Here is a 57,671-nt window from a genome sequence, read left to right as displayed (position 1 = left end):
GATGTAAATCCAGCAGCTTTGGTTACTGTTTTGTTCCATCTTGGAGAGATGGCAACAGCTACGCAGTCTTTGGATGAAACAACATTCCAGATTCTTGGCGAAGAAATCGGCTGGAATATTAGCCTTGTTTCTGCAGAAGAGGAAGATAAAGAGCTTCTTCAGCAGTTCGATATTGACTTAGACGAAGAAGAGCTTCAAGAAGACGATAATCTTGTAACTCGCCCTCCAGTTGTTACTGTTATGGGCCACGTTGATCACGGTAAAACTCGCTTGCTCGATACAATCCGTAAGTCGAATGTTGTAGCGCGCGAAGCTGGCGGCATTACGCAGCGCATCGGCGCTTACCAAGTTACAGTCACCTTAGACGGCGACAAGCGCAAGATTACGTTCTTGGATACACCAGGCCACGAAGCGTTTACAGCTATGCGTGCTCGTGGTGCGGAGCTTACAGACGTTGCAATTCTTGTTGTTGCAGCAGACGACGGCGTTATGCCTCAGACTGTTGAAGCAATCAACCACGCACAGGCTGCTCACGTGCCTATTGTTGTTGCAGTAAACAAGATTGATGTTGCTGGAGCAAACCCAGATAAGGTGCGCGGTCAGCTTACAGAGTACGGTCTTGTGCCAGAAGAATACGGCGGCGACACCATGTTTGTGAATATTTCCGCAAAGCAGGGGACCAACGTAGATAAGCTTCTTGAGGCTGTTCTTTTGACTACAGATGCGGAGCTTGATCCTAAGGCGAATCCAAACATGGACGCTCGTGGCGCAACTGTTGAAGCTCGCTTGGATAAGGGTCGCGGTGCTGTTGCAACCGTTCTTGTTCAGCAAGGTACGCTTAAAGTCGGAGATTCCATTGTTGCAGGCACGTCTTATGGTCGCGTTCGCGCAATGCTCGACGAAAATGGCAACCACTTGCAAGAGGCAGGTCCTTCCACTCCAGTTCAGGTGCTTGGTTTGACTTCTGTTCCAACTGCAGGCGACTTGTTCTTGGTTACTTCCGACGATCGTTCTGCTCGCCAAATTGCCGAAAAGCGCCAGGCTACAGAGCGCGCGGCTCAGCTTGCAAAGCGTCGTAAGGTTGTGTCTCTTGAAAGCCTTAAGGAACAGTTTGCTAAGTCCGAAGTGGATATGCTTAACATTGTTATTAAGGGTGATTCTTCTGGCTCCGTTGAAGCTTTGGAAGACTCCTTAATGAAGATTGAGGTTTCCGACGAAGTTGGAATTCAGGTTATTCACCGCGGCGTTGGTGCGATTACTCAAAACGATGTGAACCTTGCAACTGTTGATAAGGCCGTTATTATTGGCTTTAACGTGCGTCCAAATCGCCAGGTTGCAGACTTGGCAGATCGCGAAGGCGTGGAAGTTAAGTACTACTCTGTTATTTACAAAGCAATCGAAGATATTGAAGCTGCTTTGAAGGGTATGCTTAAGCCAGAGTTTGAAGAGGTTGTTACATCTCATTCCGAGATTCGCGAAATCTTCCGCTCGTCCAAGTTTGGCAATATTGCTGGCGTTATGGTTCAAGATGGTGAAGTTAAGCGCGGAACCAAGTGCCGTATCTTGCGAAACGGCGTTGCTACTGTTAACGATCTTGAAATCTCCACTTTGCGTAGGTTTAAGGATGATGTGCAATCCGTTAGCGAAGGCTACGAGGCAGGCATTAACCTTGGCAGCTTTAACGACATTGAGCTTGGCGACGTAATCGAAACCTTTGAAATGAAGCAGATTGAGCGCAAGTAATATGGCTGGAACAAACCCTAGAGCCGCGCGAATTGCGGCTTTGATTCACAGAGTGATTGCGTCCAATATGGAATCGCATTTGCACGATAAGCGACTTGCTAACGTAACGATTACAGAAGTGAGAGTTACTAACGATTTGCAAATAGCTAAAGTGTATTGGACACAGCTTGGCACTGCTGGAAAAGAGCAGGGTGAGCGAATGCGAGCAAACCAGGCTTTGCAGCAGGCTAAGGGGCGTTTGCGCACTTTAGTTGGAGCTAAAGCAGGCTTGCGATTAACGCCTCAAATCCAATTTGTTTACGATGAAGTTCCTAGCGAAGCTCACGAGATTGAAGACATTTTGGTTGCTGCGCGTAAGCGTGACGAGGAGCTAGCTAAAGCTCGAGAAACAGCTCAATACGCTGGAGAAGCCGATCCGTACAAAAAGCCGCGTGAAGATGAGGAATTTGAAGACGACTTTGATAATGACCTTGATGACGACGGCTTTGACGACGACTTTATAGAGGGCAATGAGTAATTTTCAAATGCAATCTTCTAGCAAGATGCCATCTTCTGGCATTTTGCTAGTAGATAAGCCAAAAGGCGTTACCAGTCACGATGTTGTATCTTTTGCGCGCGGCCTGTTGCACACTAAACGAGTGGGTCATGCTGGCACTTTAGACCCAATGGCAACAGGTTTGCTGATTCTTGGCTTTGGTAACGCCACGCGCTTGCTTAACTATTTGCTTGGTCACAATAAAACGTACGAAGCTGTGATTCGTCTTGGCGAGTCAACTAATACGGACGACGCAGATGGTGATGTTGTTTCAAGCGCGGATGATGAAAATGGCATTATAAACTTTGCAAATATTGATGAAATTCTTAAAGAATTGCGCGTTGTAATAGCAAAGAATTTTACTGGCTCGATTATGCAAACGCCAACATCTTTTTCTGCTATAAAAGTAAACGGCGTTCGCGCTTACGACTTAGCGCGTGAAGGTAAAGATGTTCATTTAGAGCCTAGAGAAGTTTTTATTTACGATTTTTCTTTGCTAGATGCGCATTTTAGTGTGGGCGTAAGCGGCGCGAAAGTTATTGATGTGCGCGCAAGCGTTTCTTGCTCTAGTGGCACGTATATTCGCGCTCTAGCACGCGATTTGGGGCGTGTTCTTGGAGTTGGAGGACACTTAGTGAGCCTTAGAAGAACGCGAATTGGCGATTTTTCTATAGAAGATAGTCGCGTACTTAAGCTTAAAAGTGTTATTCGCACATTTACAAACAAAAATGGAGTGACTCAAACTCACGCGAAGGCTGTTTTAGACGATTCATACTATTCACAAGGTTCATGCGAATCGCAAGCTGCTGGCGATTCGCGAGCTGCTTTGCCAGCCTCGTCGCCTCTAGAAAACACTCTTAATCAACGCTTGCTAAGCATGTTTGAATCTGCAAAATTAACGATGCAAACAGTAGAAGTAAGTGAAAATCAAGCTAAAGACTTGCGATTTGGCAGAAAAATCACGATTTCTGCTATTAGTGCAAAAGACGCTACAAAGAACGCTATTGCATACGTAAAAGCCGCAAAAGATGAGCAAAACGACGTTGTTGCTGTTTTGCAGACCGCACAAAAGCGTCAAGCAACCGCAGATTTAAGCAGAACGGTTTCTATATCTCAAGCCAAAATTACAACAACAAACGAAAAAATCGAAAAAAATACAAATCAAATAGAAGCTAAACCAATTGTAGTATTTGTACAAAGCTAGTTTGCTGGTAAAATAGATGTTAGTGTGAAAATGGGGTTGCGGCAAAGTGGCGTCTAAAATAAAGCGATACCAATATTTGCGGCTCTTGCGAACAGTAAGGATATGATGAAGGTCATAGACATTCGACCAGATGCCAACGGTATGATTAGTTGGCCAACGTTGAGCGCTCAACGTAAGTCAGTTGTTACAATAGGTGTATTCGACGGAATGCATCTTGGGCATCGTAAAGTTATTGAGCGAACAGTGGAGATTGCGCGCAAAAACAACGCGTTCTCGGTTGTTATAATGTTTGACCCTCGTCCAAGCGTTGTGCACGAGAATCCAGATTTATTCGACGATTTTGGCGATGACGCGCAAATTCCAGTAGATTCGCAAGCGCTAACAAGCGTTCGCCAGCGGCTTAGAGTTTTACAGCAGTTAGACGTTGATCACGTTATTATAGTTCGATATAGCCTTGCTTTTGCGGCAAAATCGTACAGATTCTTCCTTGGGCAGCTGGTTGGTAAGCTAGGTATGCGCGCGCTTGTTTTGGGGTCGGATGCAGCTTTGGGCGCTAAAAGAGCTGGAAACGTTCATGCTATTAAAGAGCTTGCGCAAGCTACAGGCGTTTTTAATCTTGTTGTTGTAGATGATTTTGGGCCAGGAGACGTTCGCGTTCCAGACCCGATTGTTCCAGAGGTTCCTTTAGAAGGCGGAGAGCCAAAAGATCCTGCAAGTGGCATGAATAAGGCGGAATATCGTGCTTGGAGCAAGGGCATGCCGAATAAAAAGGTTCGTGCTTGGAGCTCTACAAATGTGCGATGGATGCTTGCAAATGGCAGGGTTCGAGATGCTGGAGATATTCTTGGACAGCCGCATAGAGTAGAAGGCACTGTTATTCACGGAGCTGGTCGCGGTCATCAAATTGGCTTCCCAACTGTGAATCTTGGTGAGCGAATTGACGGATATATTCCTGTTGATGGTGTGTATGCTGGTTGGATTATTGATTTAGATGCAGACGAGCAAAATGGCGCTTCTTCTGGCAGAAACATTCCTAGCGTAGGTGTTTTGCGTAAAGATGAGCTTCATCTTGGATCGCATTCGCCTTGGCGTTGGGCTGCTGCAATTTCAGTTGGCACTAATCCTACTTTTGAAGATGACGCAGCAAATCGCGCGGATGCTTACGACGATACTCTAGAAGAGCAATCGTCTAATGCATATAATCCGTCTGATTCTTCTAATGCATCTAATACGTCTAATCGAACTGTTGAAGCATATGCATTAACAGATAAGATTCAAGACTTGTACGGGCATAGGGTTTGCATTGAGTTTGCGCGCTTCTTGCGCCCTCAGCAAGCATTTGACTCGCAAGAGCAGCTTAAAGACGCTATTAGCAAAGACGTTGAGCAAACGCGCGCGCTAGTGTCGGAATGATTTAAAGAAGTTTTGCGTTTCTGGGTCGCTGCAAGCGTCCATAACTTCGTACGGCGTGCCGTTTTCTGCAACAACGCCGTTTCTAAGCAAAACTACTCTGTCGGCAGCTTCGTGAGCAAAATGCATCTCGTGAGTGGCCATTAAAATGGTTGTTCCTTGCTGCTTTAGCTCTGCAACCATGTCTAGAACTTCGCCAACAAGCATTGGGTCTAGCGCGGAAGTAATCTCGTCTAGAAGCAGAAGTTGTGGGCTTGTCATAAGCGCGCGAGCAATCGCCACTCGCTGCTGCTGTCCGCCCGAAAGCTGATCTGGGTAGGATTTTGCTTTATTTTCTAGCTTAATCCTAGATAGAAGCTCCATTGCGCGGCTTTCTGCGCGATCTTTGCTCCAATGATGAACTTTTCGCGCAGCAAGAGTTACGTTATCTAAAACACTCATATGCGTAAAAAGATTGAATTGCTGGAACACAACTCCGATTTGAGATCTAATTTGATCTTGATTTATGCGTGGGTCTGTAATATCTGTGTTTCCAAGCCAAACTTGACCGTCGTCTACTCGCTCAAGCAAATTAATGCACTTCATAAGAGTAGATTTGCCACTTCCAGAAGGCCCTAAAAGAGCCACCACTTCGTGAGGCGCAATATCAAAAGAAATACCTTTAAGAACAGGCGTTGAGTTATACGATTTTCGAATATTGCTTAAGCGCAAAACTGGGGTTGAATCCGTGTTATCGCTTGCATTTGTTTGATTGCTTGTGTTTGTGTAATCACTCATTTGTTGATTTACCTTTTGATTTGTTACGTTACTCATCACACAGTTCCTCCGTTTAGCTCGCGCTTGCGAAGTCTTGCTGTATACCAATCGTTTAGAACAATAAACGGAATGCTTAGCGCTATAAACACAACGCTTGCTACAACGTATGGAGTGAAGTTATAAGAAGTTGCAACAGATATTTGAGCGGCTCGAACAGCGTCTACAGCGCCCAAAACCGATATAAGTCCTGCATCTTTTTGCATAGATATAAAGTCGTTCATTAATGCAGGAGCCACTTTTCTTAAGCCAAGAGGAATTACCACTAATCGCACAGTTTGACCAGATGTTAAGCCAAGAGACCTTGCAGATGCTCGCATAGAAGGGTGTACGTCTTCAAATCCTGCGCGCAATACCTCTCCAACGTATGCTGAGTAGCTCATAACAATGGCGATTGTGCCGAGTATTGCTGGTGGAATGCGCCCAAAAAGCTGTAATCCTGGTATGCCAAAGCCGATTAAGTAAAGCACAACAAGCATTGGTATGCCGCGCATAATAGTTGTGTAGAATTGCGCTATAGCGCGCAATGGAAAAAGCATTGGGCTTACGCTTGTGCGAATAACTGCGATTAAAGTTCCAAGTATTGCAACTCCTATTACAGCAAACACAAGCACTTGCAAATTAAGCATTAAGCCTTGCAAAACAGATGGCAAAGATAGCATAAAGTATTTGCCAGAAAAGAACGTTTCGCGCACTCTTGGCCAACCAGGGCTCATTGCAAGCGCCGCAATGCACACGCCAAGCAATACTAAAGTGCTTATTATGCTTGTTAAAACAGATTTAAGATTCTGTTTTTTGCGTATTGCTCTGCGCTCAAGCTCGATATTGCTTAAAGCGCACGTTCCTTCATCTAATGCCGTATTAGCGCTAGATAGTGACGACGCATTAGTGAGTAACTTATTTGATTCGTTGCTTGCAGAATCTGTTGTACTGCCGTTAAGTACTGTCATTGGCGGTAGCCTGAGCCTTTCGACATAATGAATGATACGCACTATTGTAAGCACTTTTATGTGACGATTGGGTTACAAATTGCTTACAATAATGCGTATTGGTAATGACGTTGGTACGATTTTTATTTATTTTGATCTATTTTTAATCTATTTTGTTTGATTTAATTTAGATCAATTTACTTAAGAACTGGCACATCAGTTGTGTACTCTGCAAGCCACTTTTCTTGAAGCTTCTTCAAAGTGCCATCTTTTTCTAGAGCATTCACAGCCTTAGTAACGTCTGCAGTAAGCTTAGATCCTTTTGGAAGAACAAGGCCAGTTCCTTCCTTATCTTCCGATCCTGCAATCTGTCCAAGAACAACACCATCCTTAACTTGCTTACTGCGAACAATGTTCACAGAAGATGGAGTATCTATAACAAGTGCGTCGATTTGCTTAGAGTCAAGAGCCTGAACCAAAGCGTCGTTATCGTTAAAGGTTTGAATATCGCTCTTAATCTTGTCTTTAGCAAAGCTGTAGCTTGTTGTTCCAACCATTGCGCCAATCTGCGCGGTTTTAAGATCTGCTAAAGTCTTTGCGTTAGCAAACTTGCTGTCTTTTTTAACAACAACGCCTTGAGTTGCGTTGTAGTAGCTTGGCGAAAAGTCTACTGCCTTCTTGCGTTCCTCGGTAATAGAGAACTGCTGAAGGTTAAAATCAAAGTCCTTTGGGCCTGGAGTTACTGCGGAGTCGAAGGTTGTGCGAACCCACTTAACCTTGTCTTTGCCGTAGCCAAGTTTCTTTGCAACAGCGTATGCTACTGCGGATTCGTATCCCTTGCCGTTTTCTGGCTTGTTATCGTACATCCAAGGTGTGTAAGTTGGCTGAGCTGTGCCGATTGTCAAAACGCCTGGAGTGATCGTCTTTTGATTTGGATCTTGTGCGTTTTGGCTTCCGCATGCCGCTGTGCTAACCATTGATGCAACGGCTAATGCTGCTGCAGCGATTTTAGTAGCTGCGATTGCTACGCGGTTAGTGTGCAAGTTGTTATGTACGAAAATAGCCATTTTTTCTCCTTGTTTTTGCTAAAACCTTAAATTTTTTCGCTTATTCGTTTTTTAAGCGATTTAAGTAGGTTTTGCGGCCGTACATTTGATAGTTTATAAGACGATAGATGCATTTAAGGCTTAATTGTTACAGAATTGTTATCGTGATTGTTTATAACGTGCTATATTTTGTTGATTTAATGGCGTAAATTTGCTCTACTTATGTTCAATTTTGTAAATGTTAAGTAACGGTTACAATCGGTGTGTTGCGGCGTGTTGTGTTGTTGCAGCGTGTCTTTACGATTTTAGAATCATAAGTATTTGACTGTATTTGGTTGTATTTGATTATGTTTGACTATATTTGATTTTGTTAGATTTTATTAGATTAGACTTATCGAACTTATTTTAGGGGAGACTATGCAAAAGGAATTTTCAATCGGTAATTCTGGCGATTTTAGTAATCTTTCAAAACTTGCGATTATAGTGGCACTTCAAAAAGAGGCTCAGCCTATTTTGCAAGCGTTTAGTGGCGAATATAAGTCTTGGCAAGATTACGGTGTTACTTTTATTCAAGGTAAAATCGCGTCTAATAACAAATGCAATAAAGCAGTTCTTACAATATGCATTGCTGGAATGGGAAAGTGTGCTGCAGCTGCAGCAGCTCAGGCTCTTATAATCGAAGCTAAGCCACAAGTGTTGATTTTTAGCGGAATCGCAGGCGCATTAAATCCGCGTCTTAATGTTGGAGACATTGTTATAGGCAAGAATCTTCACTATCTAGAAACAAATACACAAATTATTGCAGATTGTGCTCCATACAAAGAAGTTTTTGAATCGGACTCAAAGTTATGCGATTTAGCGGCAAATCAAGCGAAGTTATTAGGCTTTAGGCTTGAAAAGTCTTTGCAAGAATCATCTTCGGCTGCTTGCGATTTTTCCGCGGAATCTAAGCAAAGCGCGTCTAATAAGAGCGAAAATGGCGTTGCATACGTTTGCGGAAACATAGCAACAAGCGACCAATTTAACACAGATCCAAAGGTTCTAGATGCAGTTCGCGAAGAGGTTTTTGGCGATTGCGAAGAGATGGAAGGCGCTGCAGTAGCGCATATTGCAGCTAAAAATAGCGTGCCGTTCCTTGCGATTCGCGCAATGAGTAATCGTTGCGGAGAATCTTACGAATCGCTTGATGCGCATAAAGACGATTTAGTTCTTGCTGCAAATCGCGCTGGAAGCTTGACTTTGAGCGTTTTGAACGCGCTTGTTAAATAGCTTACGCCTTCAAAGTAGCATACTAGTTTTTAGACGCTAAATTAAATCCGCTAAAAGTAAAGCCAGGGCTTACAACGCAAGACACCAATACATCTGCGTTGCTAGGTACAGTTCGCTGCCATGTTCCAGCAGGAATCACAAGATGACCGCGCGTAAGTAAATCGTTACCATCTTTAGTGTTTCCCAGAGTAAAACGTTGCAAATCAGCCTCTGCGCAAGGATTTTGGCTGCATCCGCCAAGTTCAATCGTAAGATTTGCTGGGCCATGCCAAAACCAAATCTCGTCTGCATCAACTTTATGCCACGCGCTTGAATCGCCAGCTGGTAAAAGAAAATAAATAAGCGATGCTAGTGGTCTTGGAGCGCTGGCTGCGGAGTTTTCGTCAACTTGTGTATTAGTCGCGTTTGCGCTCGCGTCTGCGCTCGCGTCTGTGCTGTTATTTGCGCTATATAACTGTGCTGCTTGCCAATCGCGAGCGTACCATCCGCCTTCTGGGTGTGCTTCTAAGTGCAATTCTTTAACAAGATTTTTTGCGTAATCGCTCATATCTTCTAATTTAATGCTCATAATATCTCCTGATATTTTCTGATTTATTTTGCGAGACTTATTAGTCAAGACTTATTGCGCAAAAGCGCCATTATTGTACACAAGATTTCCAGATATTACAGTTGCTTTTGCGCTTCCTGCGCCGTGACGAACAAAATTGTGCAAAGTCTCTTCAACTCCTTGCGGCGAGCTTGTGTCTGTTGGAATGTTAAAGAACGCCAGGTCTGCTGTTGCACCAGCATTAATTTGGCCAATTCTGTGCGGCCCTACGTGCAAGCCCATAACGCTTGCGCCGCCTAAAGTAAGCATGCGGATAATTCGATGTGTTAAATCATCTTTTCTATATCCTTGTGCTGTTGCTAGGTCGTAGATTTTTGCAGCATCGTCTAAAACGTCTAAAGATGGGGAAGAAGATAGGGAATCTGTACCAATTGCAAGTAAGTTTCCTTCTTCCATGTAATCGCGAATCGGCGCGTCTCGCTCTGTAACAGTAATGCGATTGGACCTTGGGCAAAGTGCCACTCCAACTCCGCGCTGGCGTAAAATCCTGCGGTCTTCGCCGTCCGCCCAAACGCCGTGCGCAATATGCACGTCTGGCCCTAAAGATCCAAGCTGATCCAAAAACTGAATTGCAGATGCAGTCATTCCGTGCGATTTAAGTTCGCTATAGCTTTCCCAAACATTGCTATTCCAATCTGGTGCAGAATACGTAGTTAGCGTATCTGCGTGATTTCCAGCTTCCATTGGTGTTTCCGCTAAGTGTATGTGCAAGCGCATGTTTAGCTGGCGCGCAATGTCTGGCAAATCCACAAACGGCTCTGTTTCTAGACTATAAGGCGCATGTGGGCTAATACCTATGCTCGGTATGCTGCCGTTGTGCATCATTTGCCCAAGCATTTCTAGCAGCTTAGCGTAGCCTTCTTCCTTCCAATCAACGTTTTTCCAGCCCATTACCTCCCAATAGGCAATTCCGTGCATTCCCTGGCTTGCAAGCGCTCCAACCGCTTCAATATCGGTTACAATATCGGCAGCTGCGCTAGTGCCAGCTTCCACCATCATTCTTGCGCCTTGGTATGCAGAAGTCTTCCAAGTTGTTAGCGATGGATTTTTTTGTTTATCTTCTTGCAACTTGTCGTAAACAACGTTAAATCCTTGCTCCCAATCGTGGAAATTTCTATATTCTCCGCGTCCTACGCTTGCCATATTTGTGTATTGCAAATGCGTATGTGCGTTTATAAGACCTGGTGTCATAAGGCCGTGCCAATGTTTCTCATTTCTAAACATTTGCATATAAGAATCGCTTGGCATCTCGTCTTTTAGAATATTAAGAACCCATTGACGTGTTCCAACGTGAACAACGTGTCCGTTAGATACAGCAACGGCACCTTCGGGGATTATTGGCCCCGTTACTGGAATAACCATTGATGCACTGTATAGTGTGACTTCGCTAAGTGGTGTTGGGTGTGCAAGTTTGCGTATTGGGTCTGTAAGCATTGTGTTCCTTAAGGAATTACGTTGTACTACTTTTTGCTTTATTTATTCTATTATTGCTTAGATTTATTATGATTTGGTTAATTGATTTATGCTAACTATTTGCTTCTTCCGCAAATCGCGTTAAATCCCACTTGTAGCCGTTGTTTTTATTGGATTCGCTTGCGCTATATCCGCGTTTTGCTAGTGCGATTCTTGCTATTTGATTATCGGAGCTTTCTGGCAATTGGTAGATTCCAGAATCAAGGCGATTATCGTTATTTTTATTGCCATTTTTATTGCCGTCTTTATTGCCATTGTGCTCTAGCAAATACGCAACCGCGCTTACTTGAACAGCAAAACTAAAGTCCATAATCTCAATAGGATTTCCGCCGCCTGTAGTGTAATTTGTGCCGTCTCCTTCGCTTATTAGCGTAATTTGAGGACCGCGCGGAACTTGGATTTTTCTTTGTGCTGTTCCAACAACTGGCTTAAAATCAGGGATTTCGTCTAGTGCAATCTCGTTTGCAATTCCACCAATAACAGCCAAAATTGCGTTTTCTTGCATGTTTTGCATATTTTGCAATGTAATAGTGTGACGAACTCCAGTCGCAGAAACAATTATATTGCTTTCTTTAACAGCGCATTCAAGATTTTTAGCTTCAAATCCGTCGAAAACTGCGCGTAAGGATTGAACAGGATTTGTATCGCAAATCGTAACTTTTGCACCCAATGCGCGTATTCTTAATGCAAATCCGCGGCCAACTGGTCCATATCCAACAACAGTTACTTTAGCGTTTTCAAAGCATTCGCTTCCAAGAATTTGTTGCATTGTTGTAACGCATGTTTCGCCAGTTCCATGACGATTGTCAAAATCGGTTTTTAGAGCGCTATTATTTACTGCGATTACGGGGTAGTGCAAGTGCCCAGCTTTTTGCATTGCTTCAAAAGCGCGCACTCCACTTGTTGTTTCTTCGGCAACGCCTATTAGATTTGCTGCGATTTGTGGGCGTTCTAGGCTTGCTAGTCGCGCAAAACTTGCACCATCGTCGATTATTATGTCTGGCTGTATTTCGTCTAGAAGTTTTAGAGCGCCTTCGTGCGTTTGCTCGGGAGACCAATCGCGGTTTGCTTGCACTAAAATGCCCTCTTTTTTAAGTTGATCTGCCACTCTCTGGTCGGTTTCGTCTGGGCCGCAAAATACGCCAACAATCGCTCCGTGAGCGTGTAGCTCCCTTAGCAGCACGGCTGTTTTTGGCTCTAAAACAAGGCAAACAGCTATTCTAACGCCTTCTAAATTAAGACCGTTTTCTTGTAAATTGTTAAGTAGCGTGCGCATTACTGGCATGTGGCTTTGCGCGTAGTCAATGGCATCTTTTCCGCTTAAATTAGGTGCGTCTACGGTGGTCTCTAGGTTTTTTGCGCATATTTTTACGCAAAAATCAGCATCTTCCTTAGAATTTACGGGAATTATTCCCCAGGATTGCGCGTTTTGCAGGAATTTTTGCACATTGCTATTGTTGCCGTTGTTGCCGCTGTTGATGTTATTGCTGTTGTTGTTTTCTTTATTTTCATCTTCGATAAACACTCGTGAACCTGCAAGCGAGCGATTAGTTTTTTGCGAAGTAAACGAAGCCCATTTACTAAAGTCAACCATATTAATCTCCATTAATCTCCTACAATCCCAGCGCTTTCAACGCTTCTTTAAGATTATTTACTTCAACTACATCAATTCCTGCAACGTGAATCTTTTTTTGCAAATGGCAAACAATCGCACGTTTATAGCCAATTCTTGCAGCTTCTTTAAGTCTAGTTTCCATTCTAGAAGCCGATCGAACTTGGCCAGTCAAGCTAATCTCGCCAATTGCGCATGTAAAAGGCAAAACTGGCTTATTTTTTGCAGCGCTTGCAAGAGATGCAACTATTGCTAAATCGCAAGAAGGCTCTTTTGCCTTAGCGCCAGCAATCGTAGAGACGTAAATGTCTTTAGCAAGAAGATTCAATCCGCCATGCCTATACAAAACAGCTGTAAGCATAGCGATTCTGTTTGCATCTACTCCCGAAACCGCACGTCTAGGAGCAGGTAGAACAGAGTCTGTAACAAGCGCTTGAACCTCAATAGCAAGGCTTCGATTGCCCTCTAAAGTAAGCGTTACGCATGTGCCTTCGTTTTTGCAATCCTCGTTAGAAGACAAAAACAGTCCAGAAGGGTCGGGGACTTCTTCAATTCCACATCCACTCATATCGAAGCATCCAACTTCGTCTGTAGGTCCAAAACGATTTTTAACAGCGCGAAGCATGCGCAATGCAGTTTGACTATCTCCTTCAAATTGGCAAACTGTGTCTACAAGATGCTCAAGCGTGCGCGGGCCTGCAATCGAGCCGTCTTTTGTAACGTGACCAACTAAAAGCACTGGAATATTACAAGTTTTAGCAACGTCAATAAGCGCGCTAGCTACTTCTCTAACTTGAGTGGAGCCTCCTGTAATGCCATCAACATCGCTAGAAACAATAGTTTGTGCTGAATCAACAATTGCAAGTGTTGGCTTATACTTTTCGATTAATGCTAAAGCTGTGTTTAAGTCTGTTGTAGAAGCAAGAAGAAGATTTTGACTTATAGCGTTTATGCGTGACGCGCGCAATTTTACTTGCGACTTTGATTCTTCGCCAGAAATATATAAGACTAAATTTGTTGCAGACTCGTTGCTTTGAGTGGATTCGCCGCCATTTTTAGCTACTTTTCCAGCGGTTTCTAAAAGCAGAGTAGACTTTCCGATTCCTGGCTCGCCTGCTATAAGCGTTACGGACCCTGGAACAAGCCCTCCTCCTAAAACGCGGTCAAATTCGCTAAATCCCGTGTGTATTCTAATTCCATTATCTGCTTGAATGCTGCTAATCGGCTGTGCGTCTACGCTGGAATCGATGTTTAACGCAGCAATCGCGTTAGCTTTTGCGCTTCTTGAATTTCTAGACGATCTTAAAGCTTTAGAAACGCCACTTTGCAACTTTGGCTCGCTAAACTCGCTTAGTGTACCCCATTCGCCGCATTCTGGGCAGCGGCCGTACAATTTTGACCCACTCCAACCACATTCGGAGCACAAGTAATAAGTAGAAGATTTTGCAGCCATGATTTGACGCTAGCTGCATTTATAGACATTTTGCCGTCATACTTTTGTGAGATAATCCAAGTATGTTTAACAGTGTTATGTGGGGTAAAAAATGAATTCTTATACAAATAATTCTTCTACTTCTTCGCAAGGATTTTCTGCGTCTCATAACAATTTACGAAAAGTGCTTATTGTTGCATTAATAGTTGTTGTTTTGGCAATTGTTTCCGCGTTTGTTTGGCCAGGTTGGGCGTTAAATCACCAGCAAAATGCGCAATCTGCTAAAACGCATGTGCCTTCTGCAAAAACGCCATCTATTAAGGCTAAAGATTTGCCTAGCACTTCTACTGCTCTGTTAAAAGCTATGCCAGATACTGTTCTTGATTTTGCTCGTGTTGATGCTTCTGCTAGTGCAAAATGGTCTTCGGCTTCTCCTTTAGAAGAATACACAGTTAAGTATTCAACAGGAGAATCTGGAAGCGATGTTTCGCTTGTTGTTGCTCAATGGAGCAGTCGCGACCTAGCGAATAAGCAATATGAGCTTTTGCTAGATGGATTAAGTGGGGTAGATGTTGCTTCTGGAAAAATTCAAGTTTCTGGGAAAACCACTGGCAGCTATGTGTTAAAGACTGAGTCGGGCAATAAAGCTAAAGCTAGTGCCATTTGGCAAAACGACACAGCTGTGTTTGAGTTAACTGGATCAAAGCAATCTGTTGAAAGATTCTATAAGCAATTCCCAATGTAAACTTTGCAAAATATAAGCTGTTTTGTATGTGTTTTGTATGTGTTTAACGTATGGTTTTGCGCATGTTTTGCATGTGTTTTTGTAAAACTTTGCTTTAGGATTTTCCAAAGTCGTCAAAACGGTGTAACATTAGGCAAGTTGCACACTTTACATATGAATGGAGGCTTCAGATGGGTTCTGTCATCAAGAAGCGCCGCAAGCGGATGAGCAAGAAGAAGCACCGCAAACTGCTGCGTAAGACTCGTCATCAGCGTAAGTAATGCTGTTTGGCGCGCCTGCCCGTTTGGGCACGTAACACTTTTGAAAGCGTTGGATTTTCCAGCGCTTTTTTATTTCGATTGACTTATTGCGATTGAAGATTGTAAAAAATTTCCCGAAAACGTATGCAAATTAACTAATTTTACATACATTCTCGGGAAATGATTGGTTAAATATTAGATTATGACTGGATTATGCAGCTTACTTATTTGGATTTGTAAGCGTGCGAGGACCGTTTGGATCTCCAACAATCACAGTATCAACCATGTTCAAGAACAGGCCGTGTTCAACAACGCCAACAGTTTCAATCAAGTCTTTAGCAAGCTCTTGTGGGTGGTCAATGCGCTCCAAATGCAAGTCAACAACAAAGTTGTTCTCGTCTGTGCGCACTTCTTTGCCGTTTGCATCCAAGCGCAAAACTGGCTTGTATCCGCGCTTCTCGAACTTGCGAATCACTTGAGCAGAACCAAATGGAATCACTTCAACAGGCAGTGGGAACTTGCCGATTGTGTCTACAACCTTGCTTGCGTCTACAATCCACACAATGCGATCGGAGTTGATTGCAACAATCTTTTCCCAAAGAAGAGCCGCGCCGCCGCCCTTAATGCCGTTAAAGTTCTTATCAACTTCGTCTGATCCGTCAATCGTAACGTCAATATGGTCAACATCGTTAATGTCAAGAATCTTAATGCCGTAGCCTTCTGCCTGCTCTTGCGTGCGGCGAGAAGTTGTAACTCCAGTAAAGCTTAAGCCTTCTTCCTTAACTCTGCGACCAAGCTCGTCTACCAAGAATCGCACTGTAGAGCCAGTTCCAAGTCCAACCATCATGCCATTTTGTACGATTTTTGCGGCCTCAATGCCAGCTGCTTTCTTTAGCGCGTCTTGTTGTGCTTTATCCATGTGTGCCTACTTTCTTGCTTTTGCAGGTTGTTACCGCGCTGTTTTGCGCGATTATGTGCGATTTTTAGTGATTGCTAATCGCATCTGTTTCATACATATTACATATTAGTCTGCTTTAAGAATTTTGTTCTGTTATTTCTTAGCATTTGTTTGCATATAAAATTCAGTTGGTTCTAAGTTAAAAGTGCCATCTGGCATAACGTATCCGCTTAACTGTATTGTGCCTGTTATAAATCGTGGATTTCCGTTAAAACTTGGGCTTGTGTTTGGAGCAGGCGTAAATTGCAATGTTCCGCATACGCGCAATCCTGGAACTGCTTTATATTTTTGCTCTGATTTATTTTGGGATTCGCTATTTTTGGATTCGTTATTTTCATGCGAATCTTCATCGGCTTTCGATTCATCATTTGCTGGCGATTCATCATTTGTATTAATGATTTGCGTAGATGAGTCGCAAGCAGCGTTGTTATTTGCGTATTTAGTGGTATCGCTAAATGTTTCACGCTCTGTTTCACGCGTATTATTGCCATTAAAATCAGGATTAATATCTTCTCCAACGCATCTGCCAATGTGGTATTCGCTACTAGAAATTTTTCCATCCAATAGCATTTTTGCGTCTTGCGGAACGTCAACGCCATCTGAATATGAGGAAGAAATCAACGATTTCCACCCTTCTAGTGGCAAATATCCATCCTTCAATTTGCTGCGGCAATCTTCGGCATAAGTTCTAGCAAGCTCGTCAACTTTCTCGTTTCCAGCGTTTCCAGCATGACCCTTAACCCAAACGAACTTAACGGAGCCTTTGCGCTTGCAAATCTCCGAATCGATTGCGCGAATAAGTTCTGCATTTTTTACAGGCTCTTTTTTGGAGTTTTTCCAACCGTTCTTTTTCCAACCATGAATCCAAGTTGTTGCACAATTAATCGCATATTGCGAGTCGCTTTCGATTGTTAAAGGCTCGCTTCCAGGATGTGCTCGCAAAGCTTCTAGAACTGCGCATAATTCGCCTATTTGATTCGTGCCGTTAGTAGCTCCGCCTGCATCCGCGTTACCAGTGTGATTGTGCTCGTGAGCGTTGCCCGCTTCGTCTATGTGGTCTGCCCAAGCCCAGCCCATTGATCCGTTTGGATTTCCTAGAGCAGATCCGTCTGTAGAAACAACAATCATTGCAAAACCTTTCAAAAATGCGCTGGCAGCATCAGCAACCAGCGCATATAGAAGCTGTTAACTTTAACTAATCGCAATTAAAGCGTTACGCTAAAGCCTTGTCAACTACAGCAGTAGCTTCCTCAAGCACCTTATCTAGCGCTTCTGGAGAAACGAAGGACTCAGCGTAAACCTTGTAAATGTTCTCGGTACCAGATGGGCGAGCAGCGAACCAATTGTTCTTAGTTGTAACCTTCAAGCCGCCAATCTTAGCGCCGTTTCCAGGAGCCTCAGTGAGCTTTGCAGTAATATCTTCGCCAGCAAGCTTAGTCGCTTCAACGTCGTTTCCGCTTAGAGCTGCAAACTTTTGCTTTTGCTCAAGAGTGGTTGGAGTATCTACGCGCTTGTACCAGCTTTCGCCAAAGCGAGCAACCTGGTCTTGATGAAGCTGAGCAGGATTCTTGCCAGTCTTTGCAGTGATTTCTGCAGCGAGCAAATCAGGAATCAAGCCATCCTTATCGGTTGTCCACACGCGGCCATCCTTGCGCAAGAAGCTCATGCCAGAGCTTTCCTCGCCGCCGAAAGCAACTTCGCCACTAAAGAGTGGGTCAACAAACCACTTAAAGCCAACAGGAACTTCCACAAGCTTAGCGTTAATAGAAGCAGCTACGCGGTCAATCAAAGAAGAAGACACAAGCGTCTTGCCGATAGCAGTATTCTTTGGCCAATCTGGGCGAGCGCCGCCGAACAAGTACTCCACGCACACTGCAATGTAGTGGTTCGGGTTCATAACGCCCCAGTTAGGGCACACAATTCCGTGGCGGTCAGCATCTGGATCGGTGCCGCCAACTAAATCGTACTTATCCCAAGCGCCAGCGTTAAGCTGATCAACTAAGCCCTTCATTGCGTAAGGGGAGCTTGGATCCATACGAATCTTGCCATCGTGGTCAATTGTCATGAATCGCCAAGTTGGGTCAACATCTGGGCGCACAACGCCAATGTTTAAGCCGTACTTTTCGTTCATAAGTGGCCAGTAGTTTACGCTTGCGCCGCCGAGTGGGTCAATTCCCAAGCGCACACCGCTAGAGCGAATTACATCGAAGTCAATAACGTTTGCTAAATCGCTAACGTAGTGTTCGCGGTAATCGAAGCCTTCAACCAAATCAGACTTGATTGCTTCCTCGAAAGGCACGCGCTTAACGTACTTGTAATTGTCGAGCAATTCGTTTGCGCGGTTTGCAATCGCATTAGTTACGTCTGCTGGGGCAGGGCCGCCAGTTACAGGGTCGTACTTAAAACCGCCGTCGGTTGGAGGATTGTGTGAAGGAGTTACTACGATGCCATCTGCCAAACCTTCGCCGCTAAAACGCTGAGTGCCATCAGCTGCGCGATTATGCGTCAAAATAGCTTGCGACACAACAGGCGTTGGAACAAAGTCGCCGCGCGAGTCCACACGAACGTGAACGCCGTTAGCAACCAAAACCTCAATAGCGGTTTTTTGAGCAGGCTCGGAAAGAGCGTGCGTATCTCTACCAATATAAAGTGGGCCAGTTACGCCAGCCTTCTTGCGATATTCGGCAATGGCTTGTGTGATTGCAACAATGTGAGCTTCGTTAAACGAAGTTTTTAACGCAGAACCACGGTGACCAGACGTGCCGAAAATAACGCGCTGTTCTGGAATATTGGAATTTGGAACTTCATCGTAGTAAGCGCAAATCAAAGCGTCAACGTCTACTAGATCTTCTGGGGTGGCGGGCATTCCCGCATTTTTTGCTACCATAATTTTTTATTTTGCCACGGCGACGGTATTTTAATGTAAGTCGGCGGTATTTTGGGTTAAAGAAGATTGCAAACTCTCTGGCACACGCACGCATAATGCTCTTTTATCTACGCTAAAACGCAAGTGTTTTGTGTAGCCTAAAATATCTCCATCAACCTGCACAGGAGCAGGCCGTTCTAGCTTAACTTCGGCTTCAATACCCTGCGATTGGTCAATCTTGGAGTTTGTAGAAAGTGGGCTTTGTTGCGCTTTTCCTGTAACGGTTTGGTGCACAACATCTCCAAACAAGTTAGCCCATCCGATTAATCCGCCAGAAGTGTCAATAATCTCAAAGTCGAGTATGCCATCGTCGTAAGCAGCATTTGGCATAAGTGAAAACATTGGAATCTGGCCGCAATTTCCAGCCATAAGCGTGCGGAAAGATATTGCACTAGATGTGTAATCCGTTCCATCTTTGCGCGTAAAAGTAACGTCTCCGCGGTATTTTGGCGCAAACAAGTGCTTAACGCCTGCAACAAAGTACGCAAGCCAGCTTATGTTCTTTTTAAGTGCAGGATTAGTGTCGTCTATCATAAGCGCGTCGAATCCAATTCCCGCAATAATCAAGAACGCATGACCGTGGTCTTCGTACGGCTTATCGAGTATAAAAACGCGACCAACGTCAACAAACCTAGATCCATGGCTAGTTGCCACTTTTAGCGCAGCTTGAACATTGTCTACAGGAATCCCCATGTTTCGCGCAAACAAATTTCCCGTTCCAATTGGAATTATTCCCATTGCGTGGTCTGTTCCGCTAACTGCGCTCGCAACTGTTCTAACAGTACCATCTCCGCCAACAGCAACAACAACATTTGCGCCATTTTTCAAAGCTTCTAGCGCGCATTCGCGCCCGTCTTTATTAAGCTGCGTATCTATTATTTCGTACGTAAAATCGTTAGAAGCACAGTAATCTTTAATGCTTTTTCGGTATTCTTCGGCTTGCGGTTTAGAAGGATTTATTATAAAAGCGTAGTGAACGCTGTCTCCATGCCTTTCTGCCAGTTTTTCTGCTAAATGATGCTTCTTCAGGGTACGCGTAACTATCATGATGACGAATGGCGCAAAAACTAGCGCAAAAACAATCACCATTAACGCAATTGTTGCTTGAATTGGCATATCTGGCATATTTATTATTCTTGCACACATCTTTAATATATGGACATTATTATTTATAAAATTTGATTATTTCTTTACATTTTCATCACTTATTGCGTTATTTTACGCATTGCGGCATTTGATTAGAGCTTGATTGCGGCATTTTATTGGCGCATTGATTATGAGCTTGATTATGCGCTTAATTACATTTTGACGTTGGCATGTTTGCTTAGTTAGTGCCATTTATATGATTTTTATATGCTAAGCAAGTGATAAGCTTGCAACATGCGTTTTGCGCGTAGAACTAGCAGAGGTTTAAGGTTATGTCTGAATCGCAAGAAAATAATATGAGCGTTTTTGAATCCGACGATACTGAACAATTTGAAGTATCGAAAAAACGTGTTAAAGGCAATAAGTCTGCGCTTGTATTGCTTTACTCGTTTATTATTTTCTTAATACTTGTAGTTGCGGCTTTTGTAGGGTCGCAAGCATACTTCCATAACCGTGTTGCTCCTGGAGTGCATTTTGCTGGCAGCAGTGAAGTTTCGGGCGCGCAGATTGAAAAAGTCACAGATGCTGTAAATAGGGCGATTGAAAACACAAAGATTGAGATTAAAGACGATTCTGGAAAAAGCTCTGTTGAAACACTTAAAGACTTATCGGTAAGTGTAGATAAAAGCGCAACTGTGCAAAACGTTATGCGCGCAAAGCACAATAACGTGTTTACAATGCTTATGCCTTGGTTGCAAGAAAACGTTGGGCTTAAAGCCAAGTTAGACAACGAAAGTATGGACGCGTACATTGTTAAAAAGTTTGTTAGCGAAAAAGATAGGGCAATGCCTTATACTGCTAAGTTCGATTCTTCTTCTAACTCTTATGTTGTAGAAGATGGTGTTCCAGGGCGTACAATCATAACTTTGCCAGTTCGCGAGGCCATTAAGCGTGTTCTAGAAAATCCTGGTAAAACAGTAAAAGTTACGGTTGGCTCTCGTAAGGTAGAAGCTCCAATTAAACGTGATGTAGCGCAGAAAACTGTTGATCAACTCAATAATTTGCTATCTAAAAAAATTACGTTAGACAATGGTGATTCAAAAGATTTTACGCTTTCAAAGGCTGTTTTAGCATCTTGGATTAAGATTGATGCAGATTGTGCAAAAAAGAAGATTTCGTACAAGGTTGATGCCTCTGCTGCCGACGCATGGCTTTCTAAAGAGCTTGTTAAGAATCTTAATCAACAAAAAGTAGACCAAGAAGATACCTATAACAAGCAAGGAAAGTTTATATTAACAACGCTTAAGGGTGAAAATGGTATAGAAGTTAAGTATTCTAAAGACTTTGCAAATAAAGTTGTTCAAGCTGTAGAAAAGTCGGCAGATGCAAAGCTTAGTGTTCCAACAAACGTTGTTAAGTTTGGAATCGAAAAAAAGACTGTTGACATGCGCGTTGTTGTTAACAAGTCAAACCAAACAATAAGCGTTTACAAGGATGATCAGCTTCTTAAAACATTCCCAGTTTGCAGTGGCTCAAACGGTTATTACGAAACGCCAAACGGAACGTACTTTATTTACTTGCGCTACCGAGTGCAAGATATGCGCGGATTTAACCGAAACGGCTCTAGGTATTTCTTGCCTGGAATTACTTGGGTTAGCTACTTTAACGGCGGAATCTCATTCCACACAGCTCTTTGGAACAATGTTGGTATATCTCAAGGATATCCTGCAAAGTACGGTTCTCATGGATGCATAAACATGTATGAGCAGGACGCAAAGTGGGTGTTTGAAAACTGCCCTCGCGGAACCGTTGTGGAAGTTGTTGGAGAACAGCCAGATGGACCAGTACGCTAATAAAGCAGCGAATTTGAAGGGCGATTTGCCTGCTGCATCTAGAAGAGTTAGTAGCACTCCGATTCAGGTTCGTGTTACAGAAACGCTGTTTGATGCTCCTTCTAGCGAAGAGCGCTTAGATAAAAAGCCTCCGATTGTTCAATTTGCTAGAAAGTTTGCAACGTCTAGCTTTGGACTTTGGGTGCGCATAAGTGGCAAAATCGCTCGGCATTTTGGTTGGTTCCCTAGCGTTGAGCCATATATTGGTTACGGTACCGACCGCTACGCACGCTTGATTTGCCGAACCGTTTTAGCGCCTAAAAATGGACATCATTCTGCGTTAAAGCGCGGTATTTACGCAATGCTTGTTGTTCCTGCAATTCGCGTTAAGGTTGCTCTAAGTATTGATAATGTTGCTGTTGAATGGGCGCAGGTTGGCGATTCTTCCGTGTACGATAAGCCAGATTCTGCATATAACAGCAGCGCAGAATATTGCGTTTCGGATTGTTCGGGTTACTTGGATTTGGTTACCGAAAGGTCGCTTTTGCCAGGTGAATACAAGGTTTCGTACAAGGTTGATAATCGCAATCCTGTTGAAGCAAGCATGTTTGTTATATCGGAGCAAACGCCTTTAGGTATTATTTCCGACGTTGACGATACTATTATGGTCACTCAAGCGCCTTCTCCTCTTAGAGCTGCTTACAATTTGCTTATTATGAATCCTGAACATAGGCATGCTGTTGATGGAATGAGTCACTTTTTTAGGCGTATTAAGGATTCAATTCCTAGCACCCCTTTCTTCTACCTTTCCAATTCTCCTTGGAATGTGGAAGCTTCAATTCGACACTTTATTTTGCGCGAAGGTTTTCCTGCGGGACCTCTTCTTCTTAGGGATTTAGACCCGCGTCCTAAGACTTTTGTTCCAACTGGACCACAGCACAAGCTTGAGTTTGCTCAACAGCTTATGGATGATTTTCCAGACATGCGATTTGTTCTTATTGGAGATGACGGTCAAAAAGACCCTTCGACTTATGCAAAAATCATTGAAAAATTCCCAAATCGCGTTCTTGCTGTTGGCATACGTCAGCTTAAAAAAGATGCAACTTTGGTTGATTTTAGGCGAAGCATGTCTAAGAATTTTGGTGTGACTCTTGCATCTTCTAGAGTTGCTAAAACTTGCAATGATATTTTTGTTGAAGCTAAGGGTGCAGCTGGTACTTTTGAAGGTGTTCCATTCTTTGCTGCTCAAAATGGCAATTTGCTAGAAGATATTATGATTCCGTTTATTATGGATTCTGTTAATAGCAAAGAATGATTTTAATCAAAGACTGATTTTAAGTGTTGTAAGTGTTGCAAATATTTTAAGTGTTGTAAGTGTTGTAAAGATCATAAAGATTGTAAAGGTTATAAATGGAAGATAATTCGCTAAAAGTTGGTGATTTTAATACTGCTAAAAAGCCACTTCTTGCAAAACGAATTGACTACGTTCGTAAGTTCCACAACGATGTGTTTGTAGACGAATATGCGTGGATGAGTAACGCTAAATCCAAGGAGTTGCGCGAGTATATTGATGCTCAAAATGAGTACACTAGCAAACGCGTTTCTAGTTTAGAGCCTTTACGTAAACATTTGTTTAGTGAGTTAAAGAGCCGTATTCAAGAAACAGATATGTCGGTTCCAACGCGCGTGGATGGCTATTGGTATTACGTTAGAACAGAAGAAGGAAAACAATATGGCGTTCAATGCCGTATGAAAATTAAGAGCGAAGATGATTGGAATCCGCCTGTTATAGATGAGCGCGCTCATGCTGGTCAAACGCCATGCGAAGAGGTTATTTTTGATGCAAATATAGAAGCTAACCGTTTTAATGGCGGATTCTTTCAGCTTGGCGGAATGGATATTAGCTTAGACGGTAAGCGAATGCTGTTTGGAGTTGATTCTAAAGGCGATGAAAGATTTGACTTTTATATTCGCGATTTTTGCGCGGATAAAAGTGGCGATTTTGATTGCAAAAATGGCGAAAATATCGAAGAAAATGGTAGCGAAAGTGCAGATTACAACACTCGCTATAACAATAGTTTTGTAACACTTTCGGATTGCATAAAAGGCATATCTTCCGCGCTTTTAACGCCAGATGGAAAATGGGTTTTCTACGTAACTTTAGATAGTGCTTGGAGGCCATACCAAGTGTTTAGGCATAAGGTTGGAACAAGTGTAGAAAATGACGTTAAAGTTTTTGAAGATTTAGACGAACGCTTTTTTGTTAGCGTGTACGAAAGCTTCGACGAGCGAAGCGTTATTATAAACAGCAGCTCTAAAACCACTTCACGCGTGTTAATGTTGCCTCTAAGCACTCCAGAAGGCGATTTTAGAATGGTTCTTAAGCCTATAGAAAACGTAGAATACGACGTTTCGTTTGCGTGCTTTGAAAATGCTGGGCAAGATGGCAAAGATATTCCACTAATGTTTGTAAGCCACAATCTTAAAAATCCTAATTTTCAAATTGATGTTATAGATTTGCGAAAATACTCTGCAGATTCAATGCCATTTAACATTGGCGAAGGTTATTGCATTGCGCAAGGGTCTCCATACGGATGTAAAAATGGTGATTTAATAGAAAAAGGCGCGAGTAAAAAAGCCATTAGTGCGCCATATTACAACAGCCAAAATCCTAAGATTTTGCAAGGATTACGCGGCTTAAGTGTAGATGGTTTAAGCGTTTATAAAAACTACGTTGCTCTTTCTTTCCGCGCGAATGGCTTGCCTCAATTGGCAGTTATGACTAAAAGCAATGCCGTTGAAGATTTTAAGACTGGCTGCCCATGGAGATTCCGTCTTGTAAAAGAAGATGGGTTTGTAGGAGATTCTTTCGATTGCGCGGTTTCTTGCGATTCTTTGGCGCTTAACGATTCGTTGGAGGCTAGCGATTCTTGCGCAAAAGTCGCAAGCTTCCGTTCCACTAGCGCTCGCAAAGAATTGTCTAAAATAAGTCTTGAACAAGCCAAAAATAGCAGAATCAGCCTTATTGGAGCAACGGGAAATCCGTGTTATGAAGCGCCAAAAATACGTTATTCTTGCTCAAGTTACGCAACTCTTGGAGCGTTAAAAGAACTAGACCCAGCAACAGGTGAAAGCGTTTTGCTTAAGCGCGGAAAAATTTTAGGCGATTTTAACGAAAACGACTACGCAGAAAAACGAGTGTGGGTTAAAGTTCGAGACGGCGAGAGCGTGCCAGTTTCGCTAGTGTGGAAAAAAGACGCTGTTGCAAAAACGAACGCAATGTTTATAACCGCTTACGGAGCGTACGAGATTAGCAGCGATCCGTATTTTTCTGTTGCGCGTTTAAGCATGTTAGACAGAGGCGTGCTTTTTGCGCAAGTGCATGTGCGAGGCGGCGGAGAAATGGGTCGCGCGTGGTATGAGAATGGCAGGCGGCGCAATAAAAAACACACTTTTGAGGATTTTGTAGACGTTACGCGCGCTTTGCAACAAGCAGGGTATGCTGATGCAAATCATACTGTTGCAAATGGTGGTTCTGCGGGCGGCCTTCTTATGGGAGCTGTGGCAAATATGGCTCCGCAATGCTACGCAGGAATCGAAGCGGACGTTCCTTTTGTAGACGCGCTTACGTCTATGTTGGACGACTCGCTGCCGCTTACTGTTACCGAGTGGGACGAGTGGGGAGACCCGTTGCACAATGCGCAAGATTACGCGTATCTAAAGTCGTATACGCCTTACGAGAATGTGCCTGAACACGTTGATGCAAGTGAGTTTCCAAAGATTCTTATAACGTCTTCGATTAACGACACTCGCGTTCTTGTTACGGAACCGCTTAAGTGGCTTGCGCGATTGCAAGCGGCTGGAGTGGATGCGATTGCGCGCGTTGAAACAGAAGGTGGCCACGGCGGAGGCTCTGGTAGATATAAAAAGTGGGAAGAAGTTTGCTACGAAAACGCGTGGTGTTTAGATGCCATGGGTATTTCGTAGAATATCCTTAAAACACATTGGAGGCTGATTGTGGTAAGAATTAAGCCAGATAAGCCCTATGCGGAAGACCTTCCGTTAACGCATACAGCGTTATTTAAGCAAGTGCCACTAGACCAAGCGAGGGAGCTGCTAGAACACTTGCATGAGTCGGTTTTTTCTAAGGGGCAGGCGATTTTTAACGAAGGAGATACGGATCGCCGCATGTATCTTTTGGAGCGCGGACGCGTTAAGCTTGTTCGTCATTCTAGAGATAATCGTGTGCAATTGCTTAGCATTCACACGCATGGGGAAATTCTTGGGGAGATTCCTGTTTTTGACCCGTATGGCGGGCCGCGTACGGCTTCTGCGATTGCTATTACAGATAAAACTCGCGTGCTGTGGCTAGAAAATGAAGTACTTTTTAACTGGTTAGGTCATCATCCGCGAGTTGCTGTAGATATGCTTCAAGTTTTAGCTGCTCGCTTAAGAGCAAACAACGAGCATATTTCTGATCTTGTTTTTATGGACGTTCCAGCAAGATTAGCAAAAACGCTTTTGAACCTTGCTTCTAGATTTGGAGAGCCTGTTAGAGAAGGCGTGCTTGTTCCTCACGATTTAACTCAAGAAGAGCTTGCGCAATTGGTTGGATCTTCTAGAGAAACAGTTAATAAAGCGTTGATGGATTTTGCGCAAAGAGGTTGGATTAAAAGGCACGGAAGGTCGATTATTATTTACGAGCCTGGAATGTTGATTCGCCGAGCAGAAAGATAAATCGTGCAAATCATGCAAATCGTGCAAATCGCGTAAATCTTGTAAATCGCGATTTTTGCGTGCCGCAACGTAGAGGCAACCCTCTAGAATAGTACGCATGCCTAAAAAGAAATCCCTAACAACTCGTAGAGTACTCGCACTGTTTCTTACGTACATCACTTTGTGTGTTGCAGGTGGTGTAGCTTCTAGTATTCTATTTGTTCCAGGGGTAATGAGCATAAACAGCGTTGTTAAGTCTGTTGTGCCTTCTCTTAGGGTAGATGGTATTGATTTTGACGTTACTGCTTTGCCTCAAAAATCGCGATTATACGCTTCCGATGGCAAAACTGTTATTGCCACTTTTTATGCTCAAAACCGCACTGTTGTGCCGCTTAGGCGAATATCGCAATATATGCAACAAGCAATGGTTGCTCGAGAAGATCGACGATTCTTTGAACATTCTGGCGTAGATGTTCAAGGCGTTATGCGTGCGTTTGTGCAAACGTTTATTAAAAAGTCAGATATGCAAGGTGGTTCTTCCTTAACGCAGCAGTACGTTAAAAACGTTCTTATGATTAAAGCTAGGGAAGATAACGATCCTATATCGGAATATCATGCTGCAGAAAGTACTGTTGCTAGAAAATTGCGAGAAATGCTAATCGCAATTCAAATGGAGAAAAAATACTCAAAGTTAGAGATTTTGCAGGGTTACTTAAACGTTGCGCAATTCGGTAGTAATAATCTTTATGGTGTAGAAACAGCTGCAAAGCGCTACTTTAACACTACTGCAGCAAAGCTTAATCTTGTTCAAGCGGCAACGATTGCATCAATCACAAAAAATCCTTCTAGGTATGATCCTTCTATAGAAGAAAATTGGCCAGAATCGCAAAAGCAAAGGAATATTGTTCTTGATTTAATGCTTAGGCAGAATTTTATAAGCCAAAAAGAGCATGATGATGCTGCAAAAATTCCAATTAAAGATACGCTTAATATTCAGCACGAAGTTGCAAATGTTGGATGCCAAGCTGCTGGAGACGCTGCATTCTTCTGCGATTACGTTACTAAAAAAATATTGAATTCTCGCGAGTTTGGTAAAACCACTGTTGCGCGTCAAAAGCTTCTTAACGAAGGCGGATTAGACATTTACACAACAATGGATATTCTTGCAAACTCTTCTGCAATGGACACAGCTAGGGCTACTGTTCCAATCAACGATCCAAGCGGTTTTGAAGTTTCGATTGCTGCGATTAAGCCTGGAACTGGAGAAGTACTTGGATTTGGAAGCAACCGTATTTACGATGCTACAGATGCAGCAAAATCAGACCCTACGCACACTGCGATTAACTACGCTGTAGACGAGCGAGACGGCGGCGGCTTAGGCTGGCAGATTGGTTCTACGTGGAAGCCAATTAACATTGTTGCTTGGTTGCTTGCTGGAAAGTCGATTAATCAGCCTCTAAGAACAAGCATGCTTTATAACAACACTGATTTTTCTTGTGCAAGGTATCGTGGAATTGGTCGCTGGTCTGTTCAAAACTCTGGTGGCGGTAGTGTTAGCCCAGAAACGCCTTTAATGGGTCTTGTTCATTCTCATAACACTATTCAGGCAGCAATGGGAACCCAGCTTAAGCTTTGTGCTGTTGCGGAGGCAGCTAAAACGTTGGGGTATCACAATTCGCCACTGGGTCAAGAAGATGTGTTTTCTAAGAACTCGTTCAATCCTCCTATGTTGATTGGTGCTGTGCAAGCTTCGCCGCTTACAATGGCAAATGTTTATGCAACAATCGCAGCTGATGGCGTTCAATGCGATCCTATAGCCATTAAGCGTGTAGTAGACAAGAATGGTAAGCGTTTGCGTGTTCCTAGCGCTAATTGCCATCAAGCAATACCAAAGAAGGTTGCTCAAACGGCAGCATACGCTATTAATCAAGGCGTTGTTCAGCCAACTGGTGTTGCGCATATGGCTCAGCTAGAAGGTGGACGAAAAACGTTTACTAAAACTGGTACTAACGAAGACTTTTACATGGCAACAGCTGGATTTGTGCCAAACAAGGTATCTGCGTTTATTGCGGTTGGAAATGCGGAAGTTCAAAAAAGCTTTAACAACATGCGCATTAATGGCGTCTACCACAGCACATGGTATGGTACCTACATTGCTATGCCTGCTTGGAAAAAGTTTATGGATACGTACCTAAAGGCATCTAACACGCCTATGGATAACGATTACGGAAAGCCAGATCCAAAGTATATGGCTGGCGGAAAAATGCCGTTGACTAGCGAGCAGATGCGCAGGCAATATGAGTTGCAACAACAGCGCGATAGGGAAGAAGAAGCGCGCAGGCAGGCAGCTCAAGAGCAAAGCCAGGGTTCGCAAAGCGATCAGAGTGCGCAAGGTGATCAAAACTCGCAAGGTGATCAAAACTCGCAACAAGATGCTGCTACAAACGGACGCTACGCAACGGGCGACGGAAGGCAAGACCAATATTCTGGTGACTCCAGCAGTAGAGATACCTCCAGCTCGTATTCTGGCGGAACTCGCTAGTGTTTGGTCGCTAGTGTTTGTTGCTAGTGTGTGGCCGCTAGTGTTTGTTGTCACTAGTGCGACTCTCGCCTAGAGCGCGTCTACTCCAACAGCATCTTTAACACTATTAAAGCCGTCTTTTCTAAGCATCTTTGCAAGACCGCGCTTTAATGTTGTAATTTGTTGAGGGCCTCTGTACATAAGAGAAGAAACGAACATAACTAAGTCGGCGCCGTTTCTAATCTTTTGATACGCCTGTTCAGCGGTAAATACTCCGCCGATTCCAGCAATTGCAAAGCGAGACCCGAACTCGCTTCTAGTGCGCTTAATAAGCTCATTGCTTGCATTGTAAGTTGGAGCCCCTGAGATTCCACCTTGCCAATCTGCAGGAATGTCTAGCCCATCTCGATTCTTGCGCAAATTTGCAATGCTCACGCCATCAACCTTATGCGCGCTTAAAACGTCTAACAAAGACTTAAATTGAGGCCACCCTCCCTTTAAGTTCAAAGGCATTTTTACAAGAGTTGGCTGAGGTCTGCTTACTTTATCTAAAACACTAAAAAGCTTATCTAAAGCATCTGGATTGCTAAAAGGCTCGCCAGCCATAGTGTTTGGGCAAGAAATATTAACCTCAATCATGGAGCTTTTGCCGCTCGCGCGCTCCATAGATATGCGATAATCTTCAATACCTTCGTCTAAATCACCAACAAGATTATCGTTAGTTCGCGCAATGCTTACAGAAAGTTGCATGCTTTTAGCGTTTGTCCACGCTTTTTCTACTCTAGGAATCACAAATTCGCTGCCGTCATTGGCAAGACCTGCATGAACAAGAAGTGAATCATATTGCGGAAGCCTATGATACCAAGGCTTAGCGTTTCCTGCGCATGGGCGAGCAGTTGTGGAGCCAACTGTTTCAAAACCAAAACCGGCGTTGTCTAGAACTGTGCACAAATCACAGTTTTTATCGAGTCCTGCGCTTAAGCCAAATGGATTCGCAAAATCTACTCCCATAACTTGCGTTTGTAAAATTGGATCTGTGTAGTCAAGCATTTGTCGCAAAAGCCACATTAATCCAGGAATGCGCTCGCTTATTTTGCAAAATGCAATCATGCGGTCGTGTGCTTCGTCTGGCGGAATGTTAAACACTAAGTGCGGCTTAATAATGTGCTTGTAGCTAAAAGTAAAGAGGTCTGTTGCAGCAAGATTCACAGCATTGTGTAAAGAATTTTCAGATACGTAACTCATGATTCAATACTATACGACTTTAAGCATTTTGCAATTTTGGTACAAAGTCAAGCGAAGATGTGAGCGGATTTTCCTATTTAGTGTTGCTGAGGGCTGGCTAATTCTTGTCTCACAACGCTCCGCCTCTTACGTGTTGTTTGTTGTTGCGGTTGTTCCGATTTGGCTTTGATTTTGTTTTTGGTTTAAGTTTGTTTGTAGGCGTGAGCCGTTGGATTATTTGGTATCGGCTGCCGCTCTTATACTGTTCGACCAAGAATCACCCAGCCCTCTTACGTGTTTGAACAATTGCGTATTGCTTAATCGCCTGAGATTCTCGATTTTTCTTCTTCATTCGATGAATCACCACCTTCGGCGCTGAGGTTCATCTCATTCAGGGCGAAAAATCTCGAATCTCTACCGTGCTTAGCGGCGTTTTTTGTAAGTAAAATGGTCTGAATCTGCTACAAAGTCGTGAATTTTTGCGAATGGTATAGCAGCACAGCTATATTTGTGAGTTATGCCTACTTATGATTTGGGACTAGAATACGTTTCCCTTGAATTTGCAACAAAAACGATTTTCAAAGACGTAACTCAAGGCGTTTTTGAAGGCGATCGCATAGGAATCGTAGGCAAAAATGGAGATGGAAAATCCACTCTTTTAAAGCTTCTTCAAGGCGCGATTGACCCAGATTCGGGAAGAGTTACGCGTAGAAATGGCCTAACATTTGGCATTTTAAGCCAGCGAGATCCGCTAGACGATAATGCTACGGTTCGCCAAGCTGCATTGGAGAATCGCCAGGATTACGAGTGGGCTGCAGATTCAAAGCAGCGAGAAATTGTGGAGTCTCTTTTGGGCGGAATCAACCTTGAAGCTAAGGTTGGTACGCTTTCTGGAGGGCAGCGTAGGCGTGCGGATTTGGCAAGGCTTCTGCTGCATGATTGGGATATTTTGGCTTTGGACGAGCCTACAAATCATCTTGATGTTCTTACAATTCATTGGCTTGCGGAGCATCTTTTGCATAGGTGGCAAGACGGGCAGGGCGCTCTTTTGCTTGTTACACACGATAGATGGTTTTTAGACGAAGTTTGCTCTTCTATGTGGGAAGTTCACGATGGCGCAATCGACCCGTTTGAAGGCGGCTACAGTGCGTACATGATGCAGCGAGTTGAGCGCGAACGCCAGGCGGATGTTCGCGAGGAGCGCAGGCGGAATTTGGCTCGTAAAGAGCTTGCGTGGCTTTCTAGAGGTGCTCGAGCGCGTTCTACAAAGCAAAAATTCCACGTTAAGCAAGCTCGCGAGCTTATAGCAGACGTTCCGCCAATGCGAGATACGCTTGAGCTAAAGCGAATGGCCACTTCTCGACTTGGCAAGCAAGTTGTTGATTTGATTGACGTTACGCAAATTTTTGAGGATTCATCAAGTCCTGCTGCATCCGATGCGGATATTGTAAAATCGCCATTTTCGCAGCCTACGCATGATGGTAGCGTTACGATTTCTGTAGAAGAATCGCAAGTAGAATCGCAAGAATCGTCATTATCGCAAGAAGAATCGCCATTAAAAGAAACATGTGCAGCATTACAAAAAACGATTAGCGGACGCATGATTTTAGACAATCAAACGTGGCTAATAGGACCTGGAGACCGATTCGGCATAGTCGGAGCCAATGGCGCTGGAAAATCAACACTTTTAGGCATAATCGACGGCTCTTTGCATCCAACTAAAGGTCATGTAAATATTGGCAAAACTGTAAAATTTGCCGTTCTTTCTCAGCATTTAGAAGAGCTGGAAAAGCTTGGAAAATATAAAGTCAAAGAGGTTTTGAGCCGATACAAGCCAAGCTACATAATCGACGGCAAAGAAGTGACTCCTGGTCAGCTTATGGAGAGGCTTGGTTTTAAGCCCGAGCAGCTTATGACGCCAATCGCAGACCTTTCGGGTGGTCAAAAGCGCCGTATGCAATTGCTTTTGATTCTTCTAAACGAGCCAAATGTGTTGATAATGGACGAGCCTGGAAACGACTTGGATACGGACATGCTTGCTGTTATGGAAGATTTGCTAGACACGTGGCCAGGAACTTTGATTGTTGTGTCTCACGATAGATACTTGCTTGAGCGAGTGACTGATCAGCAATTTGCGTTGATTGACGGCAAAATTCGCCATCTTCCAGGCGGAGTTGATGAGTATTTAAAGATTATGGAAGACTACGAGCGTGCAAATATGCAAGAGTCTAAGGCAGATTTTGCGGCGGAATCTGGGAGTAAGTCGGAGTCAAAGTCGGAGTCTGCAGAAGGTGTTGGATTAGATTCAAATCAAAAGTCAAATCAAAAAGCTGAAGCAAAATTAAGCGGAAAAGCGTACTACGATGCTACAAGAAGAGTTGCGGCAATAGAGCGCAAGCTAGAAAAGCTTGAAGAAGAAAAAAGCGCGATTGAGCAAAAAATGGCAAGCCACGATCCTAGCGATTTTGTTGGCTTGCAAGAGCTTAACGAAAAGTTGCAGGCGAATCAAAGCGAATCTAGCGCGTTAGAAGAAGAGTGGCTTGAGCTTAGCGAGCAGATTTGATACAAAAGTCTACAGTTTTGCATCGCGATTTTGCTAAAGATTAATGCTGCGTGCTAGTTAATGCCGCGTGCTAAATTGTTGAGTTATGGCTCAAATTAAGGATATGTTGGAATCTGTAAAACCTATTCGCTTTGATGGCAGAGATGTAGACGAGTTGCGACCAGTAAAAATCACACGCAATTTTACAAACGTGCCAGAAGGCTCCGTTCTTATTGAGTGCGGGAATACGCGCGTTATGTGCACTGCCACTTTTACTATTGGAGTTCCGCGCTGGAGGCGAGACACTGGTTTAGGTTGGGTTACAGCCGAGTACTCAATGCTTCCAAGGGCCACTGCCGAGCGCACCGATCGCGAGTCTGTTAAGGGAAAAATCGGCGGACGCACGCACGAGATTAGTCGCCTTATTGGTCGCTGCCTTAGGGGCGTTATAGACATGAAGGCAATGGGCGAGTGCCTTATTCAAATTGATTGCGATGTTCTTCAAGCAGATGGTGGCACGCGTACAGCTTCGATTACGGGCGCATATGTTGCTCTTGTAGATGCGCTAAATTGGGCCGAAAAGCACAAGCATATTCGCAGCGCTAAAAACGTTCTTAAAGACTCTGTTTCTGCTGTTTCAGTGGGCGTGATTAATGGCACTCCAATGCTTGATTTGCCTTATGTAGAAGATAGTCAAGCTATGACAGATATGAATGTTGCTATGACTGGTTCGGGCAATTTTATTGAGATTCAAGGCACAGCGGAGCATCGTCCGTTTAATCGCGATGAGCTTAACGTTTTGCTTGATTTGGCAGCCAAAGGTAATCGCGAGCTTCAAGCGGCTCAGCGCGCAGCTTTAAGTCAAAATTAAGTCAAAATTAAATAGAAGTTTATAGAAGCTTATAGAAGTTTATATCTGTTTATTCGATAAATTATTAAGGAGTGGCGAGCGTGAGACTTGTTGTGGCAACGCATAATGAGGGTAAACTCGTTGAAATTAAGCGGATTCTTAACGAAGAGTTTGCGGAAATATCGGAGCATATTGAGCTTGTTACTGCTGGCTCTCTTGGACTTCCAGATCCAGTAGAAACAGGCGTGACTTTTGAGCAAAACGCGCTAATTAAGGCTAGAGACGTTGCGCAAAGAACTGGATTGCCTGCGGTTGCTGACGATTCTGGCTTGATTGTAGACGTTTTGGGCGCGGCTCCAGGCATATTGTCTGCTCGTTGGAGTGGTGTTCATGGAGATGACAAGGCAAATAACGCGCTTTTACTTAAGCAGCTTGAGGATATTCCAGACGAATGCCGAACGGCGCGATTTAGATGCGCGGCGGCTCTTGCTGTTCCTAAAGACTGCGTTGATGCGGATCTGGAAAACGCTATGTGGAAAAACAACGGTTTTGAGACTGTTTGCGTGGGAGAGATGGTTGGGTGCTTGATTCGCGAGCCTAGAGGTTGCAATGGTTTTGGCTACGATCCGCTTTTTGTGCCAAACAATCAGCCCGTTAGGGATGGTGTTCAAATGCACGATTTAACTAGCGCGCAGCTTAGTCAGCAAGAAAAAAATGCGATTTCTCACCGCGGAAGTGCGTTAAGAGCGCTTTTGCCTGAATTAAAAGCTATGTTTGTTAAATAGTTGTGATTTGAATTTGCGACTTGAGTTTGCGATAAACTCACGACTTTAGCTTGCGATTAAACTACAAAATGTGCGCGAGATGGGACTTGAACCCACACGTCGTAAGACACAGGAACCTAAATCCTGCGCGTCTACCATTCCGCCACTCGCGCAAAATCGCCTAAACAGGCAAAAAATGGGTTTTTAAGAGCCACTTGACAGAATCGAACTGTCGACCTTCTCATTACGAGTGAGACGCTCTACCGACTGAGCTAAAGTGGCAATTGCCCGAGAAGCATTCGCGACTCGCGCACAAATCAAATACTATATATGAATATTTCGATTTTGTCTAGTGCGCCGCGCCGTAATGTTCGCATGTGTTCTAGTCAAAGTGTATTTCTGTCCGCTTTTGTGAGTATCTTGGCAATTGGAAGATGTGATGCAAGCACCTTGCTTAAGCTCATTTTTACACTTGTTTACATTATGATTTCTGCTTACGATTCATGATGATTTTGCATTGTGTTTAAGTGTGCCAAAGATTGTGCTTAGACTTAAAACATTTATATAAAACATTTATAAATCATCACATCACTTAATAAAGATGAAAGGACCTAGAAATGGCCATCAATCCACCAGTTGACGCCGTTAAGACCCCAGAATGGGCTGCATTGCAAAAGCACTATGATGAGTTGCAATCCGAAGGCGTGAGCCTGAAGAAGTGGTTTGCTGAAGATGCAAATCGCGTGGATAAGTTGAGCTTCGAAGCTGGAGATCTCCACTTCGATCTTTCTAAGAATTTGATTAAGCCAGAAACGCTTAAGCTTTTCGCAAACCTTGCTAAGGCTGTTAAGCTCGACGAGCGCACTAAGGCAATGTACACTGGCGTGCACATTAACAACACCGAAGACCGCGCAGTATTGCACACCGCTTTGCGTCGCCCAGCAGAAGACGCTGGCAAGTTTATTGTAGACGGCCAAGATACCGTTGCCGACGTTCGCGAGGTTTTGGGTCGCATCTACGACTTTGCTAACGAAGTTCGCTCTGGAGAGTGGAAGGGCGTCACTGGCAAGAACATTAAGACTGTTGTAAACATTGGCATCGGCGGCTCCGACTTGGGTCCAGTCATGGTTTACGAAGCCTTAAAGCCATACGCCGACGCTGGTATTAGCGCTCGCTACGTTTCCAACATTGATCCAAACGATATGGCCGAAAAGACCAAGGATTTGGATCCAGAAACCACACTTTTCATCATTGTTTCTAAGACTTTCACCACTTTGGAAACTTTGACTAACGCTCGTAGCGCTCGCACATGGTTGCTTAACAAGCTTCAGGAGAGCGGCGCAATCGACGGCAGTGATGCAAAGAAGGCAGAAGCTGTTGCAAAGCACTTCGTGGCTGTTTCTACCAACCTCGAAAAGGTTGAAGAGTTCGGCATTAACCCAACCAACGCCTTTGGCTTCTGGAACTGGGTTGGCGGCCGCTACTCCGTTGATTCCGCTGTTGGCACTTCTTTGGCTGTTGTTTTGGGACCAGAGCGCTTTGAGGAATTCTTGAAGGGCTTCCACGCAATCGATACCTACTTTGCTGAGACTCCATTCGAGAAGAATGTTGTTGTTCTTCTTGGTATGCTCAACGTTTGGTACCGCAACTTCTACAAGGTTGCTTCCCACGCTGTTCTTCCATACGATCAGTACTTGCATCGCTTCCCAGCGTATTTGCAGCAGCTCACTATGGAATCCAACGGTAAGTCGGTTCGCTGGGACGGCACTCCTGTAACCAGCGAAACTGGCGAAATCTTCTGGGGTGAGCCAGGCACCAATGGCCAGCACGCTTTCTATCAGTTGATTCACCAGGGAACTCAGCTTATTCCAGCTGATTTTATTGCTTTTGTGAACACTCCAAATCCTACTAAGGATGGCGATCAAGATGTTCACGAGCTCTTCTTGGGCAACTATCTTGCACAGACTAAGGCTCTTGCTTTCGGTAAGACTGCAGACGAAGTTCGCGCTGAAGGCACTCCAGAAGAGATTGTTCCAGCTCGCGTATTTAGCGGCAACCGTCCAACCACTTCCATCTTTGGCGATGCTTTGACTCCATTTAGCTTGGGCGAGTTGATTGCTCTCTACGAGCACATCACCTTTGTTGAAGGCACTGTTTGGGGCTTGGATTCTTACGATCAGTGGGGTGTGGAGCTTGGCAAGCAGCTTGCAAAGCAGATTACTCCTGCAATCTCTAAGGATGATAGCGCTTTGGCAGCTCAGGATGCTTCTACGCAGAGCTTGATTCGCTTCTACCGCGCTCATCGCAAGTAAGTGAGCGAGTAGCAATCTTATTTGATTGTTGATCTAAAGCCTCTTGTTGATTAAATTCTTCAAGAGGCTTTTTTTATTTTTTCAACCCACGGCTAGTGTAGTTTGCGTTATATTTGTAGTTCACATAATGCGTTTGTAACGTTTTGCCGCTAAAAAGTGTTACAAATGTCTTACGAGTGAGACAAATCTAACGAATCTGTGGTGGCTAATCTTCTCAAATCAATTCAAAAATAGGTTGACTTAAAAGTAGTGATAATTTATAATGAGCACGGTCGGTAGGTAAGGCTACCACGGGGATACGGGTTGCTGCCGCAACACAGTGGAGACACTGCAAGTTGGTCAACAGTCGTTGTCGATTTCAAGGCTTCGACTAATGCAACGCCATCGCCCTGCGAAGCTGAAGCTTGAACGACAAGATTAATGTTGATTTCTTTTGATTTGTAAATCACATTGTGTCTTCTTGCTTGCCGTCCGATTCAATGACGATGCGATAGTACGGTTTTGCGTTGGCGCGCACAAGCTAGAGGAGGTGATTGCTGTGAAACATGACAGTACGAGTTGTAATCAAAGTGCTAATACTTCTAATACTGTTAACACTGTTAGTGACGATTCAGACAGTGTTAGTAGTAGTACGGACGTTCCTCCTGAATATAAAAAAGCCAGCAATCGCCGCCAAAATACTTGCGTTTAGTGATTTAGTGATTTAGCTGATTAGGCTTACTAGCTTTATTGGGCTTATTAGCCTTATTAGTATTACGCAAAATAGTGGTGATAAGCGGCTCTCAAAGAAAATACGCGTTACCAGAGGACTTATCATGACAATATTTACAACATCTGGAAAAAGTAGTGCCAGCGCGCAAGTAGACGAAAACACTCGTTTTTGGTCCGACATTATTGTGTGCGTTGGAATAATCGCACTTTTTGGAGTAAGCGCTTTCCTTTTGCAGCGCATTAACCAGCCGATTGGACCTAGTGGCATACCTTCCGCGGTTTCAACAGACCTTATTAATTTGCCTTATTACACGCTTAGATCCGTGTTCCGCATGATGCTTGCGCTTATAGCATCGCTGATTTTTACGATTATTTACGGATCTCTTGCAGCGCGCAGCCGTCGCTTGGGCAAGGTGCTTATTCCGTTGCTAGACATTTTGCAATCCGTTCCAATTCTTGGCTTCCTTTCGGCTACAGTAACGATTTGGCTTGTTATTTTCCCAGGATCGATGATGGGCGTTGAAGCCGCTTCGATTTTTGCGATTTTTACAAGCCAGGCTTGGAATATGACTTTCTCGTTCCACCGTTCGCTTTTAAGTGAGCCAAAGGAGTTAGACGAGGCAGTGCGCAGCTTGCAACTTACGCATTGGCAGAGATTCTGGGTGCTGGATATGCCAAATGCAATGATTCCGCTGCTTTGGAATTGCATGATGAGCGTTGGTGGCGGATGGTTCTTCCTTACTGCTTCCGAGATGATTTCCGTAAACAATCACACTTATGCGCTGCCTGGAGTTGGTAGCTTTGTTGCGCAATCTGCTGCAGAAAACAAGCTTGGAAATATTTGGTGGGCCATTTTATCTATGATTGTTGTTGTGCTTGCAATTGACTTCTTCCTTTGGAAGCCACTGACCGCGTGGGCAGAGCGATTCCGCATAACGCAAAGCGCGTCCGATGAAGAGCGAAAGAGCGCGATTTTAACGCTTATTCGTCATTCTCATGCCGACGAAGTTATTAGCAAGCTGTTTTCGCCTATTCGCGAGTGGCTGGAATTAGCTACGCGCCCATTCGGCCGTACGGGTGCAAAATGGCCTCGTAAAGCGTCTGCTCGCAAGCTTGGCGATTTAGTATTTAACGTTGTAATGATTGTTCTAATTATTGCTGCGGCTGCGCAAATGCTTTACTTTGTAGCAACTCGCACGGGTTTGCAAGAGTTTGTTACAGCTGGAGCGTTAGGCGCTTTGACTTTTGTGCGCGTTGCAGTGTTGATTTTTGTAAGCTCGCTGATTTGGGTGCCAGTAGGCGTGTATATTGGCATGAATCCTAAGATTTCTCGCATTATGCAACCTGTTGTGCAAATCTTGGCTAGCTTCCCAGCAAACTTTATATTCCCATTTGCAATGATGTGGTTTATGGCTTGGCACATTGACCTTGGCTGGGGAAGTATTATTTTGATGGCACTTGGCACGCAATGGTACATTCTGTTTAACGTTATTGCAGGCGCTAGTGCGATTCCAGACGATTTACGAGAAATGACAAGAAGCTTTAGATTAAATCGTGTACTTAAGTGGAAGACTCTTGTTTTGCCTGCGATTTTTGGATCTTGGTGCACTGGCGGAATTACGGCCGCTGGTGGCGCTTGGAACGCTTCGATTGTTGCAGAGATTGTTGAATACGGCAAGAATCACATGGCAACTCAAGGTTTGGGCGCGTATATTACGAATGCAACAACCGTTGGTGATTCCGTAAAAACGCTTGTGGGAGTAACTGTTATGAGCTTAATAGTTGTGTTAAGTAATCGACTGTTCTGGGCGCCTTTGCAAAGGTACTCCGCAAAAAGATTCGTGTTGAATTAAACGATTGGCTAATCGCAAGTAACCGATGATTAGTTGCTTGTTAGTTGCCATTAATCGCTAAATCAATATAAATAAAATCAATAAATTCAAAAATTAAACTTATAAACTTACAAACTTTACGAAAAGATTGGCAAAATTATGAACACTTTGAACAAAAACGCGCAAAAGGCTGCGCAGTCTTCAATTACAAGCGACATTATTGATGCAAAGCACATAAGCCAGAGCTTTACTTCGGATAGTGGCACTACTCAGCACGTACTTCACGACATATCGTTTACGTTGCGCGAGGGAGAGATAGTAGCAATTCTAGGGCGTTCTGGCGCGGGAAAGTCAACCTTCTTGAGAACAATGGCAGGCTTAATTCAGCCAACAGAGGGAACGGTTACGTATCGCGGCCGCGAGCTTACAGGTCCAAACCCAGGAGTTGCAATCGTTTTCCAAACATTCGCACTTATGCCATGGCTTACTGTTCAAGACAATGTGGAGCTTGGTTTGCGCGCTAGAGGAGTTAGCAAAGAGAAGCGTACGGAGCTTGCGCTTGCTGCAATCGACGCAATCGGCTTGGACGGCTTCGAAACAGCGTACCCAAAGGAGCTTTCTGGCGGTATGCGTCAGCGCGTAGGCATTGCTCGCGCACTGGTTTTGCGCCCAGACGCACTGTTTATGGACGAGCCTTTCTCTGCTCTTGACGTTCTTACAGCAGAAAATCTTCGTCAAGAAGTTCTTAAGCTTTGGTCTAGCGAAGAGCGCGATATTAAGTCTGTTGTAATCGTTACGCACAATATTGAAGAAGCTGTGCAAATGGCGGATCGCGTGGTAGTTTTGGGGTCTCATCCAGGTCATTTGATTGCAGATGTGCAAGTTGATTTGCCTCGACCAAGAGACAAGCATAGTGCTGAATTTGAGGCGATGGTAGATAATCTTTATGCTATTTTGACTGGCTCTAACCCAGAAAGCGATCTTGAATCGCAAAATGCGGATTCGGCGGCTGCTAGCGATTCGTCTAGTGCTGCGAGCGACTCTTTGCCTGCGGAGCAAGCGGATGCGGAAGAAACTGAGGCTGCTGCAATCGCAGATATGCTTATTCAAAAGCATCACGATGCAGAAGTGGAAGCTAAGCAAAACGAAGAGCAAGCGGATGCGGGCGAGCAGAAGCCAGAGCCAGTTGCTGTGCACTTGCTGCCTAATGCAACGCCAGGAGGCATGGCTGGTTTGCTAGACGTTATATCGGAAGAGCCAGATGGCATTGATTTGGCTGATTTGGCTGCGGATTTGTCGTTTGAAATCGATGACTTGTTCCCACTTGTGGATGCTGGAACAATGCTTGATTTGCTCACAGCAGAAAATGGTCATATTACAATTACGCAAGCTGGTCAAGAGTGGCATAATGCCGACATTTTGCACAGCAAGCAGGTGTTTGCGCGACTTGCGATTGAGCACGCGCCTCTTGTTCATGCGATTGACCAGGCTTTGAGCAGAAACCGCAACGGCAAGCTTCGCGGTGAGTTGATTTTGGATTTGCTTCGCAGTAAGCATACGGACGCTTTGGCTCGTCAGCAATTTGATATTGCGATTAGCTGGGGTCGTTATGGTGAGCTTTTTGACTACGATGCCGACGACGACGAGCTAACACGTACTGTTGAAACAGCGCCGCTTAATGGCGTTGCGTGATAAATTAGTGCGAAATAGTGCTAAATAATGTCCATTATTGAGCATAAATTTATGTTCGTATGCTTTCAATAAGCGGATGCCGCATAGTCTGCTTATTAGTAGTCTAGCCAGCTTTTGAAGATTGGCGGATGGAAGCCCCAAAGAGCAAACTTTTTGGGAAAGATTATTCAAAGTAAAGTTTAAAAGTCAAAATTAAAATTAGACAATTTACTTTGATAAAACTTGCGCTGATATGCGGCGGCGATGGAGGAATTATTATGGTGAATGCTGTAGAAGCATTTGATGCTAAGCATCTTAAGGCTGCCGAAGAAATCCCAGCTTTCCGTCCTGGAGATACTGTTGACGTTAACGTTAAGATTCAGGAAGGCAACAACACTCGTATTCAGACTTTTACTGGCGTAGTTATTGCTCGTAAGGGTGCTGGCGTTCGCGAGACTTTTGTTGTTCGTAAGGTTAGCTTTGGTACTGGTGTTGAGCGTCGCTTCCCACTTCATTCTCCAGCTATCGATTCGATTAAGCTGGTTCGTAGTGGTCGCGTTCGTCGCGCTAAGCTTTACTACTTGCGCGCTTTGCGTGGCAAGGCTGCTCGTATTGCCGAGCGTCGTGACAACAGCGCTGCTAAGTAAATTTATTTAGGTTAAGGATTTACATAAGGATCAATATGCATTCCGAAGACTTGCAAAATAGCGATAATCATATTGTTAATGTAGCAGGTCACGGCTTGAATCCTTCTCCTGTTCCACCCGAGCCAGAAGTCAAGCGTAATCTTGCTTCTGGCTTTGGTGTTATGAGCGTTTTTAATTTTGGCTCTAAGAGTGCTAGGAGGGGTATGCACTCTAAACATTGCAAAATAAGGGGAAATCACGTTTCTGGTAATTACGTGAATCATAGCGATTATGCGAATTATGCTTTGCGTGGTAATAATTCGGAGCAAAGCGATTACCAAAATTCGCAAACGCAAAATGGCTCTAAAGCAAGAACAGTAAAGCTTCTCAAAACTTCTTGGAAAGAGCTTATTGCTTGGTATCTTGTGCCTATTATCGTTGTAATTTTTTTGCGTATTTTTATTCTTGGCGTGTATTTTATACCGTCGGGATCTATGCTAGACACAATTCATATAGGCGATTACGTTGTTACGTCTAAACTAACTCCTAGGGTTTTTCCGCTAAATCGTGGTGATATTGTTGTTTTCGAAGATCCCGCTAATTGGCTAAGCGGAGAAAGCAGCAGTGGCGGCATTCTTTCAGGCAAAGATTTAATTAAGCGCCTTATTGGTCTTCCTGGAGATACAGTTGAGTGCAAAGGGGATGGCGACCCGATTTTGGTTAATGGAGTTCCAGTTCTTGAATCTGCTTACATTAGGCCAGGTGTAAGTCCGAGCGCATTTGCTTTTAAGGTAAAAGTTAAGCCAGGCCATGTTTTTGTTCTTGGAGATAATCGCGCTAATTCAGCGGATTCTAGGTATCATAAGAACGATGGGGACGATGGTTTAGTGCCAATTTCTAAAATTGAAGGCGTTGCGTTTATGCGTTTTTGGCCACTTAATCGTATGGGCATTTTTGAAAATCACAGCGATGCTTTTGACGATGTAAAAGCTAAATCTGCAAATAAGTAAGGCGTAAGTAGACGTAATTAAGCATAAGTAAACGTAAGTAGATATCGCAAATAAGTAGTGCAAATAAGTAGTTAAGAGTAGGCAAATTTGGCAATTATTCCATCTTTTGACTTTGAACAAAACCTTATAAGCAGCGGATTTGACTGGGTTATTGGCTTAGACGAAGTTGGCCGCGGTAGTCTTGCTGGTCCTGTTATGGTTGGTGCAGCGCTTTTTAGTGCGCAAAAGATTAAATCGGGTAGTTTTCCGCAAGGTCTAGCGGATTCTAAGCTTCTTAATGCACATAAGCGGGAGGGTTTGCTGGATCCGATTGAAAATTGGTGCAATGCTTTTGCTGTTGGCTCTTGTACAAATCGTCAAATTGACGAGTGGGGTATTAGCTACGCTCTTGGTGTTGCTGCGATTAATGCGATTAACGATGTTCAAAATCGCATGCGCTCTAGCCTTAAAGATGCGCGGATTGCTGCGATTTTGGACGGTCCGTTCAATTACGTTGGCAAAGCTTTAGGTACTTTTGATGCGCCTAGTATGCAATTTTCTGTAAAAGTTCACACTTTAGTTAAGGCAGATCAAAAGTGTGCTAGTGTTTCGGCGGCTTCTGTTATTGCAAAGGTGACTCGAGATTCGTTGATGATTGATTTAGCACAAAATCCAAAATATGCTGTTTACGATTGGGCGCATAACAAGGGCTATGGTTCTAAAGCGCATAGGGATGCGATTTTGGAGCATGGCGCTAGCGATTTGCACCGTTTGAGTTGGCATTTGGGGTAGATTGCAATCTACAATTCGGCGTGTTGATGCCTGGCGTTTAGCGTAATCTTATGTGTTGTAAAAAGTAGCGAATCTGTGTGTTAGAGAGTGCTTGTAAAAGTGCATTTTACGGGTTTGAAAAGTGACTTATAGTGTTTTAAGAGTTTAGATGTTAGATGTGCTGTGAGTATTAGATTTGTTTGATGTTTAGATGTTTGGCTGTTTTTGTGTTTGTTTGCACTGTGTTAAATGTGTTCGCTCTTATGCATAATATAACTACGTTGATTTTGTAGGTTTTATGAACAAGAAAAGGATAGTTAAATGATTAGTCGTTTCTTTGCTTTTGTTCCAGGTGTTAAACATCTGGTTGCCTTAAGAGCGGCGTGTCTTGCTATATCTTCTCTTGCAAACATCGGTTTTGTGTATGTTTGTGTTGGTATTCTTTCGCCTATTTTGATTCCAGCAAAATACACTGGTAAATCTTTGCTTAGCTCCGTTGAGTTAACGTCTTATTTGATTTCGCTTGTTGGTATTTTGATTATAAAATACGTTGCTTTCCATCAATCTTGTATTTTTTCTACCGAGATTGGCACTCGCGTAGCTATGAATCTTCGACCGAAGATGTTGCAATCTATGATTTCGCTCAGTTCGGTTAATCGCACTGATTCTGTTGAGTATTCTTCGATTTGCGTAAATGAAGATATTGCTTGGGTTCAGCGTTGGGCTGGTTTGCTTTTGCCGCAAATTTTTGCAGCTTTTCCTATGCCTTTTGCTGTTAGCATTGCGTTGTTCTCAATCAACACTTATTTAGCGAGTATTTGCCTTGTTGCGGCCGTTTTTTCTGCTTTAGCTCTTTGTACTGCGCTTTATAACGTTCGTGTTTCGTTGCGTTGTTTGTGTGCTTTTTTGACGTATTTTATGGTTGCTGTTGCTGTTGTTTGCACGGTTTGGCTTCTTTCGGTTAGGTCTGTTGGTCTTCCTGCAGCAATGCTAACTTTGCCGCTTCTTATGTTAAGCGTGGATCCAATTCGCCGAGTTGCTAATTGCATGCATATTAAAAATCGTGCTGTTTTGGGGCTAAATAATATTGGCGATTTGTTCAAAAGTGTTGCTGCTAATGGTGGTTCTTCCAATAATTCATCTACTTTGGATTCCGATTTGGATTCCGAATATTCACAATCCGTGCTAGAAAAAATAGACAATAAGTCGTCTTTGAGTATTCCAGATGGCGCTAGCAACGTTTCTCTTCATGTTCGTTGTAATTTTGTTAAGAATAATCGTCCTTTGCGAGCATCCTTTAATGTTTCTAGTGGAAAACTGAATGTAATGCCAAGCGAGTATTACAATCTGGTTGCGCATAACGTTATTAATGGCGTTACTTTTAGCTCTAAATCAAACGTTGCGCTATCTTACAGTGATAGTTATGCTTTGCCTGATTTAGGTGTGGATTCGCCATTTGTGGCATCTGATTTTGGCGATATTGCTGGAAATCCTTCTTATATAACTCTAAATAATGTAGATCCTGGTGCGTTGGCAGATCTTGTAACGATTGTTCGCAAGAATAGTCACCTGTTTTCTGCCACTTTGCGAGAAAACTTATTGATGGCGTCTAAAAACGCTACTACTACGTCTATGTGGCAGGCGCTTGGAGCCGCTCGTGCGGATGGTGTTGTTTACGCAGATTACAACGGTTTAGACTTGCGCGTAGAAAATATTCATGCCGAAAATAAGCAAGACATTCTTAGGCGACTTGTTATGGCTCGTGCGTTGATTCGACGCACTCCTGTATACATTTTTGACTATTCTTCCAAAGATATTAGCGCTAAAGAAGCTAAAAACTTATGCGATATTTTGCGCAAAATTGCCAAAAAAGCAACTATTCTTGTGTTTCTTCCAAGCGATAGCTACGCCACTAGTGCAGACAATTTAGTTAAAGTTAGTGTGTTTAGTGATTCGCGTGCGCGAGCTGCATCTGTAGGCGCACTAAGTGATGATTCAAACGGAGATTTACGCGCGCAAAGTGGCGATTTAAGTGGCGATGCAAGTAGCGATGAGTATGAAAATGAGCATGAAAATATTGCGCATAATAGTGGCAAAAAATCAAAAGTGTCTTACTTAAAGAAAGCATTATTTGCCATTCTCAGTGCCTTCTCGACTGTAATAAATATTGTTTGCGCTTTGCTGATTCCTGTTTGCGCAATCGCAGCAATGTTTGCTATAGCAAGCAGGCCGCTTTTTGGCTTAGGTGTTAAAGACTATGTTCTTGTTGTAGTTGTTTGCGCATGCTTAAGATGCTTAACGCTTGTTGCGTCTTTTGCAGGACTAGACCTTCATCACGCGCACTTACACAAGGCAGGTCTTAGTATGAGCGTTGGAATGATCCTTTCGATTATTCCAGCAATCGTTTTGCTAAGCTACTTTAGTGTTCAAATCGCGATTTTTGCATCTGTGATTTGTTTGCTAATCGTGTTTGTAATCCCAGGATTGTTTAGTTTGAGCCTTAAAAGCTTTATTAATAAAGTTCATTTAGATCAAAAAATGGTTGAACTAGAAGTAGACGATGTAGAGCTTGGTTTGCAAGAAGTATTGGCCTTCCGTCAAGGAGATTATTGCGTTAAGCGAGTTGTTGACTCAATGCGAAAATTGGCTCAGCAACGCGTAAGATTATCGCGCAAAGTCGGCAGAATGCAAGCGATTCTTATGTCGGTTTCTCTTATTGGAATTGCAAATGCAATAATGCTTGTTTCTAGTACAATCCACCCACTTGTAACTAAGAATCCGCAATGGAACGTTGTGTACGCAGTTATGGCAATCATTATTCTTATTAGCCTTATTCAGCAAGTGCTCAACATTGTTATACGTCGTATTCCTTGGGTTGTAGATATTAATCATGCTGCGCAATCGTAGTAATAGTAGCGGTCGTGGCGGTCGTAGCAATCGTAGAGTAGGTGATGCGCGCTATAGCAACGCTCCAATCTCTAGGAGCGTAACGTCTTTTATATGGCTTATTGCGCTCGCGATTCTTGCAGGCATTGTTATTGGCCTAGTTTTGCCTAAAATCAACCATGACGTTGGAAATATCACTGGAGAATACGTTGCCAGTGGAGAGGCTGCAGAAAAGCTTAGCAAGCTAAAAGTAGATAAGTCGCATACTTCTGGATATAACAGAAGCGTCTTTGGGTATAGAACTACAGACGATAATAAAAACGGTTGCGACGTTCGAGAAGACGTTCTTGCGCGCGATTTAACGCATGTTCGCTTTAAGTACGCGGGATCTTGCAAAGTAGCGTCTGGGCTTTTACACGACCCATATACAGGATTAGATATTAACTTTGTACGAGGCAGAAAAACTAGCGCGCTTGTTCAAATTGACCACGTTGTGGCTTTAGAAAACGCTTGGCAATCAGGTGCTTGGAAGTGGAATCGCGCTAAGCGACTTAAGTTTGGTAACGATATGCTTAACCTTCTTGCTGTGCAAGGAGCAGCAAATCAAGAAAAAGGCTCTGCTTCTGCGGCCTATTGGCTTCCATCTAATAAGTCTTTTAGATGCGATTATGTAGCTAGGCAGATTGCTGTTAAATATAAGTACGATCTTAGTGTTACAAGCGCCGAAAAGCAGAGTATGGCTTCGACTTTGCACGGGTGTTCTGCGCAAGAGCTGCCTACAAAGTAGGGTAGCGCAATAAAAGTCGTAAGTGGCAAATCGCAAGTCGAATATTTGCAAGTCGCAAGTAACAAATTACAAGTCGCAAATCAAAATCAAAAACAAAAACAAAAGTGTGCAAACCAAAACTGATTTGCACACTTATTAGTCAACGTTAATATTAAAGGCTTAAAGCCACGTTAGGCTTAGGCTTAGGCTTAGGCTTTTAGGCTTCCCACTTAGTAGGCTCAATAACCTCTTTGCCACCCATGTATGCTTGCATAGCCTTTGGAATATCAATCGAACCATCTTCATGCTGATGATTTTCCAAAATAGCAACAAGCCAGCGAGTAGTAGCCAAAGTGCCATTAAGCGTGCTAACTGGGCGAGTTCCGCCATCTTCCATGCGCTCGCGAACATTCAAGCGACGAGCCTGATACTCCGTGCAATTAGAAGTAGAAGTAAGCTCGCGGTAACGGCCTTGCGTTGGAACCCAAGCTTCGCAGTCAAACTTGCGAGCAGCAGAAGAGCCAAGGTCGCCAGCAGCGGTATCGATAATGCGGTAAGGCACTTCCACCTTAGCAAGCATCTCTTGCTCCATGCCGAGTAACTTTTGATGTTCTGCGCGAGAATCTTCTTGCTTGCAATAAACGAACATCTCTACTTTATCGAATTGATGCACGCGAATAATGCCGGAAGTATCTTTTCCAGCAGCACCAGCTTCTCGGCGGTAGCAGCTCGACCAACCGCAGTAGCGCAAAGCGCCATTGCTTAAGTCAAGGATCTCATCCTCATGCATGCCAGCAAGAGCAACCTCGGATGTGCCAACTAAGTATTGGTCATCTGGTTCGCGAAGGCGATAAATCTCGTCTGCGTGAGAATTCAAGAAGCCAGTTCCGCGCATAACTTCTGGACGCACAAGCGTTGGCGTAATCGCAAGCGTAAAACCATGCTCTTCTGCTTGGTCTACAGCCATTGTAAGCATTGCGATTTGCAAGCGAGCTACAGCTCCGCGCAAGAAGTAGAAGCGAGAGCCTGCAACCTTAACGCCTCTGCGCATATCGATTCCAGCAACGCCAGTTCCAAGAGTTAAGTGGTCTTTTGGCTCAAAGCCTTCTGCTGCAAAGTCGCGAGGTGTGCCAACCTTCTTAACTACAACGTAGTCGTCTTCTCCGCCTTCTGGAGCTTCGTCTTCTACAATGTTAGAAAGCTTCCACATTGCTGTTGTGTAGTCTGCAGTAGCTTGCTCGGATTGAGCCTTAAACTGTGCAACTTTTTGCGCTAACTCTTTTGTTTGTGCAATAAGTTCGGCTTTTTGATCTGCACTTGCGGCTGCTACCTTTTTGCCGATTGCTTTTTGATCGGCTCTAGCTGCCTCAAATGCCTTTAAGCTTGTGCGGCGCAAATCATCTGCGCGAAGCACTTCATCGACAAGTTCTACGGACTCGCCACGCTTGCGTTGCGACTCCTTAACTACGTCGGCATGTTCACGAATAAATTGGATATCAAGCATGTTTTCTAGCCTAGTGCCGCAAGGCGACAGATGATGCTAATAACTATAGTGCAAATGAGTACGTGTTCGTGTAAAATTTATTAAATCTTGTTTTAAGGAGTAAAAATGGCACTTATTCACGCTACTCAAGAAGATTTTGAGAAGATTGCAAGCACCAACGAGGTAGTTGTTGTTGATTTTTGGGCCACTTGGTGCGGTCCTTGCCGCGCTTTTGGGCCGATTTTTGAGCAAGTAAGCGCAAAGTTTGAAGATATTCCATTTGTTAAGGTAGATATTGATCAGTCTCCAGATTTGGCGAGTGCAGCTGCGATTAAAGCGGTTCCAACAGTTATGGTTATTAAGCGCGGAGATGTTATTTATCGTCAAGCTGGCGCTTTGCTTCCAGCAGATTTAGAAGATTTAGTTAATCAAGCTAAGGCTTATGATCCTAGTAAAGATAATGAAGGTGATTCTGTAAACGAGTAAAGCGAATTTAATAAGTGTATGAAATAATCTCAAAAACCTTGATTTTTAGCGCTTCTCTTTACGTAAGACTACAATTATATATACTTTGTGCAAAAAGTCGTATGATTAAAAGTTATATAACGAAAAGTCGTATAACGTTTTAGATTTACACTTTGCACTAACTTCTATCAAGGAGAGTTATGACAAGTCACAGAAAGAAAACTGTTACGCTTACTTCATTGAGCATGCGTCAATGGGCAAGAGTTGCAGTGATTTTCGTTAGTATTGTGGCTGTTGTAGTTCTTGGAGTTGTTTCTCGAAACTTTTATTCTGGTTCCAAATCAAATTCCGCAAAGTCTTATGTAACTGCCTATTCGGCTACAGATAGCGAAAATCAGGTTTCTCGTGGAGCATACAGAAACTCGCTCAACCCATCTAAAAAAGGCGCAACTTCTTATATTACTGTAAATATAAATGGCCATCATCGCGCGGTTTTTGGAACAGATTTTACAAACGTTAAGTCCGTTTTAGAAGCGGGAGACATAACTTTGGATTCGCACGACGTTGTTACGCCGTCTCTTGATTCAAAGGTTAGCGAATCTACAGTTATAACTATTAAGCGCGCTGGTGCAAAGCTTGAAACTTCCGACGAGCCTATTGCTTTTAATACGGTTAAAAAAGAGACATCGGCTCTTCCAAAAGGTACAGAAAAGGTTAAAGATCAAGGTGCGCCTGGCGTTATGGAAACGAGCAAAATCGTTACGCGTGCAGGTAAGAAGATTGTGTCTTCCAACGTTTTTGTGTCTTTTGTTAAGCAAGCTCCAAAAGATAGGGTTGTTCTTGTTGGAACTGGCGGCGCTAGTGTAGATTCTGCTTCTGCTGAGTCTATTGGAACCACAGTTCCAGCTGGCGAGATGCAAGAGTGGGCGCATTCGTGGCTGCTTTCGAATGGATACAGCGAGGCTGATTTTACTGCTACTGTGTTTATTATCTCGCATGAATCGGGTTGGCGCGTAAACGCTATGAATCCTTCTGGCGCGTATGGCTTGCCTCAAGCTTTGCCTGGAAGAAAGATGTCTTCTATGGGAGCCGATTGGGCAACTAATTATCAAACTCAGCTTCGTTGGTTCTGGAATTATTGCAATGGTCGTTATGGCTCTATTCAAGGCGCGTATAGGCATTGGCTATCGCACAGAAGCTACTGATTTGGCGTGTAGCTACTGATTTGGCGCGTAATGAATTTTTTGAGAATCGTTGGTTTTTGAGAATCGTGTGTTTGTAGTTTGTAGTTTGTAGCTTTGTAAAACAACAAACTCACGGAGTAGTCTTATAGCTTGTTTTAAGGCGATTATTGTAGAGTCGAGTATATTTCTTGATTTTGCAATAATCGCTGATTATTTTATGCGTGTTTTGCAAATATGGAAGGAAGTTTAAGTGACAATATTGCCTAGAAAATCATGGTTTAATAAGAGTAGTGACTCTGTTAGCAAGTCTTATAAATGCAAGCCTTTTGGGAATTTGCGTGAACTTAGCCATGCTCTTGTTGGTGAGCAGGCGTATAAGAACAATCGTCTTACTCGAGCAGCCTTGGTTTCTTTGGCAATTCTAACCTTTATAACGTTTATTGGTAATTTTGCGCAATTGCAACTTACGGCCGCGCTGCCAACTATTGTGCGCGAATTTAACATTAGTGTTACTACAGGTCAGTGGCTTACATCTATTTTTCAGCTGATTATGGCCATTATGGTGCCGCTTACTGCGTTTTTAACTAGGCGATTTTCCACTCGTCAAATCGTTATATCGTCTATGATTCTTTTTACGCTCGGCTCAATTATGGCATGGCTTAGCAATGACTTTATTATGGCGCTTGCTGGTCGAACTTTAGAGGCGATTGGCACGGGCGTTATGTGGCCAGTGTTGCAAATCACCGTGTTTTCCGTGTACCCAGTAACACGGCGAGGAATGGCAATGGGCAGCGTTGGTATGGCTATGAGCATTGCGCCTGCAATCGGCCCAACTGTTGGAGGAATACAAACTGATTTTAACGGGTGGCGTTCAATTTTCTTGTCGCTTAGTATTATTGGCGTAATTTCTATTGTTCTTTCTGCATTCTTCTTGCACAATTTTGGTGAGCAAGATCGCAGCGCCAAAGCCGACTTTTTCTCCGTTGGACTTTCGATTATTGGCTTCGGCGGCGTTATGTTTGGCTTTACAAATATTGAAGCGTACGGAATTGCTAGCGCGTTTTCTTGGGCGCCTATGCTTGTTGGTGCGTGCGGAGTGGCGTGGTTTGTTGCTAGACAATTGCGCGCGCACGCGAGTGGTAAGCAACCGCTGCTTGGCATTAACGTTTTGAAGAATCGCTATTTTACAGTTGGAACGGCTTGTGCATGCTTAACGTTCTTTGCGTTTAGCTCGATTATGGTTGTTATTCCGCTTTATATTCAGTCTGATCGCGGTTTTTCCGCCACTATGAGCGGACTTGTGCTTTTGCCAGGCGCGTTTGGAATGGCCATTTCGCAATACTTTGGTGGGCGTATGCTGGATCGTTTTGGTGTGCGGCCAGTGGCAATGGCTGGCTCGTTGATTTTGCTTTTTGGCACAGTCATGATGAGTCTTATAGACATGCACACGTGGATTTGGTGGATTTCTATTTGGCAATTTACGCGTCAAATCGGCATGGGTTTCTTGCTTATGCCTGTTACAACTTGGTCATTAAACTGTTTGCAACAAAGCGAGCTTGGCGATGGATCGGCTGTGACTAATACAATGCGCCAGCTTTGGGGTGCGATTGGCGCGCCTGTGCTTGTTGTAACAATGGCTACTTTTACGCAATGGCATCACGTTCTTACGGGAGTCGGAAGTGCGGATAACGTTGCAGCTAGTATTTTTGGCGTGCAATGGACTTTGAGAATTAGCGCGATTATTACGGCTATTATGGCGTTGATTGTTATTTTTGGAGTTAAGGGAGAAGGCGCGGGTTCGGCGCATCAGCTTGCGCGCAGGGCGATTGACCGTATGCGCGTTTTGCACATTCCGCACGCATCGGAGCATAAAGATGTTATGCACGATCATACGCATCATCAATACTGATAGCTCGCATGAATCTTTGTCAACCTTACTGTTGTGCGATTCCTATTTAGCGTTGCTGAGGGCTGGGTGTTTCTACGTTCGCGCGTTACAGCGCGCTCGCGCCTTCGCCGTGCAGAAGCAGTGCTTCTGCTTTAAGCGGCTCAGCGAATCGAGGTGACTTCTCGCGCATTATGCAGCTCGAAGTCGTCGATTCGCACAACGCTTCGCCTCTTACGTGTTGTCTGCTGTTGCGGTTGTTCCGATTTGGCTTTGATTTGTTTTTTTGGTTGAAGTTTGTTTGTAGGCGTGTATCATTGGATTATTTGGCATCGGCTGCCGCTCTTATACTGTTCGACCAAGAATCACCCAGCCCTCTTACGAGTCTGAACAATTGCGTATAGTCTAATCGCCTGAGATTCTCGATTTTTCTTGCTCTCTCGGCGAGTCACCACCTTCGGCGCTGCGAATCGACTTGCATGAGCGCTTAAAGCGTAGCGCGCGAATGCACTTCGATTCGCTGAGCTTGCTCAAAGTTGAAAGCACAGTGTGCTTTCAACGCAAGCGAAGACGTGAGCGCGCTGTAACGTGCGAGCGATACGCCTCGCCTCGATAGCTGCGAAAAATCTCGAATCTCTACCTTACTTGCGCGCCAACCTGCCTGAGCGCTTAAAGCGTAGCGCGAAAAGGCAACTCGGAGCGCATTTTGCGTAAGCATTTGTTCGTTTTGCCAGATTTTATACGTTTTTTGTTAAATACCTAACGTTTTGAGCCTAGAAACGCTCATTTGCGTTTGTTTTTTGCGTTTACTTGTGCGATAATGTTCACATGATTTCTTCACAGCGTCAACAATTGATTTTGAGCCGCCTTCGCACCAGGGGGGCCGTGCGTATTACCGCTCTTTCTAAGGAACTCGCCGTTTCTGCAATGACAATTCGCAGGGATATTGCGGAGCTTTCGGATCGTGGTCTTCTAAAGCGCGTGCATGGTGGTGCTGTTACAACTAACACGCTTCTTTCAGAGCCGCTGTTTTCCGTAAAGTCGCAGATGGATATGGGGCTTAAGGATGCAATCGCCGCTAAGGCGGTGGATTATGTTCAGCCAGGAGATGTGATTGCAATCGGTGGTGGCACAACCGCATACGTGTTTGCGCAACATCTTCTTGAGTCGCGCAGGGCGTCTGGAATCACGATTCTAACAAATTCGATTCCAGTTGCGGAGCTTGTTCAAGCGCTTGAATCCAAAGACATTGAGGTTATTGTTACAGGTGGTGTTATTACGCGTTCCAACTCGTTGGTTGGGCCTATTGCAGATAAAGTTGTTTCGTCTTTGCGAGTAAACACAGTATTTTTGGGCACGCATTCCGTTAGTTTGCCTCGCGGGTTCCTTATGCCAAATTCGCTGGAAGCCGCTACGGATATGGCTTTGATGGATATTGCGGATCGCACGATTATATTAACGGATCACACAAAGTGGACTTGCACGTCACTTTCGCTTTTTGCGCGATTTGATCAAGTTGACACGGTTATTACAGACGATTGCTTAGATGCGGATTCGCAGCTTCGCACTCGCGAGCTTGTTAAGAATTTGGTTCTTGCGCCAACAGTTACTGGTGAATAGCTTGCGCGACGACCTGCCTTCGAGCTTAAAGCGTGTCGCGAATCGACTTGCATGGGCGCTTTGACTGAGATTGAAATTGCATAATGCATTTCAAGCTCCTTCAAAGCGTGATTTGGCTCAAATGTAAAGTCCAGTGGACTTTACATGCCAAATCAGCCGAGCGGCTACTAATAGCCGCGAGGAATAGCGCGCTTAGACCGCGCTCACGATATTCCTGATTCTTTTCCCATTATTTGTTTCGCGACACGCGCGAAAAGCCTTTCCTTAAAAAAACCTGGGAAAATTCTTCAAAAACCTTGAAATGCGTATTTTTACGGTTTAAGCGTTGTTTATCCACAAATTTTACGGCAATGTGGCCTTTATTGTGGATTAGTTTGTGTATAACATCATTTTTTTCGGTTTAGCATGTGTGGCTGGGGCTTGACTTTTTCAAACGGGGGGGGGGTATGTTAATAGCAAACATGGCCGCACCTAGTTTGGCTGTGTGCCGCAATCCGTTTTGGATTGTGGAGCAATTTTTCTATGCGCCCCTAACGCATAGGAGAAGAAGAAAGGAAATTAAAATGATGAATAAGAAGGCTATCGCCGCTTTCGCTGCTGGCGCAACTTTGCTTGCCGGCTTTGCAATGGCAACCCCAGTGTTCGCTGCTGATGCTCAGGCTCCTAAGAATGATCAGAATCCTGCGGCTCCTAAGAATGATCAGAATCCTGCGGCTCCTAAGAATGATCAGAATCCTGCGGCTCCTAAGAAGAAGGATTCTGAGTCTACAGAGGATAAGATTCATGCTCTTAAGTTAGCGGATGCTAAGGCTGAGTTTGATAAGCAGAAGGCTGAGTTGGGTAAGAAGAAGACTGCTCTTACTACTGCTGCTACTGATCTTAATAATGCTGCTCAGGCTGTTCAGTCTGCGAAGAATAGAGTTGATGATGCGAAGCGTGATTTGGCTCAGAATAAAGATAAGAAGAATGTAAACTCTTTGAAGGATGCCCTAAATAAAGCTGATGCTGATTTGAAGAAGGCTGAGAAGGTGCAGGAGAAGAAGAGTGCTGCTTTCAAGGATGCTTACAAAAACTTTATGGAGTTGTTGGCTGGTGATTATGCTAAGGCTGTTAACGCTTTAACTGCATTGGATGAGACAGCTGTTAATACTGCTGATACTGTGGCTGGAGTTGAGGAAGCTTTGGCTGATGATGAGGCTGTTAAGAATGCTTTGAATATTGTTCCATCTGCAACGATTCAGCAGGGTAATACTGGCGCTACCAAGCAGGGTCAGCAGGGTAAGCAAGACCAGCAGCAGGGCAAGCAGGGTCAGCAGGGTAAGCAAGACCAGCAGCAGGGCAAGCAGGGTAAGACTGAGGTTGAGAACAAGAAGGATGCCAAGAAGCATTTGCCTGGTACTGGTGTTGGCGTAACTTTGACTGCTTTGGCTGCCACTATGCTTGCTGGCATGGGTGCTGCTGTTCGCAAGGCTCGTCACTAAGCACTGTTCGCGCGCACTGGTGTTCGCTGGTGCGCGTGCAAAAAATTGGCTTGCGTTAGGCGGCGGCGCGTGTTTTGCGCTGCAGCTTGCATGTGGGGTTTAGAGTTTGCTTGGTTTGCCGAAATTTCCTTTTCTTACCGTGTAGGTTCTTTATTCTGCGTGCGGGTGCTTAATGCTTGTTGCTAGAGATGGTTTTCCGCTAGGGACGGGATTCTGTTCTTTAGTTTTAAAGGCTTGTTAGGTTTCTAACAAGCCTTTTTCTTTTCAGTGTTTTGTTGCTCAATGCGCTGATTATAACAACAGAAAGCGTCTACTGGTTTATCAAACTGCTTTTAGGCATAGTTATACTTGTTTCTAAAGTATATTTGTCTATAAAAGATGGTGTTATCTCTTCTCTAGAATTCGAATAATTTGCAGCGTAGGCCGCAATTTCTGCTGCTTGGTTTGTAGTGTAACCATATAGCATATATGCTGCTAGTGCTGATACAAAAGCATCACTGCAGTTGCTATACTTCTCTATGTTGGGTTCGTTGCTTTTTACTATTTTTTCTTCTTTGTAATCAGATAGTAAGTATCCTTTATGCAGCATATTTATAATTACTGTTTTTACGCCTTTATTTATAAAAGATGAGGATTTTTCTTTTGCTATTTCCTCAATTCGATCAGTGCTTTTACTATCTATATTCGTAAATAAAATATCTATTTTATCTATTATTTCTTTCGGTATGTTTTCGGATGAAACATGATTGAATATGATTTTTGCACCAGCTTTTTTAGCGATTTTGCACGCAGATATTATTGCATCGACAGGTATATCTGATTGAATTATGCAATATGCTGTGTTTTCAAACAAATTAGCTCTATCTTGTATGTTTGATTGATTTAATGTGCTATTTGCGCCAGATATTACAGATGTTATTGAATCTCCGCAAGCGTCTACTAATGTGTACGCTTTTCCAGTGTGAGATTCATGTTTGCGTATTACGCCAGATGAATCTATTGCCCATTGTGAAAGTGTTTTATATATTTTGTCTGCATCTAAGTCGTATCCAACATTTCCTATTAGGGTTACACGTTGGCCAAGATTAGATACTGCTATAGCTTGGTTTATTGCGCTACCGTTTGGATAAGTTTTAGAAGTTTGAACATTAATGCTTTCATTTTTACTTGGCAAATTTTGCACAGATAGGCATGTGTCTAGGTTAATAGATCCTATAATTGTTATCTTTTGTTTTCTTAGCTGAGATGGTGATCCTATAGTTCTTGTGTTGTCCAGATGGAATTCTTGAACGAAAGAAGTCTTTGATTCATGTCTTTTTTCTATTTCGTCTATAAGCTTGCTGCACAAGTATGACCCAAAATCAGCGTTGCGGATTGTATATGTAGATATTTCAGAGTTTTTTGCCAATATAGGCTGTTCGTTTGTGTCGTTTTTTATGGATACGAGTGACACGTCCTCGGGAATGCTTCTATTTAGAGAAGTCATTAACTGTTGAAATTCTAAAGCTTTTCTATAATGAGAAGACACAAGCGCAGTAAGAGAGTGATCGCTTATTTTTTCTACTAATTTGTCGTTGAGGTCAAAAAATATTCTGCTTTCGTCAAAATCGAGGTGATGGTCAAATAAGCATGATTTGAATCCGTTAAGAAAATCTTTTGTTCTTCTTCCATCTGTCATTAAACATCCTATTGATGTGTGACCATGCGATATTAGTTGTTTCGTCAGTTTATATGCTGCATCTGAATAGGGTAATAATAGTGATTCGTCGCCTCCTATTGATCCAATAGTTAGCCATGGTATTTCGTGTTCAATTCCTTTTAATTTATTAAAGCTTTCTTTGCTTACTGGCTCCCATATAACACCGTCGATTTTGTGTTTGCTAAGCGCGCTTATATTTTTACTTTCTTGTTCTATGTTTGAATAGCTATTGAAAACTACTGTTCCATAGCCTGATTGTTGGGCTGTTTGTATTATTCCGTCTAAAGTTGTGTCAAAAGATATTGAAGATCTAAGAATGACTGCAATATGCCAAGTTTTTGATTGCGACGATATTTTTGCATATGGAGTGTAGTGATATTGTCGTATTACAGATAAGACGCGCTCGCGAGTTTCAGAACTGATTGAATCATCTTTACTGTTAACAATTTTTGACACAGTTGATGCTGAGACTTTGGATAAGCGAGCTATGTCTTTAATGTTCATTTGATTCCTTCTTTTGTGTTTTCAAAGATATAGTTTATTCATAACTGTGCATTATTGACAATAAGTATTTATTATTCTAAGATAAGTTATGAAAACTGTTTAGGAAACAATTTTCATACAGTGTTGTTTTGTTGAAATTTTGAAAGAATTAACAACTTTGCAAGACTTATCAACATTTTGTTGAAGGGTGGTGCATGATGGCAAAGAAGCTATTATTTATTGAGAATATTAAGAATCAATTCTCAACTAAATCGTTAGTTTTGATTCCTATTGCAGTAGGTATAAATCTTATTGGCGGCACTCTGTGCTC

Annotated in this window: 44 protein-coding genes, 2 tRNA genes and 1 riboswitch (2 of these 47 running past the window's edge); of the genes, 30 read left to right on the top strand and 16 right to left on the bottom strand. The window is 43.6% G+C overall.

Going from position 1 to position 57,671, the window contains the following annotated elements:
- The 4 genes from infB to ribF all read left to right on the top strand — a co-directional run.
- On the top strand, positions 1 to 1,743 hold the 3' portion of the coding sequence (gene infB, locus NYP55_RS03405; protein ID WP_101889570.1) for a translation initiation factor IF-2. 1,155 nt of this gene lie to the left of the window's left edge; only the last 1,743 of its 2,898 coding nucleotides appear in the window; the start codon falls outside the window, past its left edge; it ends in the stop codon at positions 1,741 to 1,743.
- 1 nt (position 1,744) lies between these two features.
- Complete coding sequence (gene rbfA / locus NYP55_RS03400) at positions 1,745 to 2,260, top strand: 30S ribosome-binding factor RbfA (protein WP_472781578.1); 516 nt, start codon at positions 1,745 to 1,747, stop codon at positions 2,258 to 2,260.
- Positions 2,253 to 3,482, top strand: coding sequence for a tRNA pseudouridine(55) synthase TruB (gene truB / locus NYP55_RS03395; protein ID WP_472781577.1), 1,230 nt, complete (start codon positions 2,253 to 2,255; stop codon positions 3,480 to 3,482). The genes rbfA and truB overlap by 8 nt, the downstream gene beginning before the upstream one ends.
- Before the next feature lie 105 nt (positions 3,483 to 3,587).
- Positions 3,588 to 4,895: a bifunctional riboflavin kinase/FMN adenylyltransferase gene (gene ribF, locus NYP55_RS03390; RefSeq protein WP_472781643.1), complete on the top strand. Its 1,308-nt coding sequence runs from the start codon at positions 3,588 to 3,590 to the stop codon at positions 4,893 to 4,895.
- Here the strand turns inward: ribF and NYP55_RS03385 are convergent.
- The 3 genes from NYP55_RS03385 to NYP55_RS03375 form a co-directional block, all read right to left on the bottom strand.
- Positions 4,881 to 5,705: an amino acid ABC transporter ATP-binding protein gene (locus NYP55_RS03385; protein WP_004133426.1), complete on the bottom strand. Its 825-nt coding sequence runs from the start codon at positions 5,703 to 5,705 to the stop codon at positions 4,881 to 4,883. The genes ribF and NYP55_RS03385 overlap by 15 nt on opposite strands.
- Positions 5,705 to 6,655, bottom strand: coding sequence for an amino acid ABC transporter permease (locus NYP55_RS03380; RefSeq protein WP_004131717.1), 951 nt, complete (start codon positions 6,653 to 6,655; stop codon positions 5,705 to 5,707). The genes NYP55_RS03385 and NYP55_RS03380 overlap by 1 nt, the downstream gene beginning before the upstream one ends.
- Before the next feature lie 176 nt (positions 6,656 to 6,831).
- Entirely contained in the window at positions 6,832 to 7,701 is an 870-nt protein-coding gene (locus NYP55_RS03375) for an ABC transporter substrate-binding protein (protein WP_004131718.1), read from the bottom strand.
- Between the two features lie 396 nt (positions 7,702 to 8,097).
- On the opposite strand from NYP55_RS03375, the gene NYP55_RS03370 reads away from it, so the two are divergent.
- Positions 8,098 to 8,949: a 5'-methylthioadenosine/S-adenosylhomocysteine nucleosidase family protein gene (locus NYP55_RS03370; RefSeq protein WP_004131719.1), complete on the top strand. Its 852-nt coding sequence runs from the start codon at positions 8,098 to 8,100 to the stop codon at positions 8,947 to 8,949.
- A 22-nt stretch (positions 8,950 to 8,971) separates the two neighbouring features.
- Here the strand turns inward: NYP55_RS03370 and NYP55_RS03365 are convergent, their stop codons facing one another.
- From NYP55_RS03365 to radA, 4 genes are all read right to left on the bottom strand, one after another.
- On the bottom strand, positions 8,972 to 9,517 hold the full coding sequence (locus tag NYP55_RS03365; protein WP_472781576.1) for a cupin domain-containing protein: 546 nt from the start codon (positions 9,515 to 9,517) through the stop codon (positions 8,972 to 8,974).
- Positions 9,518 to 9,568: 51 nt separating this feature from the next.
- Positions 9,569 to 10,990: an amidohydrolase family protein gene (locus NYP55_RS03360; RefSeq protein WP_004133421.1), complete on the bottom strand. Its 1,422-nt coding sequence runs from the start codon at positions 10,988 to 10,990 to the stop codon at positions 9,569 to 9,571.
- A 91-nt stretch (positions 10,991 to 11,081) separates the two neighbouring features.
- A complete protein-coding gene (locus NYP55_RS03355; protein ID WP_050543310.1) occupies positions 11,082 to 12,623 on the bottom strand; it encodes an adenosylhomocysteinase in 1,542 nt (513 codons plus the stop codon).
- Between the two features lie 19 nt (positions 12,624 to 12,642).
- Positions 12,643 to 14,094: a DNA repair protein RadA gene (gene radA / locus NYP55_RS03350; protein WP_472781575.1), complete on the bottom strand. Its 1,452-nt coding sequence runs from the start codon at positions 14,092 to 14,094 to the stop codon at positions 12,643 to 12,645.
- Positions 14,095 to 14,185: 91 nt separating this feature from the next.
- Here radA and NYP55_RS03345 point away from each other — a divergent pair, with 91 nt between their 5' ends.
- Positions 14,186 to 14,818: a hypothetical protein gene (locus NYP55_RS03345; RefSeq protein ID WP_004131724.1), complete on the top strand. Its 633-nt coding sequence runs from the start codon at positions 14,186 to 14,188 to the stop codon at positions 14,816 to 14,818.
- Between the two features lie 170 nt (positions 14,819 to 14,988).
- Positions 14,989 to 15,078: a 30S ribosomal protein bS22 gene (locus NYP55_RS03340; protein WP_004268639.1), complete on the top strand. Its 90-nt coding sequence runs from the start codon at positions 14,989 to 14,991 to the stop codon at positions 15,076 to 15,078.
- 199 nt (positions 15,079 to 15,277) lie between these two features.
- Here the strand turns inward: NYP55_RS03340 and rpiA are convergent, their stop codons facing one another.
- The 4 genes from rpiA to NYP55_RS03320 all read right to left on the bottom strand — a co-directional run bounded on the left by rpiA (position 15,278) and on the right by NYP55_RS03320 (position 20,066).
- Positions 15,278 to 15,976 carry a ribose-5-phosphate isomerase RpiA gene (gene rpiA, locus NYP55_RS03335; protein ID WP_004131725.1) on the bottom strand — a complete coding sequence of 233 codons (699 nt, stop codon included), beginning with the start codon at positions 15,974 to 15,976 and terminating at the stop codon, positions 15,278 to 15,280.
- 132 nt (positions 15,977 to 16,108) lie between these two features.
- Positions 16,109 to 17,143, bottom strand: coding sequence for a ribonuclease H family protein (locus tag NYP55_RS03330; RefSeq protein ID WP_018642970.1), 1,035 nt, complete (start codon positions 17,141 to 17,143; stop codon positions 16,109 to 16,111).
- Between the two features lie 85 nt (positions 17,144 to 17,228).
- Complete coding sequence (pgm, locus tag NYP55_RS03325; RefSeq protein ID WP_004131727.1) at positions 17,229 to 18,902, bottom strand: phosphoglucomutase (alpha-D-glucose-1,6-bisphosphate-dependent); 1,674 nt, start codon at positions 18,900 to 18,902, stop codon at positions 17,229 to 17,231.
- A gap of 30 nt (positions 18,903 to 18,932) precedes the next feature.
- Positions 18,933 to 20,066 carry a diacylglycerol/lipid kinase family protein gene (locus NYP55_RS03320; RefSeq protein WP_004133407.1) on the bottom strand — a complete coding sequence of 378 codons (1,134 nt, stop codon included), beginning with the start codon at positions 20,064 to 20,066 and terminating at the stop codon, positions 18,933 to 18,935.
- Between the two features lie 293 nt (positions 20,067 to 20,359).
- Between NYP55_RS03320 and NYP55_RS03315 the strand changes: the two genes are divergently transcribed.
- The 5 genes from NYP55_RS03315 (at position 20,360) to NYP55_RS03295 (ending at position 29,117) form a co-directional block, all read left to right on the top strand.
- Complete coding sequence (locus NYP55_RS03315; RefSeq protein WP_004133405.1) at positions 20,360 to 21,880, top strand: L,D-transpeptidase; 1,521 nt, start codon at positions 20,360 to 20,362, stop codon at positions 21,878 to 21,880.
- Positions 21,864 to 23,174 (top strand): App1 family protein, encoded by a 1,311-nt coding sequence (locus NYP55_RS03310; RefSeq protein WP_472781574.1) that lies wholly within the window; start codon positions 21,864 to 21,866, stop codon positions 23,172 to 23,174. The genes NYP55_RS03315 and NYP55_RS03310 overlap by 17 nt, the downstream gene beginning before the upstream one ends.
- 95 nt (positions 23,175 to 23,269) lie before the next feature.
- The gene (locus tag NYP55_RS03305) at positions 23,270 to 25,846 is read left to right on the top strand and encodes a S9 family peptidase (RefSeq protein WP_472781573.1); all 2,577 of its coding nucleotides are present in this window, start codon (positions 23,270 to 23,272) and stop codon (positions 25,844 to 25,846) included.
- Between the two features lie 30 nt (positions 25,847 to 25,876).
- A complete protein-coding gene (locus NYP55_RS03300; RefSeq protein ID WP_004131732.1) occupies positions 25,877 to 26,596 on the top strand; it encodes a Crp/Fnr family transcriptional regulator in 720 nt (239 codons plus the stop codon).
- Positions 26,597 to 26,693: 97 nt separating this feature from the next.
- Entirely contained in the window at positions 26,694 to 29,117 is a 2,424-nt protein-coding gene (locus tag NYP55_RS03295; RefSeq protein ID WP_020758660.1) for a transglycosylase domain-containing protein, read from the top strand.
- Positions 29,118 to 29,186: 69 nt separating this feature from the next.
- Here the strand turns inward: NYP55_RS03295 and NYP55_RS03290 are convergent, their stop codons facing one another.
- Positions 29,187 to 30,341, bottom strand: a complete 1,155-nt coding sequence (locus NYP55_RS03290) for a quinone-dependent dihydroorotate dehydrogenase (RefSeq protein WP_018623157.1) — start codon at positions 30,339 to 30,341, stop codon at positions 29,187 to 29,189.
- 496 nt (positions 30,342 to 30,837) lie between these two features.
- Between NYP55_RS03290 and NYP55_RS03285 the strand changes: the two genes are divergently transcribed.
- From NYP55_RS03285 to NYP55_RS03275, 3 genes are all read left to right on the top strand, one after another.
- A complete protein-coding gene (locus tag NYP55_RS03285) occupies positions 30,838 to 32,883 on the top strand; it encodes an ABC-F family ATP-binding cassette domain-containing protein (RefSeq protein WP_472781572.1) in 2,046 nt (681 codons plus the stop codon).
- Between the two features lie 85 nt (positions 32,884 to 32,968).
- On the top strand, positions 32,969 to 33,733 hold the full coding sequence (gene rph, locus NYP55_RS03280) for a ribonuclease PH (protein ID WP_004112121.1): 765 nt from the start codon (positions 32,969 to 32,971) through the stop codon (positions 33,731 to 33,733).
- Between the two features lie 80 nt (positions 33,734 to 33,813).
- Positions 33,814 to 34,497: a non-canonical purine NTP pyrophosphatase gene (locus NYP55_RS03275; protein WP_472781571.1), complete on the top strand. Its 684-nt coding sequence runs from the start codon at positions 33,814 to 33,816 to the stop codon at positions 34,495 to 34,497.
- Between the two features lie 71 nt (positions 34,498 to 34,568).
- On the opposite strand, the gene NYP55_RS03270 is transcribed toward NYP55_RS03275, so the two are convergent.
- Positions 34,569 to 34,649: transfer RNA gene (locus NYP55_RS03270), tRNA-Leu, on the bottom strand.
- A 36-nt stretch (positions 34,650 to 34,685) separates the two neighbouring features.
- A tRNA-Thr gene (locus NYP55_RS03265) sits at positions 34,686 to 34,758 on the bottom strand.
- A 335-nt stretch (positions 34,759 to 35,093) separates the two neighbouring features.
- Here NYP55_RS03265 and pgi point away from each other — a divergent pair.
- From pgi to NYP55_RS03220, 9 genes are all read left to right on the top strand, one after another.
- On the top strand, positions 35,094 to 36,788 hold the full coding sequence (pgi, locus tag NYP55_RS03260; protein WP_115794307.1) for a glucose-6-phosphate isomerase: 1,695 nt from the start codon (positions 35,094 to 35,096) through the stop codon (positions 36,786 to 36,788).
- A 264-nt stretch (positions 36,789 to 37,052) separates the two neighbouring features.
- Positions 37,053 to 37,213: riboswitch (M-box (ykoK) riboswitch) on the top strand.
- A 113-nt stretch (positions 37,214 to 37,326) separates the two neighbouring features.
- Positions 37,327 to 37,479, top strand: a complete 153-nt coding sequence (locus tag NYP55_RS03255; protein ID WP_415691461.1) for a hypothetical protein — start codon at positions 37,327 to 37,329, stop codon at positions 37,477 to 37,479.
- 124 nt (positions 37,480 to 37,603) lie between these two features.
- Entirely contained in the window at positions 37,604 to 39,352 is a 1,749-nt protein-coding gene (locus NYP55_RS03250; protein ID WP_353938392.1) for an ABC transporter permease, read from the top strand.
- 138 nt (positions 39,353 to 39,490) lie between these two features.
- Positions 39,491 to 41,023, top strand: a complete 1,533-nt coding sequence (locus tag NYP55_RS03245) for an ABC transporter ATP-binding protein (RefSeq protein ID WP_115761531.1) — start codon at positions 39,491 to 39,493, stop codon at positions 41,021 to 41,023.
- Between the two features lie 257 nt (positions 41,024 to 41,280).
- On the top strand, positions 41,281 to 41,649 hold the full coding sequence (rplS, locus tag NYP55_RS03240; RefSeq protein ID WP_004127473.1) for a 50S ribosomal protein L19: 369 nt from the start codon (positions 41,281 to 41,283) through the stop codon (positions 41,647 to 41,649).
- Positions 41,650 to 41,684: 35 nt separating this feature from the next.
- On the top strand, positions 41,685 to 42,638 hold the full coding sequence (gene lepB, locus NYP55_RS03235; protein WP_472781570.1) for a signal peptidase I: 954 nt from the start codon (positions 41,685 to 41,687) through the stop codon (positions 42,636 to 42,638).
- Positions 42,639 to 42,725: 87 nt separating this feature from the next.
- Complete coding sequence (locus NYP55_RS03230; RefSeq protein WP_016793383.1) at positions 42,726 to 43,409, top strand: ribonuclease HII; 684 nt, start codon at positions 42,726 to 42,728, stop codon at positions 43,407 to 43,409.
- A 300-nt stretch (positions 43,410 to 43,709) separates the two neighbouring features.
- On the top strand, positions 43,710 to 46,295 hold the full coding sequence (locus NYP55_RS03225; protein WP_020759214.1) for a hypothetical protein: 2,586 nt from the start codon (positions 43,710 to 43,712) through the stop codon (positions 46,293 to 46,295).
- Positions 46,279 to 47,061: an HNH endonuclease family protein gene (locus tag NYP55_RS03220; RefSeq protein WP_004131750.1), complete on the top strand. Its 783-nt coding sequence runs from the start codon at positions 46,279 to 46,281 to the stop codon at positions 47,059 to 47,061. The genes NYP55_RS03225 and NYP55_RS03220 overlap by 17 nt, the downstream gene beginning before the upstream one ends.
- A 196-nt stretch (positions 47,062 to 47,257) precedes the next feature.
- Here NYP55_RS03220 and serS read toward each other — a convergent pair whose 3' ends face one another.
- On the bottom strand, positions 47,258 to 48,544 hold the full coding sequence (serS, locus tag NYP55_RS03215; RefSeq protein ID WP_020759216.1) for a serine--tRNA ligase: 1,287 nt from the start codon (positions 48,542 to 48,544) through the stop codon (positions 47,258 to 47,260).
- A gap of 105 nt (positions 48,545 to 48,649) precedes the next feature.
- Between serS and trxA the strand changes: the two genes are divergently transcribed.
- The 5 genes from trxA to NYP55_RS03190 all read left to right on the top strand — a co-directional run bounded on the left by trxA (position 48,650) and on the right by NYP55_RS03190 (position 55,158).
- Positions 48,650 to 49,009: a thioredoxin gene (trxA, locus tag NYP55_RS03210; protein ID WP_115761532.1), complete on the top strand. Its 360-nt coding sequence runs from the start codon at positions 48,650 to 48,652 to the stop codon at positions 49,007 to 49,009.
- 179 nt (positions 49,010 to 49,188) lie between these two features.
- A complete protein-coding gene (locus NYP55_RS03205; protein ID WP_004131757.1) occupies positions 49,189 to 50,193 on the top strand; it encodes an aggregation-promoting factor C-terminal-like domain-containing protein in 1,005 nt (334 codons plus the stop codon).
- A 229-nt stretch (positions 50,194 to 50,422) separates the two neighbouring features.
- Entirely contained in the window at positions 50,423 to 52,081 is a 1,659-nt protein-coding gene (locus NYP55_RS03200; protein ID WP_116689378.1) for an MDR family MFS transporter, read from the top strand.
- A gap of 804 nt (positions 52,082 to 52,885) precedes the next feature.
- Entirely contained in the window at positions 52,886 to 53,677 is a 792-nt protein-coding gene (locus NYP55_RS03195) for a DeoR/GlpR family DNA-binding transcription regulator (protein WP_116689381.1), read from the top strand.
- Positions 53,678 to 54,240: 563 nt separating this feature from the next.
- The gene (locus NYP55_RS03190; protein WP_472781569.1) at positions 54,241 to 55,158 is read left to right on the top strand and encodes a hypothetical protein; all 918 of its coding nucleotides are present in this window, start codon (positions 54,241 to 54,243) and stop codon (positions 55,156 to 55,158) included.
- A 310-nt stretch (positions 55,159 to 55,468) separates the two neighbouring features.
- On the opposite strand, the gene NYP55_RS03185 is transcribed toward NYP55_RS03190, so the two are convergent.
- A complete protein-coding gene (locus tag NYP55_RS03185) occupies positions 55,469 to 57,361 on the bottom strand; it encodes a PfkB family carbohydrate kinase (RefSeq protein ID WP_472781568.1) in 1,893 nt (630 codons plus the stop codon).
- A gap of 197 nt (positions 57,362 to 57,558) precedes the next feature.
- On the opposite strand from NYP55_RS03185, the gene NYP55_RS03180 reads away from it, so the two are divergent.
- Positions 57,559 to 57,671, top strand: partial view of an ECF transporter S component gene (locus NYP55_RS03180; protein ID WP_472781642.1) — the start only. The gene runs 544 nt beyond the window's last position; only the first 113 of its 657 coding nucleotides appear in the window; the start codon lies at positions 57,559 to 57,561; the stop codon falls past the right edge of the window.

This window comes from Gardnerella sp. c10Ua_31, assembly GCF_055700915.1.
This window is presented reverse-complemented; position numbering and strand designations above follow the sequence as displayed.

Coding starts and splice junctions, on each gene's coding strand:
- rbfA (WP_472781578.1), top strand. CDS start 1,745: ATGGCTGGAACAAACCCTAGAGCCGCGCGAATTGCGGCTTTGATTCAC.
- truB (WP_472781577.1), top strand. CDS start 2,253: ATGAGTAATTTTCAAATGCAATCTTCTAGCAAGATGCCATCTTCTGGC.
- ribF (WP_472781643.1), top strand. CDS start 3,588: ATGAAGGTCATAGACATTCGACCAGATGCCAACGGTATGATTAGTTGG.
- NYP55_RS03385 (WP_004133426.1), bottom strand. CDS start 5,705: ATGAGTAACGTAACAAATCAAAAGGTAAATCAACAAATGAGTGATTAC.
- NYP55_RS03380 (WP_004131717.1), bottom strand. CDS start 6,655: ATGACAGTACTTAACGGCAGTACAACAGATTCTGCAAGCAACGAATCA.
- NYP55_RS03375 (WP_004131718.1), bottom strand. CDS start 7,701: ATGGCTATTTTCGTACATAACAACTTGCACACTAACCGCGTAGCAATC.
- NYP55_RS03370 (WP_004131719.1), top strand. CDS start 8,098: ATGCAAAAGGAATTTTCAATCGGTAATTCTGGCGATTTTAGTAATCTT.
- NYP55_RS03365 (WP_472781576.1), bottom strand. CDS start 9,517: ATGAGCATTAAATTAGAAGATATGAGCGATTACGCAAAAAATCTTGTT.
- NYP55_RS03360 (WP_004133421.1), bottom strand. CDS start 10,990: ATGCTTACAGACCCAATACGCAAACTTGCACACCCAACACCACTTAGC.
- NYP55_RS03355 (WP_050543310.1), bottom strand. CDS start 12,623: ATGGTTGACTTTAGTAAATGGGCTTCGTTTACTTCGCAAAAAACTAAT.
- radA (WP_472781575.1), bottom strand. CDS start 14,094: ATGGCTGCAAAATCTTCTACTTATTACTTGTGCTCCGAATGTGGTTGG.
- NYP55_RS03345 (WP_004131724.1), top strand. CDS start 14,186: ATGAATTCTTATACAAATAATTCTTCTACTTCTTCGCAAGGATTTTCT.
- NYP55_RS03340 (WP_004268639.1), top strand. CDS start 14,989: ATGGGTTCTGTCATCAAGAAGCGCCGCAAGCGGATGAGCAAGAAGAAG.
- rpiA (WP_004131725.1), bottom strand. CDS start 15,976: ATGGATAAAGCACAACAAGACGCGCTAAAGAAAGCAGCTGGCATTGAG.
- NYP55_RS03330 (WP_018642970.1), bottom strand. CDS start 17,143: ATGATTGTTGTTTCTACAGACGGATCTGCTCTAGGAAATCCAAACGGA.
- pgm (WP_004131727.1), bottom strand. CDS start 18,902: ATGGTAGCAAAAAATGCGGGAATGCCCGCCACCCCAGAAGATCTAGTA.
- NYP55_RS03320 (WP_004133407.1), bottom strand. CDS start 20,066: ATGCCAGATATGCCAATTCAAGCAACAATTGCGTTAATGGTGATTGTT.
- NYP55_RS03315 (WP_004133405.1), top strand. CDS start 20,360: ATGTCTGAATCGCAAGAAAATAATATGAGCGTTTTTGAATCCGACGAT.
- NYP55_RS03310 (WP_472781574.1), top strand. CDS start 21,864: ATGGACCAGTACGCTAATAAAGCAGCGAATTTGAAGGGCGATTTGCCT.
- NYP55_RS03305 (WP_472781573.1), top strand. CDS start 23,270: ATGGAAGATAATTCGCTAAAAGTTGGTGATTTTAATACTGCTAAAAAG.
- NYP55_RS03295 (WP_020758660.1), top strand. CDS start 26,694: ATGCCTAAAAAGAAATCCCTAACAACTCGTAGAGTACTCGCACTGTTT.
- NYP55_RS03290 (WP_018623157.1), bottom strand. CDS start 30,341: ATGAGTTACGTATCTGAAAATTCTTTACACAATGCTGTGAATCTTGCT.
- NYP55_RS03285 (WP_472781572.1), top strand. CDS start 30,838: ATGCCTACTTATGATTTGGGACTAGAATACGTTTCCCTTGAATTTGCA.
- rph (WP_004112121.1), top strand. CDS start 32,969: ATGGCTCAAATTAAGGATATGTTGGAATCTGTAAAACCTATTCGCTTT.
- pgi (WP_115794307.1), top strand. CDS start 35,094: ATGGCCATCAATCCACCAGTTGACGCCGTTAAGACCCCAGAATGGGCT.
- NYP55_RS03250 (WP_353938392.1), top strand. CDS start 37,604: ATGACAATATTTACAACATCTGGAAAAAGTAGTGCCAGCGCGCAAGTA.
- NYP55_RS03245 (WP_115761531.1), top strand. CDS start 39,491: ATGAACACTTTGAACAAAAACGCGCAAAAGGCTGCGCAGTCTTCAATT.
- rplS (WP_004127473.1), top strand. CDS start 41,281: ATGGTGAATGCTGTAGAAGCATTTGATGCTAAGCATCTTAAGGCTGCC.
- lepB (WP_472781570.1), top strand. CDS start 41,685: ATGCATTCCGAAGACTTGCAAAATAGCGATAATCATATTGTTAATGTA.
- NYP55_RS03225 (WP_020759214.1), top strand. CDS start 43,710: ATGATTAGTCGTTTCTTTGCTTTTGTTCCAGGTGTTAAACATCTGGTT.
- NYP55_RS03220 (WP_004131750.1), top strand. CDS start 46,279: ATGCTGCGCAATCGTAGTAATAGTAGCGGTCGTGGCGGTCGTAGCAAT.
- serS (WP_020759216.1), bottom strand. CDS start 48,544: ATGCTTGATATCCAATTTATTCGTGAACATGCCGACGTAGTTAAGGAG.
- trxA (WP_115761532.1), top strand. CDS start 48,650: ATGGCACTTATTCACGCTACTCAAGAAGATTTTGAGAAGATTGCAAGC.
- NYP55_RS03205 (WP_004131757.1), top strand. CDS start 49,189: ATGACAAGTCACAGAAAGAAAACTGTTACGCTTACTTCATTGAGCATG.
- NYP55_RS03195 (WP_116689381.1), top strand. CDS start 52,886: ATGATTTCTTCACAGCGTCAACAATTGATTTTGAGCCGCCTTCGCACC.
- NYP55_RS03190 (WP_472781569.1), top strand. CDS start 54,241: ATGATGAATAAGAAGGCTATCGCCGCTTTCGCTGCTGGCGCAACTTTG.
- NYP55_RS03185 (WP_472781568.1), bottom strand. CDS start 57,361: ATGAACATTAAAGACATAGCTCGCTTATCCAAAGTCTCAGCATCAACT.